This is a genomic window from Caulobacter sp. FG121 (assembly GCF_057809815.1).
Window position 1 is genome coordinate 57672 of record NZ_JBMDKR010000006.1, and the last position, 56412, is coordinate 114083.

53 protein-coding genes (2 of these 53 running past the window's edge) are annotated in these 56412 nt (G+C 68.6%); 38 read left to right on the forward strand and 15 right to left on the reverse strand.

The annotated features are described in order from the left end of the window. Positions 1-511, reverse strand: the 5' end (the start) of a protein-coding gene (locus ACODSL_RS15030) for a PepSY-associated TM helix domain-containing protein (protein ID WP_488901522.1). 647 nt of this gene lie to the left of the window's left edge; 511 of the gene's 1158 nt are visible here — the first part of the coding sequence; it begins with the start codon at positions 509-511; its stop codon lies beyond the left edge, outside the window. A 133-nt stretch (positions 512-644) separates the two neighbouring features. Here ACODSL_RS15030 and ACODSL_RS15035 point away from each other — a divergent pair, with 133 nt between their 5' ends. Then, on the forward strand, positions 645-1106 hold the full coding sequence (locus ACODSL_RS15035; RefSeq protein ID WP_488901523.1) for an SAM-dependent methyltransferase: 462 nt from the start codon (positions 645-647) through the stop codon (positions 1104-1106). Next, complete coding sequence (locus ACODSL_RS15040; protein ID WP_488901524.1) at positions 1103-2239, forward strand: CaiB/BaiF CoA transferase family protein; 1137 nt, start codon at positions 1103-1105, stop codon at positions 2237-2239. Before ACODSL_RS15035 ends, ACODSL_RS15040 begins: the two co-directional genes overlap by 4 nt. Before the next feature lie 7 nt (positions 2240-2246). Here the strand turns inward: ACODSL_RS15040 and ACODSL_RS15045 are convergent, their stop codons facing one another. From ACODSL_RS15045 to coaBC, 4 genes are all read right to left on the reverse strand, one after another. Beyond that, positions 2247-3161, reverse strand: a complete 915-nt coding sequence (locus ACODSL_RS15045; protein ID WP_488901525.1) for a phosphoribosylaminoimidazolesuccinocarboxamide synthase — start codon at positions 3159-3161, stop codon at positions 2247-2249. A gap of 14 nt (positions 3162-3175) precedes the next feature. After that, the gene (locus tag ACODSL_RS15050) at positions 3176-4426 is read right to left on the reverse strand and encodes an acetyl-CoA hydrolase/transferase family protein (RefSeq protein ID WP_488901526.1); all 1251 of its coding nucleotides are present in this window, start codon (positions 4424-4426) and stop codon (positions 3176-3178) included. Positions 4427-4630: 204 nt separating this feature from the next. Further along, entirely contained in the window at positions 4631-5086 is a 456-nt protein-coding gene (gene dut / locus ACODSL_RS15055) for a dUTP diphosphatase (RefSeq protein ID WP_488901527.1), read from the reverse strand. Beyond that, complete coding sequence (gene coaBC, locus ACODSL_RS15060; protein WP_488901528.1) at positions 5083-6279, reverse strand: bifunctional phosphopantothenoylcysteine decarboxylase/phosphopantothenate--cysteine ligase CoaBC; 1197 nt, start codon at positions 6277-6279, stop codon at positions 5083-5085. Before coaBC ends, dut begins: the two co-directional genes overlap by 4 nt. A gap of 127 nt (positions 6280-6406) precedes the next feature. Between coaBC and ACODSL_RS15065 the strand changes: the two genes are divergently transcribed. Further along, a complete protein-coding gene (locus tag ACODSL_RS15065; RefSeq protein ID WP_488901529.1) occupies positions 6407-6943 on the forward strand; it encodes a hypothetical protein in 537 nt (178 codons plus the stop codon). 294 nt (positions 6944-7237) lie between these two features. On the opposite strand, the gene ubiB is transcribed toward ACODSL_RS15065, so the two are convergent. Both ubiB and ACODSL_RS15075 read right to left on the reverse strand, forming a co-directional pair. Then, complete coding sequence (gene ubiB, locus ACODSL_RS15070) at positions 7238-8740, reverse strand: 2-polyprenylphenol 6-hydroxylase (RefSeq protein ID WP_488901530.1); 1503 nt, start codon at positions 8738-8740, stop codon at positions 7238-7240. Between the two features lie 133 nt (positions 8741-8873). Beyond that, positions 8874-9632, reverse strand: a complete 759-nt coding sequence (locus ACODSL_RS15075; protein WP_488901531.1) for a class I SAM-dependent methyltransferase — start codon at positions 9630-9632, stop codon at positions 8874-8876. 47 nt (positions 9633-9679) lie between these two features. Between ACODSL_RS15075 and mutM the strand changes: the two genes are divergently transcribed. From mutM to ACODSL_RS15090, 3 genes are all read left to right on the forward strand, one after another. Next, on the forward strand, positions 9680-10543 hold the full coding sequence (mutM, locus tag ACODSL_RS15080; RefSeq protein WP_488901532.1) for a bifunctional DNA-formamidopyrimidine glycosylase/DNA-(apurinic or apyrimidinic site) lyase: 864 nt from the start codon (positions 9680-9682) through the stop codon (positions 10541-10543). Positions 10544-10749: 206 nt separating this feature from the next. Beyond that, positions 10750-11619: a TraB/GumN family protein gene (locus ACODSL_RS15085; RefSeq protein WP_488901533.1), complete on the forward strand. Its 870-nt coding sequence runs from the start codon at positions 10750-10752 to the stop codon at positions 11617-11619. 44 nt (positions 11620-11663) lie between these two features. After that, positions 11664-12443, forward strand: coding sequence for an enoyl-CoA hydratase (locus ACODSL_RS15090; protein WP_488901534.1), 780 nt, complete (start codon positions 11664-11666; stop codon positions 12441-12443). Here the strand turns inward: ACODSL_RS15090 and ACODSL_RS15095 are convergent. Further along, on the reverse strand, positions 12430-12858 hold the full coding sequence (locus ACODSL_RS15095) for a hypothetical protein (RefSeq protein WP_488901535.1): 429 nt from the start codon (positions 12856-12858) through the stop codon (positions 12430-12432). The two genes, ACODSL_RS15090 and ACODSL_RS15095, sit on opposite strands and share 14 nt — an antisense overlap. A 142-nt stretch (positions 12859-13000) precedes the next feature. On the opposite strand from ACODSL_RS15095, the gene rpsT reads away from it, so the two are divergent. Then, positions 13001-13273 carry a 30S ribosomal protein S20 gene (gene rpsT, locus ACODSL_RS15100; RefSeq protein ID WP_488901536.1) on the forward strand — a complete coding sequence of 91 codons (273 nt, stop codon included), beginning with the start codon at positions 13001-13003 and terminating at the stop codon, positions 13271-13273. A gap of 421 nt (positions 13274-13694) precedes the next feature. Then, positions 13695-15128 carry a chromosomal replication initiator protein DnaA gene (gene dnaA, locus ACODSL_RS15105; RefSeq protein ID WP_488901537.1) on the forward strand — a complete coding sequence of 478 codons (1434 nt, stop codon included), beginning with the start codon at positions 13695-13697 and terminating at the stop codon, positions 15126-15128. Positions 15129-15273: 145 nt separating this feature from the next. On the opposite strand, the gene ACODSL_RS15110 is transcribed toward dnaA, so the two are convergent. After that, positions 15274-16161 carry a dienelactone hydrolase family protein gene (locus ACODSL_RS15110; RefSeq protein ID WP_488901538.1) on the reverse strand — a complete coding sequence of 296 codons (888 nt, stop codon included), beginning with the start codon at positions 16159-16161 and terminating at the stop codon, positions 15274-15276. A 62-nt stretch (positions 16162-16223) separates the two neighbouring features. Further along, a complete protein-coding gene (locus ACODSL_RS15115) occupies positions 16224-16829 on the reverse strand; it encodes an alpha-ketoglutarate-dependent dioxygenase AlkB (RefSeq protein WP_488901539.1) in 606 nt (201 codons plus the stop codon). 57 nt (positions 16830-16886) lie between these two features. Between ACODSL_RS15115 and ACODSL_RS15120 the strand changes: the two genes are divergently transcribed. Beyond that, entirely contained in the window at positions 16887-19478 is a 2592-nt protein-coding gene (locus ACODSL_RS15120; protein ID WP_488901540.1) for a M1 family metallopeptidase, read from the forward strand. A 91-nt stretch (positions 19479-19569) separates the two neighbouring features. Here the strand turns inward: ACODSL_RS15120 and ACODSL_RS15125 are convergent, their stop codons facing one another. Continuing rightward, the gene (locus tag ACODSL_RS15125) at positions 19570-19923 is read right to left on the reverse strand and encodes a hypothetical protein (protein WP_488901541.1); all 354 of its coding nucleotides are present in this window, start codon (positions 19921-19923) and stop codon (positions 19570-19572) included. A gap of 303 nt (positions 19924-20226) precedes the next feature. Here ACODSL_RS15125 and dnaK point away from each other — a divergent pair, with 303 nt between their 5' ends. After that, positions 20227-22125 (forward strand): molecular chaperone DnaK, encoded by a 1899-nt coding sequence (dnaK, locus tag ACODSL_RS15130; RefSeq protein ID WP_488901542.1) that lies wholly within the window; start codon positions 20227-20229, stop codon positions 22123-22125. A 97-nt stretch (positions 22126-22222) separates the two neighbouring features. Continuing rightward, positions 22223-23380, forward strand: a complete 1158-nt coding sequence (gene dnaJ / locus ACODSL_RS15135; RefSeq protein ID WP_488901543.1) for a molecular chaperone DnaJ — start codon at positions 22223-22225, stop codon at positions 23378-23380. On the opposite strand, the gene ACODSL_RS15140 is transcribed toward dnaJ, so the two are convergent. Further along, positions 23377-23880, reverse strand: a complete 504-nt coding sequence (locus tag ACODSL_RS15140) for an energy transducer TonB (RefSeq protein WP_488901544.1) — start codon at positions 23878-23880, stop codon at positions 23377-23379. The genes dnaJ and ACODSL_RS15140 overlap by 4 nt on opposite strands. 131 nt (positions 23881-24011) lie before the next feature. Here ACODSL_RS15140 and mutS point away from each other — a divergent pair, with 131 nt between their 5' ends. The 5 genes from mutS (at position 24012) to ACODSL_RS15165 (ending at position 33171) form a co-directional block, all read left to right on the forward strand. Further along, positions 24012-26699 carry a DNA mismatch repair protein MutS gene (mutS, locus tag ACODSL_RS15145; RefSeq protein ID WP_488901545.1) on the forward strand — a complete coding sequence of 896 codons (2688 nt, stop codon included), beginning with the start codon at positions 24012-24014 and terminating at the stop codon, positions 26697-26699. A gap of 58 nt (positions 26700-26757) precedes the next feature. Next, positions 26758-29586 (forward strand): [protein-PII] uridylyltransferase, encoded by a 2829-nt coding sequence (locus tag ACODSL_RS15150; protein ID WP_488901546.1) that lies wholly within the window; start codon positions 26758-26760, stop codon positions 29584-29586. A gap of 140 nt (positions 29587-29726) precedes the next feature. After that, positions 29727-31343, forward strand: coding sequence for a murein biosynthesis integral membrane protein MurJ (murJ, locus tag ACODSL_RS15155; protein WP_488901547.1), 1617 nt, complete (start codon positions 29727-29729; stop codon positions 31341-31343). A gap of 144 nt (positions 31344-31487) precedes the next feature. Next, on the forward strand, positions 31488-32519 hold the full coding sequence (gene trpS, locus ACODSL_RS15160) for a tryptophan--tRNA ligase (RefSeq protein WP_488901548.1): 1032 nt from the start codon (positions 31488-31490) through the stop codon (positions 32517-32519). A 178-nt stretch (positions 32520-32697) separates the two neighbouring features. Beyond that, complete coding sequence (locus ACODSL_RS15165) at positions 32698-33171, forward strand: universal stress protein (RefSeq protein ID WP_488901549.1); 474 nt, start codon at positions 32698-32700, stop codon at positions 33169-33171. 183 nt (positions 33172-33354) lie between these two features. Here ACODSL_RS15165 and ACODSL_RS15170 read toward each other — a convergent pair whose 3' ends face one another. Next, positions 33355-34650: a cytochrome P450 gene (locus tag ACODSL_RS15170; protein ID WP_488901550.1), complete on the reverse strand. Its 1296-nt coding sequence runs from the start codon at positions 34648-34650 to the stop codon at positions 33355-33357. A gap of 129 nt (positions 34651-34779) precedes the next feature. On the opposite strand from ACODSL_RS15170, the gene ACODSL_RS15175 reads away from it, so the two are divergent. From ACODSL_RS15175 to infB, 18 genes are all read left to right on the forward strand, one after another. Continuing rightward, positions 34780-35346 carry a NifU family protein gene (locus tag ACODSL_RS15175; RefSeq protein ID WP_488901551.1) on the forward strand — a complete coding sequence of 189 codons (567 nt, stop codon included), beginning with the start codon at positions 34780-34782 and terminating at the stop codon, positions 35344-35346. Positions 35347-35427: 81 nt separating this feature from the next. Beyond that, positions 35428-36018 carry a malonic semialdehyde reductase gene (locus tag ACODSL_RS15180; RefSeq protein ID WP_488901552.1) on the forward strand — a complete coding sequence of 197 codons (591 nt, stop codon included), beginning with the start codon at positions 35428-35430 and terminating at the stop codon, positions 36016-36018. Positions 36019-36089: 71 nt separating this feature from the next. Continuing rightward, positions 36090-36722, forward strand: coding sequence for a tRNA (adenosine(37)-N6)-threonylcarbamoyltransferase complex dimerization subunit type 1 TsaB (gene tsaB, locus ACODSL_RS15185; protein WP_488901553.1), 633 nt, complete (start codon positions 36090-36092; stop codon positions 36720-36722). Then, positions 36719-37144, forward strand: a complete 426-nt coding sequence (locus ACODSL_RS15190; RefSeq protein WP_488901554.1) for a GNAT family N-acetyltransferase — start codon at positions 36719-36721, stop codon at positions 37142-37144. The genes tsaB and ACODSL_RS15190 overlap by 4 nt, the downstream gene beginning before the upstream one ends. 44 nt (positions 37145-37188) lie before the next feature. After that, on the forward strand, positions 37189-37596 hold the full coding sequence (locus tag ACODSL_RS15195) for a Fur family transcriptional regulator (RefSeq protein WP_488901555.1): 408 nt from the start codon (positions 37189-37191) through the stop codon (positions 37594-37596). Between the two features lie 50 nt (positions 37597-37646). Beyond that, a complete protein-coding gene (gene miaB, locus ACODSL_RS15200) occupies positions 37647-38990 on the forward strand; it encodes a tRNA (N6-isopentenyl adenosine(37)-C2)-methylthiotransferase MiaB (RefSeq protein WP_488901556.1) in 1344 nt (447 codons plus the stop codon). Continuing rightward, positions 38987-39940: a PhoH family protein gene (locus ACODSL_RS15205; protein WP_488901557.1), complete on the forward strand. Its 954-nt coding sequence runs from the start codon at positions 38987-38989 to the stop codon at positions 39938-39940. Before miaB ends, ACODSL_RS15205 begins: the two co-directional genes overlap by 4 nt. Further along, positions 39906-40376 carry an rRNA maturation RNase YbeY gene (gene ybeY, locus ACODSL_RS15210; RefSeq protein WP_488901558.1) on the forward strand — a complete coding sequence of 157 codons (471 nt, stop codon included), beginning with the start codon at positions 39906-39908 and terminating at the stop codon, positions 40374-40376. The genes ACODSL_RS15205 and ybeY overlap by 35 nt, the downstream gene beginning before the upstream one ends. Before the next feature lie 5 nt (positions 40377-40381). Next, positions 40382-41266, forward strand: a complete 885-nt coding sequence (locus ACODSL_RS15215; RefSeq protein ID WP_488901559.1) for a hemolysin family protein — start codon at positions 40382-40384, stop codon at positions 41264-41266. Continuing rightward, positions 41263-42843: an apolipoprotein N-acyltransferase gene (lnt, locus tag ACODSL_RS15220; RefSeq protein ID WP_488901560.1), complete on the forward strand. Its 1581-nt coding sequence runs from the start codon at positions 41263-41265 to the stop codon at positions 42841-42843. Before ACODSL_RS15215 ends, lnt begins: the two co-directional genes overlap by 4 nt. 62 nt (positions 42844-42905) lie before the next feature. Continuing rightward, complete coding sequence (locus tag ACODSL_RS15225) at positions 42906-43346, forward strand: helix-turn-helix domain-containing protein (RefSeq protein ID WP_488901561.1); 441 nt, start codon at positions 42906-42908, stop codon at positions 43344-43346. 95 nt (positions 43347-43441) lie between these two features. Beyond that, positions 43442-44668 (forward strand): methionine adenosyltransferase, encoded by a 1227-nt coding sequence (metK, locus tag ACODSL_RS15230; RefSeq protein ID WP_488901562.1) that lies wholly within the window; start codon positions 43442-43444, stop codon positions 44666-44668. Between the two features lie 111 nt (positions 44669-44779). Further along, positions 44780-45457 carry a tRNA (guanosine(46)-N7)-methyltransferase TrmB gene (trmB, locus tag ACODSL_RS15235; protein ID WP_488901563.1) on the forward strand — a complete coding sequence of 226 codons (678 nt, stop codon included), beginning with the start codon at positions 44780-44782 and terminating at the stop codon, positions 45455-45457. A 76-nt stretch (positions 45458-45533) separates the two neighbouring features. Further along, entirely contained in the window at positions 45534-46031 is a 498-nt protein-coding gene (locus ACODSL_RS15240; RefSeq protein WP_488901564.1) for a DUF1993 domain-containing protein, read from the forward strand. A 123-nt stretch (positions 46032-46154) separates the two neighbouring features. Continuing rightward, positions 46155-46712, forward strand: a complete 558-nt coding sequence (gene rimP, locus ACODSL_RS15245) for a ribosome maturation factor RimP (RefSeq protein WP_488901565.1) — start codon at positions 46155-46157, stop codon at positions 46710-46712. A gap of 11 nt (positions 46713-46723) precedes the next feature. Further along, positions 46724-48400 (forward strand): transcription termination factor NusA, encoded by a 1677-nt coding sequence (gene nusA, locus ACODSL_RS15250; protein ID WP_488901566.1) that lies wholly within the window; start codon positions 46724-46726, stop codon positions 48398-48400. 87 nt (positions 48401-48487) lie between these two features. Continuing rightward, positions 48488-49117, forward strand: a complete 630-nt coding sequence (locus ACODSL_RS15255) for an RNA-binding protein (RefSeq protein ID WP_488901567.1) — start codon at positions 48488-48490, stop codon at positions 49115-49117. 87 nt (positions 49118-49204) lie between these two features. Continuing rightward, a complete protein-coding gene (gene infB / locus ACODSL_RS15260; protein WP_488901568.1) occupies positions 49205-52168 on the forward strand; it encodes a translation initiation factor IF-2 in 2964 nt (987 codons plus the stop codon). Positions 52169-52289: 121 nt separating this feature from the next. Here infB and ACODSL_RS15265 read toward each other — a convergent pair whose 3' ends face one another. Next, complete coding sequence (locus ACODSL_RS15265; RefSeq protein WP_488901569.1) at positions 52290-53003, reverse strand: class I SAM-dependent methyltransferase; 714 nt, start codon at positions 53001-53003, stop codon at positions 52290-52292. A 218-nt stretch (positions 53004-53221) separates the two neighbouring features. Continuing rightward, the gene (locus tag ACODSL_RS15270; protein WP_488901570.1) at positions 53222-53854 is read right to left on the reverse strand and encodes an ankyrin repeat domain-containing protein; all 633 of its coding nucleotides are present in this window, start codon (positions 53852-53854) and stop codon (positions 53222-53224) included. A 114-nt stretch (positions 53855-53968) separates the two neighbouring features. On the opposite strand from ACODSL_RS15270, the gene coaD reads away from it, so the two are divergent. The 4 genes from coaD to ACODSL_RS15290 all read left to right on the forward strand — a co-directional run. Then, the gene (gene coaD / locus ACODSL_RS15275) at positions 53969-54505 is read left to right on the forward strand and encodes a pantetheine-phosphate adenylyltransferase (protein WP_488901571.1); all 537 of its coding nucleotides are present in this window, start codon (positions 53969-53971) and stop codon (positions 54503-54505) included. An 88-nt stretch (positions 54506-54593) separates the two neighbouring features. Then, positions 54594-55118, forward strand: a complete 525-nt coding sequence (locus ACODSL_RS15280) for a DUF2939 domain-containing protein (protein WP_488901572.1) — start codon at positions 54594-54596, stop codon at positions 55116-55118. Positions 55119-55129: 11 nt separating this feature from the next. Continuing rightward, positions 55130-55693, forward strand: coding sequence for a BRCT domain-containing protein (locus ACODSL_RS15285; RefSeq protein WP_488901573.1), 564 nt, complete (start codon positions 55130-55132; stop codon positions 55691-55693). A 58-nt stretch (positions 55694-55751) separates the two neighbouring features. Next, a protein-coding gene (locus ACODSL_RS15290) for a dienelactone hydrolase family protein (protein WP_488901574.1) crosses the window boundary here: on the forward strand, positions 55752-56412 show its 5' portion. 140 nt of this gene lie beyond the right edge of the window; 661 of the gene's 801 nt are visible here — the first part of the coding sequence; its start codon is at positions 55752-55754; its stop codon lies off the right edge, out of view.

Genomic DNA, 56412 nt, shown 5'->3' on the forward strand with positions numbered 1-56412 from the left:
TCAGGCAGGAAACGCTCATGGCCCAGCCCAGCCAGCCGACGATCTTGCGACCGAGCCCCGGCGTGCTGATCAGCAGGCTGCCGTGCAGCCGGTGCATAACGCCGATGAGTTCATTGCGGGTGTCGGCCACATCGAGCACCCGGGCGGTGGCGGGGTCGATCCAGGCGGTCAGGCTGCGCGGGCGCTGGCCCGGCGCCGGCGGCGGACCGTTGACCCGGCCGCTGGCGATGACCGGCTTGCCGGCTTTTTCGGGCATGCGAAGTTGGGTCACCGTCGCCCGCTCGCCGTAGGCCTTTCGGGCCGCGTCGAGATAGGCCGAAGCCGCCAGGGTCGTATCGCCCCGGGAGACAGCGAAGCGCTGCGGATGCAGCAGCGTGTCCAGCCCGTCGTGCCAGACCAGCGCCGCGCCCGACAGGCCGAGCGGAACCAGCAGAATGAACAGCCCCACGCCGATCCACAGGTGAACATCGAGCCAGAAGCGGCGCAGGCGGCCGAGCAGGGACTTGGTCAAGGCTGGGTTCCGGTAGCTGGGAGCGGATAACGGCTCCGGCGTTAATGCGAATAGTTCTCAAATGCAAGTCGCTCCGCTTGACCCGCCCCGTGGCCCGGCCTAGCCCCGTGCCGTCCAGGCAAGGGAGGCGTCCATGACATTCGCGATCGAGGCGGTCGGCCATGTTCGGGGTGGCCGTGAGGCGGCCATCGACGACGACTGGGGTCCCAGCCGCGCGCGCATCGACCTCGACCCGGCGCGGTTCGGCCCGGAAGCCCTGTTCGGCCTGACCGACTTCTCCCATGCCGAGATCGTCTTCGTCTTCGACCGCATCACCGACGCGGAGATCGTCAACGGCGCGCGCCGCCCGCGCGGCCGCGAGGACTGGCCGTTGGTCGGGATCTTCGCCCAGCGCGGCCGAAACCGGCCCAACCGGCTGGGCGTCTCGGTCTGCCGCATCGTCTCGGTCGACGGCCTGAGCCTGGAGGTCGAGGGCCTCGACGCCATCGACGGCACCCCCGTCGTCGACATCAAGCCGGTGCTCAGCGGCTTCCTGCCGCGCGGCGACGTCCGCGAGCCGGCCTGGGCGGCCGAAATCATGGAGACCTACTGGTGAAGCGACCCCTGCAGGGCGTGCGCGTCCTGACCATCGAACACTATGGGGCCGGGCCCTACGCCACCCTGCTGATGTCCGAACTGGGCGCGGAGGTGATCAAGATCGAGGCCCCGTCCATGGGCGGCGACGCCTCGCGCCCGACCGGACCCTTCATGCTGGGCGACAACGACAGCCTGTATTTCCAGACCTTCTCGCGCGGCAAGAAATCCGCCGCCATCGAACTGAAGACGCCGGAGGGCCGGGCCGATTTCGAGCGGCTGGTCGCCTCGGCCGAGGCCGTGGTCAACAACCTGCGCGGCGACCAGCCGGCCAAGCTCGGCCTGACCTACCACGCCCTCAAGGCCATCAACCCGGCCATCGTCTGCGGCCACCTGTCGGCCTACGGCCGGGGCAACAGCCGCGAGGGCTGGCCGGGCTACGACTATCCGATGCAGGCAGAGTGCGGCCTGATGAGCCTGACCGGCGAGCCGGACGGCCCGCCCGCCCGCATGGGCGTCTCGATCATCGACTTCATGAGCGGGGCGACCTTCGCCTTCGGCGTGGTCAGCGGCATCCTCTCGGCCCGCGCCACGGGCGAGGGCTGCGACGTGGACGTGTCACTGTTCGACGTGGCCCTGCACCAGCTCAGCTACCCGGCCGTCTGGGCGATGAACGAGCACCATCCGACGGTCCGCATGCCGGCCGGCGCACACCCCTCGCTGGCCCCGGTGCAGCGGGTGAAGACGGCCGACGGCTACGGCCAGCTGATGTGCATGAACGAGAAATTCTGGGGAGAGCTCTGCGACCTGATCAGCCGCCCGGACCTGGCCGCCGATCTGCGCTTCGCCACGCTCGCCGACCGGGCGCGCAATCTTCCGGCCCTGACCGAGGCGCTCGACGTCCTGTTCGCGACGGAGCCGACCGCGCACTGGAGCGCCCTGTTCGCGGGGCGCGTCCCCTTCGGCCCGGTCAACGATCTGTTCCAGGCGCTCGACAACCCGTTTGTCGCCGAGGTCGGCATGCGGGATGTGGTCGATCACCCGGACCGGCCGCAGGGTCTGCACATGCTGGCCGCCCCGCTGAAGATTGACGGCGTCCGCATGCCGGGCGTCCGGTCTCCGAAACTTGGGGAACACACAGACGAATTGCTCTGACCGACGGTCAGACGGTCAGATCTTCGCCGGTCATCCGCCGGTAAAGCTCCAGATACCGCTCCGACGTCGCCCTCACGACCGCCTCCGGCAAGGGCGGCGGGGGCGCCTCGCCGTTCCAGCGACCGGCGGCGCGTTCCGCGTCGAGGTAATCGCGCAGCGGCTGCTTGTCGAAGCTGGGCGGGGTCTCGCCGACAGACCAGCCCCCCGCGGGCCAATAGCGCGAGCTGTCCGGCGTCATCACCTCGTCGATCAGCACGACCCTACCCTGCGCGTCCCGGCCGAACTCGAACTTGGTGTCGGCCAGAATGAGCCCGCGCTCGGCGGCCAGGGCCCGACCGGCTTCGTAAACGGTGCGGCTCAGCGCCTCCAGCTCGGCGGCCAGGGCCGCGCCGACGACCGCGCCCATCCGCGCGACAGAGATGTTCTCGTCGTGGCCGGTCTCGGCCTTGGTCGCCGGGCTGAACACCGGCGGGTCAAGCCGCTCGCTCTTGCGGAGCCCGGCCGGCAGGGCTTCGCCCGCCAGTGTCCCGGAGTCCGCATATTCCTTCCAGGCGGAGCCCGAGAGATAGCCACGCACGACGCACTCGACCGGCACGACCGTCACCCGGCGGCAGAGCATCGCCCGCCCCACGAGGCTCGCGCGGTGGGGGGCCAGCACGGGGGCCGCGGCGATGATCTCGTCGGGATCGACCGACAGCATGTGGTGGCGCACCACGCCATCCAGGCGCCGGAACCACCAGGCGCTGAGCTGGGTCAACACGGCGCCCTTCATGGGGACGGGCTCGGCCATCACCACGTCGAAGGCGCTGACCCGGTCGGTCGCGATCAACAGCAGCCGGTCATCGCCGACAGCGTAGATGTCGCGCACCTTTCCCCGTCCGATAAGGTCGAGGGGGAGGTCGCTGCTGGTCAGGAGATCCATGGTCGCGCTCACGGTCAAAGGCTCCGCCGGATAGCCGCCCAGCTGTCGGCGAGTCCATCCCGATGGGCCGGTTCGGCCACCGCGATCAGCGCCTCGGCGCGGCCATCGAGCGTCAGGCCGCGCAGGTCGGCCACGCCATGCTCGGTAATCACCAGCCCGACATCCGCTCTCGGAACAGAGACGGCCGTCGGCGGCAGGCGCGGCACGATGCGGCTGATCTCGCCCCGTCGCGCGCTGGCCGGCAGGGCGAGGATCGGCAGCCCGCCTTTCGACAGCCGCGCGCCGCGCAGGAAGTCGGTCAGCCCGCCGACGCCGCTGATCTGTCGACCGTCCTGGAATTCGGCGTTGGCCTGGCCGAACAGATCGATCTCGATCGCTGAATTGACCGCCACCAGGCGCGGGATCTCCGCCAGAACCCGGATGTCATGGGTCACGTTCGATGGCTCGAAACGGATGCGGCTGTCTGAACCGCAGCGGTCGTAGAGCGCGCGCGATCCCGCCGCCAGGCCCGTCACAACTTCGGTCAGCGCACCGGAGTCGAGCACCGGCAGCAGCGGATCGGTGACCATGCCGGAGTGGATTCGCAGGCCCTTCATCCCCTCCAGCGCCGCCAGCGCCGCGATCCCGGCCTTGCCGACGCCGAACTGCACGCTGGCGCCGTCGGGCATGATCGCCTGCAGATGCCGCTTGATCGCCTCGAACGCCGGGTCGAGCGTGCCCGTGTCGTAGGTCAGCAGATCGTGCGGCGCGTCGGCGACGAGGTCGAATACGGCCAGCGGCCAGACCGGGCCCTGGACAGGCGGCATGGCCGGATTGACCAGCGCGACCTTGAACAGGTCCCGGGCCATGACGGCCGGCGCGAGGTCGCTGGCGATCCCCATCGAGACGTTGCCGTCCGCGTCGGGTTCGCTGACGTGGAACACGGCTGCGTCGAGCGGCGTCTCTCCCAGCCAGCCGAACGCCTGAAACCAGGTCATCGGCCGCAGGCTGAACCGTCCGGCCTCGAAACTGGCTCGCCAGTCGGCGGACAGAAACGTCCCTTCCGACCGGGCCGTCTCGTGCAGACCGGCCCAGTCGTTGCGGTTGATCCCCGGTACAGGCGCGCCGACGAAGGTCAGATTGGCGGCCAGTTCGGGCCTGCTCCGCCACGCATCGAGCAACGTCAGCGGCTCTCCGGCGCTGCCCGGCAGGAAGATCCTGCCCCCACCAGGATTCAACTGGCGGGCGATCAATTCGGCGAGCTTGTCGACTGTCAGGCGAATCACGTCATTCTCGGTTCAGACGACGCCTGCAACCGTATGCGGCGCCTGTGTGTTCAACAGTTGAATACTTGGCCCCGAAAGGACCTTCAGCGTCATGCGCGCCGCAGTCGATAACCCCTACGACGTCCTCAAGCCCTTCCTCTGGATCGCCGGTCTGGCGTTCGTCAGCGGCTTCCTCGGCTACGTGGGCTTCCACGGACTCCCGACCTAGCCGGCGCCAGTCGAGCCGAACCCGCCCGCGCCCCGCACGGTCTCGTCGAGGCTCGTCACCGCCTCCCAGGTCGCTGCCGCCACCGGCGCGATCACGAGCTGGGCGATCCGGTCGCCCCGGCGGATGACGAAGTCCTCCTCCCCCAGATTGATCAGGATAACCTTCACCTCGCCGCGGTAGTCCGCGTCGATGGTGCCGGGCGTGTTGAGGCAGGTGATCCCCGCCTTGGACGCCAGGCCCGAGCGCGGCCGGACCTGGGCCTCGAAACCAGCCGGCACGGCGAACGACAGGCCGGTCGGCGCCATGGCCCGGGCCATCGGCTTCAGAATGATCGGTTCGTCCTCGGGAACCGCGGCGCGCAGGTCCATGCCGGCCGCGAGCGGCGTCTCATAGGCCGGCAACGGCAGGCCCTCGGCGTGGGGTAGCTGGACGACGGGGATGGTCGGGGTCACGTCAAAGCCTTCGCGATACGGGCGGCCAGATCGGCGGCGACCCGGTCCTTGTGGGCGCGGTCCCAGCGCTCGATCCCCTCGCGGGTGATCAGCAGCACCGCATTCTCTTCTCCACCCATGACGCCCGGCTCGGTCACATCATTGGCGATGATCCAGTCGCAGCCCTTGCGGGCCAGCTTGGCCCGGGCATGCGCCTCGACGTCGTTGGTCTCGGCCGCGAACCCGACAACCAGCGTCGGCCGCGCCGGGCCCGACGCGGCGAGGGTCGCCAGGATGTCGGGGTTCTCGACCAGGGTCAGGGTCGGCGGGCCGTCCTTGCCCTTCTTCAGCTTGATGCCGAACGCCTCGTCTGGGCGCCAGTCCGCCACCGCCGCGACACAGACCGCCGCGTCGGCCGGCAGGGCCGCCTGGCTGGCCGCCAGCATGTCGCGCGCGGACTCCACGTCCACCCGGTCCACGCCCGCCGGCGTCGGCAGGCTCACCGGGCCAGACACCAGCGTCACGCGGGCGCCCAGCGTGGCGAGCGCCCCGGCGATGGCGTAGCCCTGCCGGCCGCTCGAGCGGTTGGTGAGCAACCGCACGGGATCGAGCGCCTCGGCCGTCGGTCCGGCCGTCACCAGCACATGTCTACCGGCTAAAGGGCGGGCGGCGGGCCCCTCCAGCAGGCCCAGAATCGCGTTGAAGATCGCCTCGGGCTCGGCCATCCGGCCATAGCCGAACTCGCCGCAGGCCATGGCCCCTTCGTCAGGCCCCACGAACCGCACGCCGTCGCCCTTGAGGGTCGCCAGGTTCCGCTTCGTCGCCGGATGGTCCCACATGCGAACGTTCATCGCCGGCGCCATCAGCACGGGCTTGTCGGTCGCCAGCAGGGTCGTCGAGGCAAGGTCCCCGGCCAGGCCATGGGCCGCCTTTGCCATCAGGTCGGCCGTCGCCGGGGCCACGACCACCAGGTCGGCCGAGCGGGAGAGCTCGATATGGCCCATCTCCGCTTCGTCCGTCAGAGAGAAGAGTTCGCTGTAGACCTTGTCCTCGGCGAGCGCCGACAGGGACAGCGGCGTGACGAACTCGGCGCCGGCCTTCGTCAGGATCGGCCGCACCGCCACGCCCGCCTTGCGCAGCAGCCGTGTCAGTTCCAGCGCCTTGTAGGCGGCAATGCCGCCCCCGACGATCAGCAGAACCCGCCGCCCAGCCAAACCCGCGTCTCCGTCAGCGCCATGAACACCCGTCGCTGCATACGACGCCACGGACGCTTGACCAATCCCGAAACCCATGTTCTTGATCTGTTCAAATACACTTTTAACGGGTGACAAGGACAAGATCATGGTGGGATTGTTCCGGGCTTCGTCGGCGGTGATGCTGGCCGCCGCCTTTCTGGCAGGTTGCGACGGCGGGGCGTCCGCCGTGCCGGTCCATCAGGCGGCATCGGCCCCGCCCGCCCCCGCCCCCATGGCGGGGACGGATGAGGCGCCTGCAGCCTCCGACGCGCGCTCGGCGCCGGTCCGGCGCATAGATGGCAAGCCGATGTGGTCGGCCAGTCGCCGCTTCACCGCCGAGCAGAACGCCGAGCGCAACTTCCAGCGCAACGGGGCCGACTTCGGCGCCCGATCGCTCGACGCCTATGTCAGCAAGGCGCATGCCTTCGTGACGAAGCCGCCGCGGGGCGCCCAGACCCTGACCCGGGCCAACGGCGACACCCTGATCTATGACCCGGGCAGCAATGTCTTCGCGGTCGCCACCCGCGACGGGGCGCCAAGGACGATGTTCAAGCCGGACGACGGGGCCGCCTACTGGGCCAAGGTGAAGACACGCGAAGCCGAGGGCGGGGCAAGGCGGTCGCGGTCGCGGGACGACGGGTAGAACCTTCCGTGCGCCTGGCGCGAGTGCGGGAGGCGGGCCACGCGAAGCGTGGTGGAGAGGGAAGCGCCGTCGATGACCGACAAGGTCCGTGCTCGCCGAAGGCGGGGCATGGCGGACCGCTCCTGATGTCTTGACGGCCAGTGTTGCTCCGACGGACGGCCTGCTCAAGGACCGCTTCGCGGCCGCGTAGCGGCGACCCCGCAGGGGTCGTCCTTGACCAGGACTGCCGTCCGGAGCGCATCATTCCATCAAGACCAAAGGGCGATTGTACAATGGCGCAAGGGCAAGCGCCCTCTACCCCAGCAGCCGCGCCACAACGAACGCCAGTCCGGCGATCAGCGCGCCGGCGGCCAGCCAGACAAGGCCGGACGGCCCCTCGACCGGCGCGACGACGACGGGCCGCGCTGCATTCTCCTCGGCCATCCGCGCGATGGCCCTCAGGGCGCGGACGGCCTCGTCGGCGAACTCCTTCACCCGGGCGACGGGCGACAGTTCCCGGGCGATCCAGCGGCGCACGACAGGATCGGCGGCGGCCCACAGGTCGTGGTCCGGCCACAGCCGCCGAGCGACGCCCTCGACGGTGACCATGGTCTTCTGCAGCAGAACCAGCTCCGGCCGCAGGCGCATGTCGAACAGGGCGGTGATCTCGAACAGAAGCGACAGCAGCCGGCTCATGGACAGCTCGCTGGCCGCCCGACCAAACACCGGCTCGCCAACCGCTCTAAGGGCCTGCGCGAACGCCTCAGGGTCATGGTGCGCCGGCACGTAGCCCGCATCGAAGTGGGCCTTCGAGACCCGGGCGTAGTCGCGGGTGAGAAAGCCGTAGAGGATCTCGGCCAGATAGCGCCGCGTCCCGGGCGAAAGCCGCCCGACGATGCCGAAATCGACCGCCACGATGCCCGTCGGCGGGACGACGAACAGATTTCCCTCGTGCAGGTCGGCGTGGAAGACACCGTGGTCCAGCGCCTGGGCGAGGAAGGCCCGGATCAGGTTGTCGGCCACGGCCTTGCGGTCGAGCCCCGGCGCGTCGAGCGTCGCCAGGTCGGACAGCGGCAAGCCGTCGACCCACTCCAGCGTCAGCACCCGTTTGGCCACGCCGTCCCAGATCACCTGCGGCGCGCGCATCCAGCCGTCGCGGTTCATGATGTCGGACAATTCGGCGGCGCCGGCCGCCTCGAACCGCATGTCCAGCTCCAGCTGCAGCGAGCGGATCACCGTCGTGGCGAAGGCCGCCGGCTCCAGCCGCCGGGCGGGCGGGATCAGCGCCTCGATGAGTCCGGCGGCCATCATCAGGGTGGCGCTGTCGTCGGCGATGCGCCGCTCGATGCCCGGCCGCAGGACCTTGACCGCGACCTCCCGGCCGTCGGCCATCGTCGCGCGATGCGCCTGGGCCAGCGAAGCCGCCCCGACCGGCTCGCCGAACACCGGGAACAGCACGTCCACGGGCTTGCCCAGCTCCCGCTCGATCTCGGCCCGCGCCTCGGCGGTCGGGAACGGCGGCAGGGCGTCCTTCAGGTGCGCCAGATCGGTGGCGAACACCGTCCCGAAGATATCGGCCCGGGTGGAAAGAACCTGGCCCAGCTTGATCGCCACCGGCCCCAGCCGCTCCAGCGACCGCGCCAGTCTTTCTCCCGGCCGGCCCTGCCGGGCCTGTCGGCCGGCGAACAGCCGCAGGGCGCGCGCCAGCGTCCGGACGCCCGGCGGCAGAACGTCGTCCAGCTCCCGCGGGATCAGCGCATCGGCGCGGATCAGGGTCCAGCCGGCGGCCAGCAGTCGGAAGAAGGCGGACAGGCCCATGCCCTAAGCCGCATCCCCGGCGAAGGCCGGGGCCCAGTTGCAGGCGTCGGATTTCGAATTCCGACCTGAATACCGCGGCTGGATCTGGGTCCCGGCCTTCGCCGGGATGAGCGGATTTTTGAAACGCATGCCCCTAGAGAACCCGCCCCGAGTGCAGGGCCGCTACGCCGCCGGTGAAATTGGAATAGCTGACGCGGCTGAAGCCGGCCTGTTCGATCATCCCGGCGAAGGTCTTCTGGTCCGGGAAGCGGCGGATGCTTTCGACGAGGTATTGGTAGGACTCGCGGTCGCCCGCCACCCATTCGCCGATCTGCGGAATGGCCTTGAACGACCAGGCGTCATAGGCGGTGCGCAGGGCGACGCCGGTCGGCCGGCTGAACTCGAGGCAGACGAACCGCCCGCCGGGCTTCAGGACCCGCTTCGCCTCGCGCAACGCGGCGGAGACGTCGGTCACATTGCGGATGCCGAAGGCGATGGAATAGGCGTCGGCGCTGGCGTCCGGCAGCGGCAGCCGCTGGGCGTCGCCCACGGCCCAGCAGATCTCGGGCGGCGCGCCCTTTTCCCGGCCCGCCGCGATCATCTCGGCGTTGTAGTCGATGATGTGGATGGTCGCGTCGTCGCCGCCCCGGCGCTCCTGCGCGGCCCGGGCCAGTTTCGCGTAGCGACGGGCCATGTCGCCTGTGCCGCCGGCCACATCGAGGATCACCTCGCCGGGTTGCGGGTTGAGGCGGGCCGCCGTGGCGTCCTTCCAGATGCGATGCACGCCCGCGCTCATCAGGTCGTTCATCAGGTCGTAGCGGCTGGCGACGCGGTCGAAGACCCCGCGCACGAGGCCGGGCTTCTCGGTCGGATCGACGTCGCGATAGCCGAAGGTGGCGCTGCTCTGGCTCATGGCCTTGCTCATAGACCCGCGCGGGCAGGTCGGCTAGCCAAGACCCCATGCCTGAGTTGCCCGAAGTCGAAACCGTCCGCCGGGGCCTGTCGCCCGTGCTGGAGGGCGCGCGCCTGACCCGTGTCGAGCAGCGGCGACCGGACCTGCGCTTCGCCTTCCCCCAGGACTTCGTCCAGCGGCTGACCGGCGCGACGATCGAGCGGCTCGACCGACGGGCCAAGTACCTGCTTGGCCACACCGATCGCGGCGATGCCCTGGTCATGCATCTGGGCATGACCGGCCGGTTCGAGATCGAGGCGGCGGAGGGAACCGTGCGGCCGGGCGAGTTCGTCTACGCCAGCCCGCCGGACCCGAAGCATGCCCACGTCGTGTTCGAGACCGAGCGCGGGGGCCGGGTGACCTACTATGACCCTCGCCGGTTCGGCTTCATGGGCCTGATCCCGGGCGCCGACATCGCGGCCCACCCCTGGTTCGCCGGCATGGGTCCCGAGCCGCTCGGTCCGGACTTCACGCCCGCGCTGCTGGAGAAGGCTTTCGCGGGCCGCAAGCAGAACGCCAAGGTGCTGCTGCTCGACCAGCGGATCGTGGCCGGGCTGGGCAACATCTATGTCTGCGAGGCGCTGCACCGGTCTGGCATTTCGCCGTTGAAGCCGGCCGGGAAGATCCCGAGAAAGGCGCTGCCAGGCCTCGTCGCTGTGATCCGCGAGGTGCTGGAAGAGGCGATCGCCGCCGGTGGTTCAACCCTGCGCGACTTCGCCTCGACCGACGGAGCGCTTGGCTATTTCCAGCACAGCTTCCAGGCCTATGGCCGCGAGGGCCAGCCCTGCCTGAAGCCGGGATGCGGCGGGACCATCGAGCGGATCGTCCAGGGCGGCCGGTCGACGTTCTGGTGCGCGACCTGCCAGCGGTAGGGGGCTCCTCGGCGAGCCAGGGCACAAGTCGACCTGATGTCTTGATGAGCATTCTTTGCTCGGGCGGGTCTCTGCTCAAGGACCGCTTCGCGGCCGCGTAGCGGCGGGCCTGCAAGGCCCGTCCTTGACCAGGGACCCGTCCTGAGCGGACCATTCCATCAAGGCCTTCAGGGCGTATCAGCATCACGTTGGGTTCAGTCCTCGCCATGAATATCCGCTGGATCTCCGCCCTTGCCCTGCTGTTCGGCCTGCAGTTCGCCACTCCCGCCGTCGCCGAGCCGCCGGTCTGGACAGTGAAGGACGCGGACTCCACGATTGTGATGTTCGGCGCCGTCCATGTGCTGCCGAAGGACCTGGCCTGGCGGCCGAAAGCGCTTGATGACGCCCTGGCCCACGCCGACGACCTCTGGTTTGAGACGCCCGTCGATCCCGCCAGCCAGGCGGAAGCCTCCAGCGCCGCCCAGGCCCGGGGTTACCTGCCCGAGGGGCAGACGCTGGAAGCCCTTCTGACCCCGGCCGGCCGTGATCGTCTGATCCGGCTAACGGGACGGCTGGGGCTCGCCCCCGGCGCGCTCAGCCGCGTGCAGCCCTGGCTGGCCGACGTCACGCTCGGCGTCATGGCCCTCAACCAGCAGGGCGCCTCGGTCGACAGCGGCGTCGAACGCACCCTGGTCGCGGCCGCCCCGCCGACGGCCGCGCGCAAGGCCTTCGAGACCTCAACCCAGCAGATCGCCTTCTTCGCCGATGCCCCACTGGCCGACCAGCTGGCCTCGCTGGAGGACACCCTCAGGCAGCTCGATGAGGACCCCGACTTCTACACCCGCCTGATCGACGCCTGGGCCCGGGGCGACACCCAGGCGCTGGTGACCCTGGGCCTCACCCCGATGAAGCAGGTCTCGCTGCACCTCTACGACGCGCTGATCGTGCTGCGGAACCGGCGCTGGGTGGAAACGATCGCCGCGCGCATGGCCGGCTCGGGCCAGACCGTCATCGTGGTCGGTGTCGGCCACCTCGTCGGCCCCGACAGCGTCCCGGCCATGCTGCGGGCGCGCGGTTTCACGGTCAGCGGCCCCTGAACAAGCCGCTTGAGCCGACGCGAGCACGGAGGCACAACCGGGGCATGACCTATCAGACCCTGATCCTCGAAACCCCGTCCGACGGCGTCCTCCTCATCCGGCTGAACCGGCCCGAGGCGCTCAATGCGCTGAACAGCGAACTGCTCGGCGACCTGGGCCAGGCGCTCGACGCGGCCGGCGCAGACCCGGCAGTGCGCTGCGTGGTGCTGACCGGCTCTGACCGGGCCTTCGCCGCCGGCGCCGACATCAAGGAGATGTCGGACAAATCCTACGCTCAGATGATGACGCTCGACTTCTTCACCGGAGCCGCGCGCAAGATCGAGCAGTTCCGCAAGCCGATCATCGCCGCGGTCAGCGGCTACGCCCTTGGCGGCGGCTGCGAGCTGGCGATGATGTGCGACTTCATCATCGCCTCGGAGACGGCGAAGTTCGGCCAGCCGGAGATCAATCTGGGCGTCTCGCCGGGCATCGGCGGCACCCAGCGTCTGACCCGCTTCGTCGGCAAGGCCAAGGCGATGGACATGATCCTCACGGCCCGGATGATGGACGCGGCCGAGGCCGAGCGCGCGGGCCTCGTCTCGCGGGTCACACCGGTGGACAAGCTGATTGAGACCGCGCTCGAGGCCGCCGCGAAGATCGCCGGCCATTCGACGCTCGCCGTGCTGATGAACAAGGAACTGGTCGAGGCGGCCTACGAAACCACCCTGACCACGGGCGTGGCGCTCGAACGCCGCCTGTTCCACAGCCTGTTCGCCTTCGAGGACCAGAAGGAAGGCATGGCGGCTTTCGTCGAGAAGCGGAAGCCCGACTTCAAGGGACGATAGGAGCGACCCCGCCGGCCAGGATCGGCGCGGCCTCCGGGCCAGCCAGCCATTTGGCCAGCTTCAGCGCTCGCCACTGATCGGGGCCCCAGCCCTTGGTCACGAGGATCTGCATGGTCCCTGCGCCGATCTGCGCCTGCCAGCGATGTTCGAGTCGCACATAGCCCAGCCTTTGAAGGCGGTTGGCTATCAGGCCCTGACCGGTCACCACGAGGGTGTTGGCTTCGCTTTCAGCGCGGTCGAGCAACTCGGCAGGGTCGGACTCGGTCAGCACGGGTGCGACCGGGATCGGAGATTTCGACAGCGCGCGCGCCACCGCCTCTCCCAGACCCGTATCGCAGAGAACAGTCTGACGCGTGACGGCGCCCGAGCAGCCCGCGAGGGCGAGGGTCGAGAGAAGGAAAACGCGGCGATCCATGCCGCCACTCTACATCGTCATGCCGGATCGACCAGAGTCGCATTGACCGGCTCGGGGCCTTCCTGTATTTGCCCGCCCTTCGATTTATCCGGCGTGCGCGTCTTTCGCGAGCGCCCCGTCCGTTCTGAGGTTCTACAAGCCCATGGCCAATAATCCCGGCGCCAAGAAGGCGATCCGCAAGATCGAGCGCCGCACCGAGGTCAACAAGGCCCGTCGGTCGCGCGTGCGCACCTTCCTGCGCAAGTTCGATGAAGCCCTGGCCGCCGGCGACGCCGCCGCCGCCAAGGCCGCCTTCGTCGTCGCGCAGTCCGAACTGATGCGCGCCGTGTCGAAGGGCGTGGTTCACAAGAACACGGGTTCGCGCAAGGTTTCGCGCCTGAACGCCCAGCTGAAGAAGCTGTCGACCGCCGCCTGATTTCGGCGTTCGCCGAAACAGGACGGTCGTCGCCGTTCGCCTCAAAATTCGGCATTCTGATCAACCGGCGGGCGCCCTGTGCACCCGCCGGTTTTTCGCGTCCGCAATTCGCCTGTGCGGCGAATTCCCACAGGCTCGCCGACGTTGTTAACGGATTCCCTTGCGGCGCGAGGGGGCCTCGTGAGTCAACAGAAATATCCGCGTCCGGACTCAAATTTCACGTTTGACCCACCGTTTTTGGGGCCGCTAGTGTGAAGTTCTCGACGCTTGGTCCTCTTCCTTTTTTGGGTATGAGATTGGCGGCGGCGGATGTCATGCATCCGCCGGCTAAGAGACTGACTGTGTTGGGTATTCTGACTTCTCCACCGTGGGGGCGGAGGGGTGTCGCGGGTTCGGCGTGGATTTGAAACGGGTGGGGCTGATGACTTCTTTGGGCGGGCAAACGATGCCGTCGCTGACTCCTGCTGGCGCGATCTGGACGAAGGCCTGTCTGGCCCTTCGCCGGGAGCTCGGCGAGGCCGCGTTTGGCTCGTGGCTGGCCCAGGCGGCGCTGCGCGAGATCGCTGACGGCCGCATCGTGCTCGTCACCCCGACCGGCGTGGCCCGCGACTGGATTCGCCGAAACGCCTGGCGCCGTATCGGCGAGCTGTGGGCCGAGCATGATCCCGCCGGCCGCAGTCTTGATCTGAAATCCCGCATGGAGTTCGAGGCTGACGCCGGCGGTCTGGACATCATCGCCGAGGCGATCGAGGTCATGGACCCGGTCGCCACGGACGCCCCGAGGATCGCCCCGACCCCGAGCGCACGGCCGACGCGGGTCGCCGGCCTGCAGGAACGCTTCACCTTCGACAGCTTCGTGCCGGGCCCGGCCAACGAGTTCGCCCATGCCGTGGCGCGCCGCGTGGCGTCCTGGGCCGACGGCCACTTCAACCCGGTGGTGATCCACAGCGGTTACGGCTTCGGCAAGACCCACCTGCTCAACGCCATGGCCTGGGAGGCCATGCGCGCCGCGCCGGAGAAGCGAGTCGTCTATCTCAGCGCCGAACGGTTCCTGTCGACCTTCGTGCGCTCGGTGATGGATCGCTCCACCGCCCTGTTCAAGGAAGAGCTGCGCGCGGCCGATCTGCTGCTGATCGACGACGTGCATTTCGTGGCCGGCAAGCAGTCGACGCAGGAAGAGCTGTTCCACACCCTGACCGCCCTGATGGAGGACGGCCGCCGCGTCGTCTTCTCGGCGGACCGCCCGCCGGCCCAGATCACCGAGATGGATGCGCGCCTGCGCAGCCACCTGTCGGCGGGTCTGGTCTGCGGCATCGAGCCGGCCGACCGGACGCTGCGCATGGGCATCCTTGATCGCAAGCTCACGGCCCTCGGCCGTCAGGGCGGCTTCACCGCCCAGGCCAAGCCCGAGGTGATGCAGTTCCTCGCCGACCGTTTCACCGACAGCGTGCGCGAGCTGGAAGGCGCCCTGAACACCCTGGTGGCCCGCATGGGCAGCCAGGTGGCCGGCCTGTCTCTGGACGAGGCCCAGGCCATCCTGCGGCCGCACCTGCGCGGCGCGGAAAAGCGCATCACCATCGACGACATCCAGAAGGCCACGTCGGAACATTTCGGCCTGCGCCAGGCGGACCTCATCTCCGAGCGTCGCAACCGCTCGGTGGCCCGCCCCCGTCAGGCGGCCATGTGGCTGGCCAAGCAGCTGACCACCCGGTCGCTGCCGGACATCGGCCGGCGCTTCGGCGGCCGCGACCACACCACGGTGCTGTACGCCGTGCGTCGCATTGAGGCGCTCAAGGCTGACGATCCCCAATTGTCCCGCGACCTGGAAGCCCTGACGCGGAAGCTGCGGGGGTAACCACAGACGCGTCATGGCCCGGCCTGTCCGGGCCAACCATGAACACGACGATACGGAAAAGGGCGCAGCTTGTCGGCTGCGCCCTTTCTTGTGATGGGTCACGCTTGGATGGCCCGGACAAGCCGGGCCATGACGACAGTGGGGCCTACGGCTTCACGCCGTGCTCGTAGAAGTAATCGATCATCTTGCGCCAGCCGTCCTGGGCCGCGGCCGCGTCATAGCTGGCGCGGTAGTCGGCGTGGAAGCCGTGCTGGGCGTCGGGATAGACGATCAGGTCGGAACCGGTCTTGCGGGTCGCCTTGAGGGCCGCGCGCATCGCCTCGACATCGGTTTGCGGAATGCCCTGATCCTTGCCGCCGTACAGGCCCAGCACGGGCGCCTTGAGCGATCCGACCAGCTCAAGCGGCCATTGCCGCTCGGGCTCGGACAGGAACTGGCCGGCGGCCGGGCGTGACAGGCGGCCATACCAGGCCACGCCGCACTTGAAGGCGCGGAAGCGCTCGCAGGCCAGCCAGACCTGCGCCCCGCCCCAGCAGAAGCCGGTGATGGCCTGTTTGCGCTTGTTGACGAAGGGCTGGTCCGCCAGCCAGTCGATGGTCGCCTTGATGTCGTTCATCGCCTGGGCGTCGGTGACGGCCGCGACGATGTTGCGGATCTGCGTGAAGTCCACGAGCGGAGCCGGATCACCGTAACGCACGAACAGGTCAGGGGCGATCGCCACATAGCCTAGCTTGGCCAGCCGCCGGCAGGTGTCGCGGATGTACTCGTGGATGCCGAAGACCTCCGACACCACCAGAACCGTCGGTCGTCGGCCGCCGCCGTCGGGACGGGCGACGTAGGCCGGGATGTCCCGGTCGCCGGCGGGAATCTGCACGACGCCTTCGACCAGGCCTTCCTCGTCGGTGTGGATCGGCTCGGCGGAGGCCGAGACCGCGGCGGCGGCATAACCGGCGAAAAACAGCGCCGGCAGGGCGCGGCGGGAGATGTCGAAGTCGCGCGGCTCCGAACCCTCGGGGCGGGTGAGCGTCAGCATGGCGGAGTTTCCTCGTATCGTTGCCGCCACCCTAGCGCCGGACCAGCGGGGTAGGGAAGCGCTCAGGCCGGGCGGGCCCGGCGCAGGGTCAGGTTGATCCGCCCGCCGCCCGGAACGAGCCGGGAAGACCCGGCGATGGTCCTGTCGACGCCATGGAACGCCAGACGGGACGCCCCGGCCAGCAGGCAGACGTCGCCCGACGCGAGCCGAACGGACCGCGTCGGGTCCGTCCGCTTTAGCCCGCCGATGCGAAAGATCGCGGTATCGCCGAGCGACACGGACAGGACTGGAAACCCGAAGTCGTCCTCGTCCTGGTCGCGGTGCAGACCCATCTTCGCGCCCTCGCGGTAGAGATTGACCAGGCAGGCGTCCGCGGGAACCACAAGATCGGCCAGTTCGGTCCAGAGGTCGCTCAGAACGTCCGGCAGGGGCGGCCAGGGCGCGCCCGTTTCGGGATGGCGGGCCTCGTACCGATAACCCGACGCGTCGGAGATCCAGCTGAGCGGACCAAGCCCGGTCATGGCCACGCTCATGGCCTTGCCGCCCGGCGTTATCTGGTGACGGAACGGCGCCACGGCCGCGGCAGCCAGCACCGTGTCGACCAGCGCGGCCTGGGCCGCCGGATCCAGTCGCCCGGGGATCAGGGTGAAACCTGACAAATCCTTCATGATCGGCTCCGCTCAGGTCAGTCTAACGTCCCCGCCGTCAGAATGGGGAGAGTTCGCGTGATCCAGCGCATCGGAACGATCATGGGGCTGGCGGCGACGCTGCTGCTAGCCGGATGCGGCGACAAGGCCGGGCCCGCGCGCCATGTGCTGCCGACCGACGTAGTCCCCGTTCACTACGACATCGCCGTGCGCCCCGATGCGACAGCCCTGAGCTTCAGCGGCACGGTCGGCGCGGATGTCGAGGTTGTCCAGCCGACTGCGGCGGTGACCCTCAACGCCGCGGACCTGACCTTCGGCGCGATCCAGCTGGACGGCGCGACTGTCTCACCGAAGGTGACCTACGACGACAAGGCCCAGACCGCGACCCTGACCTTCTCCGGCCCGCTGACCGCCGGCAAGCACCGGCTGGCCATCGACTACAGGGGCAAGATCAACCAGCAGGCCTTTGGTCTGTTCGCCATCGACTATGACACGGCCCAGGGCGGCAAGCGCCTGCTCGCGACCCAGTTCGAGTCGCCCGACGCCCGCCGGTTCGCGCCGATGTGGGACGAGCCGGCGCTGAAAGCGACCTTCAAGCTGACGGTCGACGCCCCGACGGCGGACATGGTCGTGTCCAACATGCCGGCGGAGACGACAACGGCGCTCGAGGGCGGCCTGACCCGCACGACCTTTGCGGTCTCGCCCAAGATGAGCTCCTATCTCCTGTTCCTCGCGGTCGGCGACTTCGAACGCGTCAGCCGCAAGGTCGGGGATGTCGATGTCGGCGTGGTGGTCAAGCGCGGCTCGACCGGCGAGGCCGGCTTCGCGCTCGACGCGGCCGAGCAGCTCCTGCCTTACTTCAACGATTACTTCGGCACGCCCTATCCCCTGCCCAAGATGGACCTGGTGGCCATTCCGGGCGGCGCCTCAAGCTTCTCGGCAATGGAGAACTGGGGCGCGATCCTCTATTTCGAAAAGGCCGTGCTGGTGGACGCCCGCGTCTCGAGCGAGGCCGACCGCCAGGGCGCCTTCAGCACCATCGCCCACGAGACGGCGCACCAGTGGTTCGGTGATCTCGTGACCATGAACTGGTGGGACGATATCTGGCTGAACGAGGGCTTCGCCTCCTGGATGGCGTCCAAGGCAATGGACCATTTCCATCCGGAATGGTCGACCGCCCTGCAGAGGATGGCGTCCCGCGACGGCGCGATGAACCTCGACGCCCAGGCGGCCACGCACCCCGTCGTCCAGCCGATCGCCGACGCCCGTGACACGGCCTTCGACACGATCAGCTACCAGAAGGGCCAGGCGGTCATCACCATGGTCGAGGCCTGGGTCGGCGAAGATCACTTCCGCGACGCCCTGCGCTCCTACATGAAGAAACACGCCTACGGGAACACCGTGAGCAGCGACCTGTGGGCCGCGGTGGAAGCTGCCTCGGGCCAGCCGATCCGTCACATCGCCCATGACTTCACGGCCCAGCCCGGTGTGCCCCTGATCAAGGTGGCCAGTCTGGGCTCGGCCTGGCGCCTCACCCAGCGCCGCTTCGGCGTGGACGCGCCCTCACGCGAACCCCTGACCTGGTCGACGCCCGTGGCGGCGTCCTGGCCCGGCCTGAAGACCGACTGGCGCGGCATGGTCTCGATGCGCCAGCCGGTGCGGCTGACGGGCCCGGCGGGCGCGCCACTGCTCGTGAACTTCGGCCAGACCGGCTACTTCCGCACCCTCTATGACGACAGGGCCTTCGGCGCGCTGCGGGCCGGTTTCGGCGGGCTAGCGCCGGCCGACCAGCTCGGCCTGCTCTACGACTACTGGGCGTTCGGCCAGGAAGGCGCCGCGCCGATCAGCCGCTGGCTCGATCTCGCCTCCAGTCTGCCGGCGACGGCCGATCCCGTGGTCTGGATGCAGGTCGTCGACGTCCTGGGCCAGATCGACCGCCTCTATGACGGCGACCGCGAACAGGCGGCCTTCCGGAGCCGCGCCCGCGCCATGCTGGCCCCTGTCTGGGGCCGGATCGGCTGGACGCCGGTTGCCGATGAGCCGGCCACGGCGATCCTGCTGCGCGCCAGGCTGGTCGAGAGCCTTGGCCGGTTCGACGACGGCGCGGTGATCGCCGAGGCTCGCGCCCGCTTCGCCCGCATGGACTCGGATGCCGCCGCCCTGCCCGCGGCGGTGCGGGAGCCCGCCCTGACTGTGGTCGCCATGCATGCCGACCCCGCGACATGGGAGCGGATCCACCAGATGGCGTTGGCGTCGACCAACGCGCTCGAGAAACAGCAGTTGTACGGCGTGCTGGGCGAGACGCGCGACAGGGCGCTGGCGCAACAGACCCTGGTGCTGGCGCTGGGCGCCGAGCCGCCGACCACGCTGCGCCAGAATATCCTGCGCGGCCCGTCGACCAACTTCACGGCCATGACCTGGGCGTATCTCAAGGCCAACAAGGCGCGCGCCGACGCGCTGTTCGCACCGGGGACGATGGTCGAGATGCTGCAGCGGATCACGCTGGGCTGGACTGACGCGACCATCGCCAACGAGGCGCTCGCCATGGCGAAGGCCGAAGGCGAGGTTCCACCCCGGCTTAAGGCGTCCCTGTCGGCGGCGGTTTACCGTGCGAAAGTGCGGCGCGAACGGCTGGACGATATCAGCGCCTGGGTCGCCAGGGCCGGATGACGGCCGACGACCTGAATTACGGCTGGGCGGGGGAGCTGTCCGCTCGCCCCGCCCGGGGAATCCCCCCCGGGTTCCCTGACCGTCGCCTGCCTCAGTCTTCGGTGTAGCGGTAGGACGAGATCTTGCAGACGTCGACGCGCTGGCGAACCAGGGAGTCGCCATCGTCGAACACGGCCTTGAAGTCGTACAGGCAGTAGCCCGAGCCGTCGTCGATGTTGACCGTGACCGAGCCGCCCGGCTTCAGCACCGAGCTGCCCAGGATGTCTTCTTCCCAGGACGTGGCGTTCACGTTGGACGCATAGAACCGCACGATGATGTGGCGGGTCTCGTTGATGATCCGCACGCGGCGGTCTTCGGCGGAAGCCATGCCGGGCGTCAGCGCCGTGGTGGCGACCATGACGGCGAGCGCGAATCCGGCCTTGAGCCGGGTAGACAGGGTGACCATTTTTCCCTCCTGAAAAGTGCCCCTCGAACAGCCCGAAAACGGCCACAATTCAGGGTCCCCGCCATGCCCCAAACGGGGGGCTCCCGTGCGACCTGCCCAAAGCCCCCAATTTGATCGGGGTTTTGCTCTTGCGGCAGGCGCCCCGCTTCCCATATGGCGGTCTGAACAAGGGCTTTCCCCAAACGGAAAGTCTCCCATTTTTCAGTCCAGAGGATCCAACCGGGGACGGAAGAGAAAAACCGGGGCGCTTCTTGAAAGGCCCTCGTCACCGCCGTCCGCCAGTCAGGGAGCTAGAGAGACCTCATGAGCAAGATTATCGGCATCGACCTGGGAACGACCAACTCCTGCGTCGCCATCATGGACGGCAAGACGCCCAAGGTGCTCGAGAACGCCGAAGGGGCCCGGACCACGCCGTCCGTCGTCGCCTTCCTCGAAGACGGCGAGAAGCTTGTCGGCCAGCCCGCCAAGCGTCAGGCCGTGACCAACCCGACCAACACCCTGTTCGCCATCAAGCGCCTGATCGGCCGCTCCTACAGTGATCCGGTGGTCGACAAGGACAAGGGCATGGTGCCCTACGAGATCGTCAAGGGCGGCGCCGGCGACGCCTATGTCCGCGCCGTGGGCAAGGACTACAGCCCGCAGGAAGTCTCGGCCTTCATCCTGATGAAGCTCAAGGAAGACGCCGAGCGTCACCTGGGCGAGAAGGTCACCAAGGCGGTCATCACCGTCCCGGCCTACTTCAACGACGCCCAGCGTCAGGCGACCAAGGACGCCGGCCGCATCGCCGGTCTGGAAGTCCTGCGCATCATCAACGAGCCGACCGCGGCGGCGCTCGCCTACGGCCTGGACAAGAACGACGGCAAGAAGATCGCGGTCTACGACCTCGGCGGCGGCACCTTCGACGTCTCGATCCTCGAGATCGGCGACGGCGTGTTCGAGGTGAAGGCCACCAACGGCGACACCTTCCTCGGCGGCGAAGACTTCGACCTGCGGATCGTCGACTTCCTGGCCGACGAGTTCAAGAAGGAAACCAGCACTGACCTGCGCAAGGACAAGCTGGCTCTGCAGCGCCTGAAGGAAGAGGCCGAAAAGGCCAAGAAGGAGCTGTCGACGACCACGCAGTACGAGGTCAACCTGCCGTTCATCAGCATGAACGCCAGTGGCCCGCTGCACCTGAACATCAAGCTCTCGCGCGCCAAGCTGGAAGCCCTGGTCGAGGATCTGATCGTCCGCACGATCGGCCCCTGCGAACAGGCGCTCAAGGACGCCGGCATCAAGAAGGGCGACATCGACGAAGTCATCTTGGTCGGCGGCATGACCCGCATGCCCAAGGTGGTCGACGCGGTGAAGAGTTTCTTCGGCCGTGAGCCCCACCAGGGCGTGAACCCGGACGAAGTCGTGGCGCTGGGCGCCGCGGTCCAGGCCGGCGTGCTTCAGGGCGACGTCAAGGACGTGTTGCTGCTGGACGTCACCCCGCTGACGCTGGGCATCGAGACGCTGGGCGGCGTGTTCACCCCGCTGATCGAGCGCAACACGACGATCCCGACCAAGAAGAGCCAGACCTTCTCGACCGCCGACGACAACCAGTCGGCCGTGACGATCCGGGTCTTCCAGGGCGAGCGTCCGATGGCGCACGACAACAAGATGCTGGGCCAGTTCGACCTGGTCGGCATTCCGCCGGCGCCGCGCGGCATTCCGCAGGTCGAGGTCACCTTCGACATCGACGCCAACGGCATCGTGCACGTCACGGCCAAGGACAAGGCGACCAACAAGGAACAGTCGATCCGTATTCAGGCCAACGGCGGCCTGTCGGACGCGGATATCGACAAGATGGTTCGCGAGGCCGAGGCCAACCGCGCCGAGGACGAGAAGCGCAAGGCCGGCGTGGAAGCGCGCAACCAGGCCGACGCCGTGATCCACTCGACCGAGAAGGCCATGGCCGAGCACGGCGACAAGGTCACCGCCGATGAGAAGACGGCCATCGAGACGGCCATCGCCGACCTCAAGGCGGTGCTCGACGGCGGCGACTCCGACGAAATCGGCGTCAAGACCAAGGCCCTGATCGACGCGTCGATGAAGCTCGGCGAGGCGATGTACAAGGCCCAGCAGGGTGACGGCGACAGCGCCGAGCAACCCTCGGACGACGGCGTGGTTGACGCCGAGTTCGAGGAAGTCGACGGCGACGACAAGAAGTCGGCGTGACCCCGATAGCCCGCCCGGCTTGCCTGGCCCCAGGCTTGCAGTCGGGCGGGCGATCTCCCACCTCAGGGATTGCTCGGTTTTTCGGTGATGCCGGCTGATGCGTGACTATTACGAAATTCTGGGCGTCGATCGCGGAGCCGACGACGCGGCGCTGAAAAGCGCCTTCCGCAAGCAGGCGATGGAGCACCATCCCGACCGCAATGGCGGTTGCGAGGACTCCGAGGCCCGCTTCAAGGAAATCAACGAAGCCTATTCGGTCCTTTCCGACCCGCAGAAGCGCGCGGCCTATGACCGTTTTGGCCACGCCGGCGTCAATGGCGCGGCGGGCGGCGGCGGGGCCCAGGGCTTCGGCGATGTGCACGACATCTTCAACGAGGTGTTCGGCGACGCGTTCGGCGAAATGTTCGGCGGCGGCCGCCGGCGGCAGAACAACGGCCCGGCCAGGGGCCAGGACCTGCGCTACGACCTGGAAATCACCCTTGAGCAGGCGTTCGCCGGCTCGGAGGTCGAGATCACCGTCCCGGCCTCGATCACCTGTGAGACCTGCGAAGGCTCCGGCGCCAAGCCGGGAACGGCGCCCACCGTCTGCGGCAGTTGCGGCGGCGCGGGCCGGGTGCGCGCCACCCAGGGCTTCTTCGCCATTGAACGCACCTGCCCCCGCTGCGGCGGTTCCGGCAAGCTGATCCTCGACCCGTGCAAGAGCTGCAGCGGCCATGGCCAGGTGCGCCGCCAGCGCACCCTGCAGGTCCGCATCCCCGCCGGCGTCGACGACGGCGCCCGCATCCGCCTCGCCGGCGAAGGCGACGCGGGCCAGCGGGGCGGTCCACGCGGCGACCTCTACATCTTCCTGTCCGTGGCGCCCCACGACCTGTTCGAACGCGACGGCCTGGACCTGCTCTGCACCGTGCCCGTGCCGATGTGCACCGCGGCGCTGGGCGGCGAGATCGAAGCCCCCTGCCTGACCGGTGGTGAAGACTGCGACGGCGAGTGCCGCATCCCGGTCAAGGTCCCGGAAGGCACCCAGACCGGCCGCACGGTCCGCCTCAAGGGTCGCGGCATGCCGTCCCTGCGCGGACGCGAACGTGGCGACCTGCTGGTCGAGATGTTCGTCGAAACCCCGACCCACCTTAGCGCCCGGCAGAAGGAGCTGATGCGCGAACTGGCCGAGACCTGCGGCGAGCAGCAGCATCCGAAGGCCGCCGGCTTCATGGGCAAGGCCAGCAAGTTCTGGGGCGGCGTGACCGGCAAGGCCTAGCGGCCGCGATCCCGGCCAAAGATCCAGTAGGCGCCGATCAGAAGGGCCAGCAACAGGATCGCCCCGCCGGCCAGGATCAGCGCCGCCACGAAGAACCACCGCCTTGCCTGGACCGGTATGGTGATGCTCATCGGCGGCGGTGGGCTGTAGACGACGGGAATCCGGACGACCGCCCCATCGACTGGAACCCCGTCCCGGGTCTGTGGCGTCATGCGGAATTTCGCCGCCAGCTTCAGGGTGGCGTCGCCGAAGCCCTCGCCGGGCGGCGATTCCGATACCACCGCGCAGTCACTCAACCGTCCATCGAGCTTGACCTTGCAGACGATCGTGGCCCGTCCGCCCAGTCCCTTTCTGGCGGCCCGCTCGGGATAGTCACGCGCCAGATCGTCTCCGGACGGCTTTTCGGCCCAGTCGGGGTTGGTGATGCGCGGAATCGGGGCCTCTGGCTCGGCGGCTGTGGCGGCGGTCGCCAGCAACAGGCTGCATAGGACCAGCGCCAACCTTCTGATCCCTCGCACGACCGCCCCGCTCCACTTGCGGTCGCGAGCGTTTCACAGGACCGCCGCGCGAGCAACAGCGTCACCTCCGAAACCCTTAACGCCCTCCGCGAACCCGGCTAGGGTCGGCCGCAATGAACGCCCCGCTCTCCCCCGGACAGACCGCGCCCGACGCCGCCGGCGCCACGCCCGTCATGGCTCAGTATTTCGAGGCCAAGTCGCGCCAGCCGGACGCCCTGGTGTTCTTCCGCATGGGCGACTTCTACGAGCTGTTTTTCGAGGATGCGATCAAGGCCGCCGCCGCGCTCGGCATCGCCCAGACCTTTCGGGGCACGCACAACGGCCAGCCGATCCCCATGGCCGGGGTCCCGGTCCACGCTGCGGAAGCCTATCTCGCCAAGCTGATCCGCGCCGGCTTCAAGGTCGCCGTCTGCGAGCAGATGGAGAACCCGGCCGAGGCCCGCAAGCGCGGCTCCAAGGCCATCGTCCACCGCGATGTGGTCCGTATCGTCACGCCCGGCACCCTGACCGAGGACGGCCTGCTCGATGCGCGTGGCGCCAACCGGCTGGCGGCCATCGCGCTGCGCGGCGGTCAGGCGGCCGTGGCCAGCGTTGAGCTGTCGACCGGCGAGGTGGAGAGCCTGCTGATCGCGCCTTCGGGCCTGTCGGCGGCGCTGGCGGCGCTGCAGCCGTCCGAGATCCTCGTTCCCGACCGTCTGTTCGCCGATGAGACGGTCAATCTGGCCCTCAAGGGGGCCGGTGGTCTGGTCCAGCCTGTAGCCCAGGCGCTGGCCGAACCGGCCGCCTCCGAGGCGCGACTCAAGCGGCTCTATGGCGTCGACACGCTCGACGGCTTCGGCGGTCTTGCGGGCGCCGAGATCTCGGCCCTTGGCCTGATCGCCGCCCATCTGGAGATGACCCAGGCCGGCAAGCTGCCGGCCCTGTCGCCCCCGCGCCGCGCGGGCGAGGCCGACGTCATGGCCATCGACCCCGCCACCCGCACCAGCCTCGAGATCGAGCGCACCACCGGCGGCCAGCGCGAGGGCTCGTTGCTGGGCAGCATCGACCGCTGTGTCACCGCCGCCGGATCGCGGATGCTGGCCGCGCGTCTGGCGAGGCCGCTGCTGGACCCGGCCGCGATCGATACGCGTCTGGACGCCATTCAGTGGCTTCTCGAACGTAGGCAGCTGCGTGAACGGCTGCGCGACGCCCTGAAGCGGTCCGGGGACCTGGCCCGCGCCCTGTCACGGCTGGCGCTCGGCCGGGGCGGACCGCGCGACCTCGGCGTGCTGCGCGACGGCCTGAAGACCGGCGAAGCCCTGTCCGGCCTCGTCGTCGACGCGGGCGACAGCCTGACCGCCCCCCCGTTCGAGATCGAAACGGCCCTCGCGGCGGTCAATCCGTCCCTGTCGGCTGACCTGTCCGGCCTGCTTGCCCAGCTGGAGACCGGCCTCGGCCCAGATCTGCCGGCCCAGGCCCGCGACGGCGGCTTCGTCGCCGCCGGCATCCGGCCCGAACTGGATCAGGCCCGCGCCCTGCGTGACGACAGCCGCCGGGTGATCATCGCCCTGGAAAGCCGACTGGCGGCGGACAGCGGCGTGCCCTTGAAGATCCGCCACAACGCCGTGCTCGGCTATTTCGTCGAGACCACAGCGGGCAAGGCCGACCCGCTGTTCCAGCCGCCGCACAACGCGACCTTCATCCACCGCCAGACCCTGGCCAACCAGGTGCGGTTCACCACCGTCGAGCTGGCCGACCTGGACGCCCGCATCGCCCAGGCCGGGGAGCGGGCGCTTGCGATCGAGGTCGCCACCTTCGAGGCCTGGCGCGAGGCCGCCTGCGCCCTTGCCGCGCCGCTCCAGGCCGCCGCCCGGGCTCTCGCCACCCTCGATGTCGATGCGGCCCTTGCCGAATGGGCCGAGGACCAGCAGGCTGTTCGCCCCGTCGTCGACAAGGGCTTCGGCTTCGACGCGAAAGGCGGCCGTCATCCGGTGGTCGAGGCCGCCGTGAAACGGGCGGGCGAGCCCTTCACCCCCAACGACTGCTGTCTCGACGGCTCGGGCGAGACGGGCGCGCGTCTGTCGATCGTCACGGGCCCGAACATGGCCGGCAAGTCGACCTTCCTGCGCCAGAACGCCCTGTTGGCGGTGATGGCCCAAGCCGGCTGCTTCGTGCCGGCAAAATCCCTGAAGATGGGCGTCGTCGACCGGCTGTTCAGCCGCGTCGGCGCCGGGGACGACCTGGCCCGCGGCCGCTCGACCTTCATGGCCGAGATGGTAGAGACCGCCGCCATCCTGACCCAGGCTACGCCGCGCAGCTTCGTCATCCTCGACGAGATCGGCCGGGGTACCGCCACCTGGGACGGCCTTGCCATCGCCTGGGCCTGCGCCGAGGCCCTGCACGGCGTGAACCGGTCCCGCGCCCTGTTCGCCACCCACTATCACGAGCTGGCGGCGCTTGAGGACCGGCTGAGCTACGTCTCCAACCTGTCCATGCGGGCCAAGGAGTGGAACGGCGATCTCGTCTTCCTGCACGAGGCCGGCCCCGGCCACGCCGACCGCAGCTACGGCGTTCAGGTGGCCAAGCTTGCCGGGGTGCCGCCGGCTGTCGTGGCGCGAGCCCGCGAAGTGCTGGAACGCCTGGAAAGCGAGGCGGAGTCCCCCGCGCGCCTCGAAGGCCTGCCCCTGTTCGCCTCCGTCGCCCCAACCCCGGTGAAACACGGGCCGAGCCCGGTTGAGGAAGCTCTCAAAGCCCTGGAGCCTGACGGCATGAGCCCCCGCGAGGCGATGGAAGCGCTCTATCGGCTAAAAGGCATGCTGTAGACGCCTTCGCCCGGTTCAACCCGTTGCGCGGCCCCGTGTTGCAGCGCACATAAGGACCATGGCCACTCGTCTTCGCCCGACCCGCCTGGAACATGTCGTCGACGGCGTCGCGCTGCGTGCGCGCCTCACGGCCGCCGCCCATGACGCGTCAGGCAATGAGGCCGAGCAGCGCAAGCTGGCCCTGGACATCCTCAAGGCGGCCCTGTTTCGCGGCCGGATGATCGCCAAGGAACGTCTGGAGAACGGCGCCGGCGGGGTCGAGACGGCCCGGCTGCTGTGCGGCGTCACCGACGAGGTGGTCACCGCCCTCTATGATTTCACCACCGTGCACATGTTCCGCGCCCGCAACCCGACCGAGGGCGAGCGGCTGTGCGTGCTGGCGGTCGGGGGATACGGCCGGGGCGTGCTGTCCCCTTACAGCGACCTCGATCTGCTGTTCCTGCGCCCCTACAAACAGACCGCCCACGCCGAGAGCGTCATCGAGTTCATGCTCTATGCGCTGTGGGATCTGGGCTTCAAGGTCGGCCACGCCTCGCGGACGGTCGAGGAATGCGTGCGGCTCTCGAAGGAGGACTTCACCATCCGCACCTCGATCCTCGAGGCCCGGCGCCTGACCGGCGACGAAAGCCTGGCCGAGGACCTGAAGAAGCGGTTCCGCAACGACGTGATCCGCGGCACCGGCGCCGAGTTCGTCAGCGCGAAGCTGAAGGAGCGTGACGATCGCCACAACCGCGCCGACAACAGCCGCTACATGGTCGAGCCCAATGTCAAAGAGGGCAAGGGCGGCCTGCGCGACCTGCACACCCTGATGTGGATCGCCGAGTACCTTCACCCGGTCGACAAGCCGGAGGAGGTCTTTGCCCTCGGCTATTTCGATCGCCGCGAGGTCGCGGCCTTCGTGCGGGCCTTTGATTTCCTGCATGCGGTGCGGGCGCACCTGCACTTCGCCACCGGCCGGCCGGAAGAGCGGCTGACGTTCGACCTGCAGCCGGAAATCGCCCGGCGGATGGGCTTTGGCGATCGCGCCGACAACCCCGCCGTCGAGCGCTTCATGCGGCGCTATTTCCTGATCGCCCGCGAGGTCGGCGCCCTGACCCGCACTTTTTCGGCCAAGCTGGAGACCGAGCACCTCAAGGCTCAGCCGAAAGGCCTCTCACGGTTCCTGCCCGGCCGGGCGGCGCCCAAGCGCAAGCCGCTCGACGTCGCCGGCTTCCACGAGGATGGCGGGCGCCTGAACATCGACGGGCCGGAAGTATTCGAACGCGACCCGGTCGACCTGATCCGCATCTTCCGGCTGGCCGACCAGCGCGATCTGGACCTGCATCCGGACGCCTTCACGGCCGTCACCCGTTGCCTGCCGCTGATCACCGTGAAGACCCGCCGCGATCCGGAGGCCGCCAAGGCCTTCCTCGACATTCTGGCGCGAGGAAAACGGACCTACCGCACCCTGATGCTGATGAACGAGTCCGGCGTGCTGGGCCGCTTCGTGCCGGAGTTCGGCCGGATCGTCGCCCAGATGCAGTTCAACATGTACCACTCGTATACGGTGGACGAGCACACCCTGAAGGCCGTCGGGGTCATCGCCGACATCGCCGAGGGGCGGCTGGCGCAGGACCATCCGCTGGCCGTGTCGATCATGCCTCTGATCGACGATCGCGAGAGCCTGTTCCTGGCGATGCTGCTGCACGACACCGGCAAGGGCGGGGCCGGCGGCCAGGAAAAGGCCGGCGCCCGCGCCGCCCGCTCGGCCTGCGAGCGTCTGGGCCTGGAGCGAACCAAGATCGAGCTGATCGCCTGGCTGGTCGAGCATCACCTTGTGATGAGCGATTTCGCCCAGAAGCGCGACGTGACCGATCCGGCGACCGTCGCGGCCTTCGCCAGCATCGTCGAGAACCCCGAACGCCTGCGCCTCCTGCTGGTCCTGACCGTCGCCGACATCCGCGCCGTGGGTCCGGGCGTCTGGAACGGCTGGAAGGGCCAGTTGATGCGCGAGCTCTACGCCGCGACAGAGGCGACCTTCCGGGGCGGCCGGGGCTCGGACCCCGCGGCCAGCGCCCGCCGGCATCAGGAATCCGTCGCCGCCGCGGCCCGCGCCGCCCTGATCGAGGCCGACCCCGCCTCCAAGGGCTGGGCCGGGTCGATGGAGGACGCCTATTTCACGGCCTTCACCCCGGACGAGCTCGCCAGTCATGCGGCGCTGGCTCGACGTGCGTCCCTGCAGGGCGGAGCGGCCGCCGACGCCCGGATCCGCGTCGACAGGAACACCGCCGAGATCGTCGTCGCCGCCAAGGACCGCCGCGGTCTGTTCGCCGACCTGGCGCTTGCGCTGTCAGGGCTGGGAGGCAACGTCGTCGGGGCGCGGGTGTTCACCTCCGGACAGGGGCAGGCGCTCGACGTGTTCCATGTCCAGGACGTCACCGGCGCGCCGATCGGCGGCGACAACCCGCGTATCCTGCGCAGACTGGCCGACAGCCTGGAAGCGGCCGGTCGCGGCGAGGCCCCCAACTTCGAGGCCCGCAAGAGCGGTGAGACCGGCCGGTCGGCGGCCTTCTCCATCTCGCCGACGGTCATGCTGGACAACGACGCCTCGGCGGAGTCGACCGTGGTCGAGGCCTCCGGCCGCGACCGCCCCGGCCTGCTTGAGGCCCTCGCCCGCGCGGTGGCTGACGCCGGCCTGTCGATCACCTCGGCACACATCGACGGCTACGGAGAGCGGGCTGTCGACGCCTTCTATGTCCAGACGCCGGGCGGCGGAAAGCTGACCGACGCCAAGCGATCCGCCGCCCTCAAGGCCGCCCTGATGGAGGTGCTGGAAGCCGAGGAGTCGGGCCAGGCCCCGCGGGGTCGGCCGAGACTGGAACGCGCCAGGGCCAGCATCGGACGGTAGACGCCCCATCTCTCCACCTCGCGGAGAGCATTTTCGGCGCCGAAATTGTGGCCTTTTCGCCCGACCGGCGCGCCCGTCTTGACCGTCCGTTTCGGCCAGCGCACAAGCGCCCGGTGAGCACCGAACAGCCGTCCCGACCCGTGAAACCTGCGAAGGGCGGCCTGATCCGCTCGTCCATGGTCTTTTCCAGCCTGACTTTGGTCAGCCGCTTCATGGGCCTGGCCCGCGACCTGTTCATCACCGCCCGGCTGGGGGCCAGTTCGACCCCGGCGGCGGACGCCTTCAACACCGCCCAGTCCTTCCCCAACCTGTTCCGACGCATCTTCGCCGAGGGCGCCTTCACGGCCGCCTTCGTGCCCGCCTATTCCAAGGTGCTGGCCAGCGAAGGACAGGACGCCGCCGACAACCTCGCCACCGACGCCCTGGCGACCCTGGCGGCCATCACCCTGGTCCTGACCATCGGCTTCCAGCTGGCCATGCCGTGGCTGATGCTGGTGATCAACCCGGGCTTCGGGTTCAACAGCGAGAAGTACAAGCTGGCGGTGGCGCTGACCCAGATCAGCATGCCCTACCTGCCCTGCATGGCCATCGTGGCGCTGCTGTCGGGCGTGCTCAACGCCGGCGGCCGCTTCGCCCTGTCTGCCGCCGCCCCGACCGTGCTCAACGCCGTGATCCTGGTCGCCGTGATCCAGCCGCGCGACGCCATCGGCTCGGCCTACGCCGCCAGCTGGGCCATCCTCATCGCCGGGCTCCTGCAAGCGGCCCTGCTGTGGTGGGGAACGCGGCGCACCGGCGCGAAAATCCGCCCGACGATCCCGCGCCTGACGCCGGAGATCAAAGCCCTGATCGCCGTGGCCATCCCCGGCGCCATCGCCGCCAGTGTCACCCAGGTGAACATCTTCCTGTCGGGCATCATCGCCAGCCAGGAGAACGGCGCCCGGACATGGCTTTCGGTCGCCGACCGCTTCTACCAGCTGCCCCTCGGCCTCGTCGGCGTGGCCATCGGCGTGGCCCTGCTGCCGTCGCTGTCGCGCGCCATCAGCATCGACGACAAGGAAGAGGCCCAGCGCACCACCGACCAGGCGATCGTCTTCGCCATGGCCCTGACGCTGCCCGCCGCGGCCGTGCTGATGGCCATGCCGCACTATCTGATCGACGGCCTGTTCCAGCGCGGCGAGTTCGGCCCCTTTGACGCCGAACAGACCGCCAAAGCCCTGTTCCACTATGGCTGGGGCGTGCCCGCCTTCGTGCTGGCCCGGGTGCTGTCGCCGGTGTTCTTCGCCCGGCACGACACCAAGGCGCCGATGCGGTTCGCCCTCATCAGCGTGTTCGTCAACATCGGTCTCGGCGCGACCCTGTTCTACACCATCGGCTTCGAGGGCATCGCCGCGGCGACGGCCTTCGCCTCCTGGCTCAACGTCGCCCAGATGGTCCACGCCCTGCGCAAGCGCGGCGACTGGACCCCCTCGGCCGCGGCCTGGAGCAAGCTGGCCCGCATCGCCGTGGCCAGCGGCGTGCTCGGTGCCGTGCTGTTCAGCGCCCAGCTGTTCCGCGCCCAGCTGGAAGCCCCGCTGCATGGTTTCCGCATGATCGGCCTTGGGCCCAAGGAAATCACCGTCCTGCTGCTCTGCATGGCCGGGGCGGCGCTCTACCCGATGTTGCTGCTCGGCTCGGGTGGCGTGACGATCGCCGAGGTCAAGGAAGCCCTGCGCCGCAAGCCGGGTGCGACCGCGGCGCCGCCGGCGGACTTGCTCTAGGCTCGCGCCTGCCGTATCGAGCGGCCATGGTCTTCGCGGCACATACCCCGCGCCGATGGCGCAGCATCTGACACCTGTCCGCCGAGCTTCGCGCGGCCCGTATCGTCGCGCGCCCAACGACCTGCCATTCAAGAAGACCGATCCATGACCGATCAGCCTCCCGCCCCCTATGCCGGCCCGCAACGCGTGCTGTCCGGCGTCCAGCCGTCCGGCGCCCTGCATCTGGGCAACTATCTCGGCGCCCTGGTGAAGTTCGCCCGTATGCAGCACGAGGCCGAGTGCCTGTTCTGCGTCGTCGACCTGCACGCCATCACGGTGTGGCAGGACCCGGCCCAGCTGACGGCCCAGACCCGCGAAATCGCCGCGGCCTACATTGCCGCCGGCGTCGACCCGGCCAAGGCCAGCATCTTCCCGCAGTCGGCGGTCAGCGCCCATGCGGAACTGGGCTGGATCCTCCAGTGCGTCGCCCGTCTCGGCTGGCTCGACCGGATGACCCAGTTCAAGGAGAAGAGCGGCAAGCACAAGGAGCGCAGCTCGGTGGGGCTCTACACCTACCCGGTGCTCCAGGCGGCCGACATTCTGATCTACAAGGCCACGCATGTGCCGGTCGGCGAGGACCAGAAGCAGCACCTTGAACTGACCCGCGACATCGCCGCCAAGTTCAATCACGACTTCGACCGGCCGGGCTTCTTCCCGCTGCCCGAAGGCGTGATCGAAGGCCCCGGCGCGCGGATCATGAGCCTGCGCGACGGGTCGCAGAAGATGAGCAAGTCCGATCCGTCGGACAACTCGCGCATCAACCTGACCGACGACGCCGACGCCATCGCCCAGAAGATCCGCAAGGCGAAGACCGACCCCGAGCCGCTCCCCGAGACGCTCGAGGACCTCAAGGCCCGACCGGAAGCCGACAATCTGGTGGGCATTTACGGGGCGCTGGCGGAGATGACCCGGGCGCAGGTGCTGGCCGAGTTCGGGGGCAAGGGCTTCGGAACCTTCAAGCCGGCGCTGGCGGACCTGGCGGTGGCCAAGCTGGGCCCGGTCAGCGATCGCATGCGTCGCCTGATGGCCGACCCTGCCGAGATCGACCGCATCCTCGCCGCCGGCGCCGACAAGGCCCGCGCGGTGGCGGCGCCGACTCTGGACGAGGTGAAGAAGATCGTCGGCTTCTGGCGCTGAGGCATTGTGCGTCCTTCGAGACGCGATCCTGAGGGATCGCTCCTCAGGATGACGGGCAAAGGTGGCTTGCACTTTCGATCGTCATGGTGAGGAGCGAGCTTCAAGCGAGCGTCTCGAACCACGCACCATGTCGCCACGCCCCTTGCCCAACGCCCACCGCTGATCCACCGTCCGTCCCATGAGCCAGCGCAAGTTCCTCGTCATCGCCGACGACAGTCCCGAGTCCGGGGCGGCGCTGCGCTACGCCTGCAAGCGCGCCCTGTCGACCGGCGGCCACGTCTGCCTGCTGCGCGTCATCGAGCCGGCCGTGTTCGAACACTGGTCCGGAGTGCGCGAGGAGATGGAGCGGCAAGAACGGGTCGAGGCCGAGTCCGTGCTGCAGAAGCTGGCCGAAACGGTCGTGGCCGTCACCGGGCGGGCGCCGGAGTTCCTGATCAAGCACGCCGAGACCACCAAGGCGGCGATCCGCGCCGTCGTGGCCAATGATCCGGACATCAAGATCCTCGTCCTCGCCGCCTCGACCGGCGGCAAGGGCCCCGGCCCGCTGGTGGCGTCGATCGCGCGGGACGGCGTGAACTGGGGCTCGCGGAAGTTGCCGGTGACCGTGGTGCCGGGAGACCTGACCGACGACGAGATCGCGGACCTGGCTTAGCCGTCAGATCATCCTCCCCACTCAGTGGGGAGGGGGACCATGCGGAGCATGGTGGAGGGGTCAGCGCCGATCGCGCCGGAAGACCCGGAATTCAGGATGGGACCGCTTGCCTTTGCGCCGGCCCCTCCACCGCCCTCCGGGCGGTCCCCCTCCCCGCTTCGCGGAGAGGAAGACCTGAAAGCTTTACAGCTTCGCGGGAATCCGCACGGGCAGGGTCTCGTAGCCCTTCACGAAGGCCGACGGGACGCGCTTGGGTTCGCCGACGACCTCGATGGTCGGGAAGCGCTTGAGAATCTCTTCCCAGACCACGCGCAGCTGCATCTCGGCGAGGCGGTTGCCCACGCAGCGGTGGATGCCGAAGCCGAACGACATGTGGTGGCGGGGCCGTTCGCGGTCGATGATGTAGGCGTCCGGGTTCTCGATCACCGTCTCGTCGCGGTTGCCCGAGACGTACCACATGGCGACCTTGTCGCCTTTCTTGATGGTCTTGCCGCCGATCTCGTAGTCGACCAGCGCCGTGCGGCGCATGTGGGCCAGCGGCGTCTGCCAGCGGATGGTCTCGGAGACCATCGACGGGATCAGGTCCGGATTGGCGCGCAGCTTGGCGTACTGGTCCGGGTTCTGGTTCAGCGCCAGCACCGAGCCCGTCATCGTGTTGCGGGTGGTGTCGTTGCCGCCGACGATCAGCAGGATCAGGTTCCCCAGATACTCCATCGGCTCCATGTTGCGGGTCGCTTCGCCGTGGGCCAGCAGGGAGATCAGGTTGTTGGCCGGCGGGGCGTTGACGCGCTGGTTCCACAGCTCGGTGAAGTAAGCGAGGCATTCGAACAGCTCCTCGCGGCGCTGCTCCTCGGTCTCGATGACGCCCATACCCGGCGCGGCCGTGGCCACGTCGGACCAGCGGGTCAGCTTGCGGCGATCGTGGAACGGGAAGTCGAACAGCGTCGCCAGCATCTGGGTCGTCAGCTCGATGGAAATGCGGTCGACCCAGTCGAAGGTCTCGCCGATCGGCAGGCTGTCGAGCAGGCCGGCGGCGCGCTCCCGGATGATCGGCTCCAGCTGCATCAGGCTCTGCGGACTGACGATCGGCGACACGGTCTTGCGCTGCACGTCGTGCTTGGGCTGATCCATGGCGATGAACATCGGCAGGATGAAGTCGTCATCCATGTCGCGCAGGGTGATGCCACCGAGGTGCGCGTCGGAGCTGAACACCTGGTGGGAGGTGTCGATCTCCATGATGTCGTTGAAGCGGGTGACCGACCAGTAGGGGCCCGTCTCCTCGTCGACGGTGCAGTAGTGGACCGGCGATTCCTTCCGCAAGCGCTCGAAATAGGGCCAGTGGGTGTCGTTCTGCCACAGCTCTGTCTCGACGATGTTGATCTGGTCCAGCGGCAGCGACCAGGCCCGCTCCCGCGCGGCCTTCAACAGTTCGTCCTTGTCGCGCGCCGCCTTGCCCGGATCGAAATTGCCGTCGGCCATAGCCGTCTCCCTTGCCCTGAGGCGCCGCGACGTTACCCGTCATCGTGCGCCGCTATCTTATCAGTGCTAACATAGCGCCAGAAAACGTCGCCCTTGTCACGCGCTCTGCGCAGCGCCACATGTATTTTCATGTTTATCCAGACCGAACCCACGCCCAATCCGGCGGTTTTGAAGTTCCTGCCCGGCAGGGATGTGCTCGGCGACGGGGCCCGCGAGTTCCGTGACGCGGACGAAGCGGCCTCTTCACCGCTGGCCAAGGCCCTGTTCGACCTGGGCGAAGTGACCCGCGTCTTCTTCGGCGGCGACTTCGTCACCGTGACCAAGACATCCGACAGCGACTGGGCCCATCTCAAGGCCCCGGTGCTGGCCGCGATCATGGATCACTTCACCAGCGGCGCGCCGATCCTCAACGATGACGACGGGACCGGCCACGACGCCACGGTCTATGAGGGCGAAACGGCCCAGATCGTCGCCGAGATCAAGGACCTGCTCGACAGCCGCATCCGCCCGGCCGTCGCCCAGGACGGCGGCGACATCGTCTTCTCACGGTTCGAGGCCGACACCGGCGTGGTCTATCTGCACATGCGCGGCGCCTGCTCGGGCTGCCCGTCCTCTTCCGCGACCCTCAAGGCCGGGGTGGAGAACATGCTCAAGCACTATGTGCCTGAAGTAACCCGGGTCGAGCAGACCCTCTAGGTCCGCGCTTCCCGACACCCCCTTGGCAAGGACGCGGCCCTCCCTATATTGCAACCGTATCAGATACGGATGGAGATACCCATGGCCGCCCCGCTTCCCGACGCCGACCTCGACCAGCTGTTCCGCGAAGCGCGGACCTACAACGCCTGGAACCCGGAGCCCCTGCCGGAAGCGCTGCTGAAGCAGGTCTATGACCTGGCCAAGTTCGGCCCGACGGCGGCCAATTCCTCGCCCGCGCGGTTCGTGTTCGTGACCAGCCCCGAGGGCAAGGCGAAGCTGTCGGCGCTCGCCAGCGGCAACAACCAGGCGAAGATCCTGCAGGCCCCGGTGACCGTGATCATCGGCCATGACCTCGACTTCATGGATCACAACGCCACCCTGTTCCCCAACGCGCCGACCATGCTGTCAGGTCTCAAGGGCACGCCGATGGCCGAGCCGATGGCCTTCCGCAACAGCTCCCTGCAGGGCGCCTATCTGATCATCGCGGCCCGTGCACTGGGTCTCGACGCCGGGCCCATGTCGGGCTTCAACAACGCCGGCGTCGACGCGGCCTTCTTCGCCGGGACCAACATCAAGTCCAACTTCATCGCCAGCCTTGGGCACGGCACGACCGAGAACCTCTATCCGCGCAACCCGCGTCTGACCTTTGAGCAGGCGGCCAGCTTCGCCTAAGAGAGGCGGATGATCGCACTCCGCCGCTTCACCGCGCTCCGGACTCACGGTCGGCCCCGCAGCGGCCGGCCGTGATCCTCGCCCTCGACACCTGTCTGACCGCCTGCTCGGCCGCCCTGCTGGTCGGCGAGACGGTTCTGGCCGCCCGCTCGGAGGCCATGCCGCGCGGGCATCAGGAGCGGCTGGCTCCGCTGGTCCAGGAACTGATGGCCGAGGCCGGCGTCGGCTTTCCCGCCCTGACTCGCATCGGCGTAACGGTCGGCCCCGGCAGCTTCACCGGCCTGCGCGTGGGCCTCGCCTTTGCCAAGGGCCTGTCCTCGGCCCTGTCGATCCCCTGCGTCGGCGTCGGGGCGCTCGAAGCCCTGGCCTACGGACAGCCGGGGTTCGTCGTGGCCGTGATCGATGCGCGACGCGAGCAGGTCTATGTGCAGATGTTCGGCGACGGGGCGGCCCTGATGGCCCCCGACGCCCTGACCGCGGCGGACGCCGCCGCCCGGCTGGCCGAACTCTATCACGGCGGCCCGGCGACCCTGATCGGCTCCGGCGCGCCGCTGCTGGCGCCCGCCCTGCCGTCGGCGACGGTTCTGATCCCGGATGGCCCTGATCCCGTCGCCGTGGCCCGGCTGGCCCAGCGTGGTCCGGAGCCGACCCGCGCGCCCCGCCCGCTGTACCTGCGGGCGCCGGACGCCAAGCTGCCGATATGACCCCGCGCAAGGTCCTTCACGACGACGCGCGACAGCTGGCCGTCCTGCACGCCGCCGCCTTTGAGCGGCCCTGGGACGAAGCGGCCTTCGAGGCGCTGCTGGTAACCTTCGGCGTGTTCGGGGTGATGCTCGACGGCCAGGGGTTCATCCTCTGCCGCGCGGTGGCTGACGAGGCCGAGATCCTGACCCTGGCGGTCGCGCCGCTGGTGCGTCGCAACGGGGCCGGCCGCGCATTGGTCGAGGCGGCGGCCGACATCGCCCGGGCGCGCGGCGCCGACAGCCTGTTCCTCGAAGTCGCCTCAACCAACGCCGCGGCGCTCGGACTTTACGCATCCACCGCCTTCGAACCGGCCGGATTGCGCCGGAGCTACTACGCCGACGGAGCCGACGCAGTGGTCATGCGCCGGACGCTTAACACCTGACCCCGCGCGGCCTATCTTGCCGCCGACTCGCCTGGAGACCCGCCGTGGAACGCCTCGAAAAGCTGTGTGTCGAAAAAGGCATGCGCATGACCGACCAGCGGCGGGTGATCGCGCGCGTCCTGTCGGTCTCGGCCGACCACCCGGACGTCGAGGAGCTCTACCGCCGGGCCCACGACGTCGACCCGCACATCTCGATCGCCACGGTCTACCGCACGGTCCGGCTGTTCGAGGAGTCGGGCATCATCGAGCGCCACGATTTCCGCGACGGCCGCAGCCGCTATGAAGAGGCGCCGGACGTCCATCACGACCACCTGATCGACATGAAGACAGGCAAGGTGGTCGAGTTCGTCGACGAGGAGATCGAAGCCCTGCAGCAGGCCATCGCCCGCAAGCTCGGCTACAAACTGGTGGATCATCGGCTGGAGCTCTACGGGGTGCCGCTGGAGGAGTAGGGTCCCGCCCCAATCTTGCGCGCGAGCCCCCCGGCCCCCATAACGCGTCAATGACCGACGCCGCGCCCACGAAGCGCCTCTACATCAAGACCTACGGCTGTCAGATGAACGTCTATGACAGCGAGCGCATGGCGGATGTCCTGCGCCCGCTGGGCTACGCCGTGACCGACGAGCCGGAAGGCGCCGACCTGGTGGTGCTCAACACCTGCCACATCCGCGAGAAGGCGACCGAGAAGGTCTATTCCGAACTCGGCCAGATCAAGCTGATGAAGGGCCGAAAGGCCGACAGCGGCGGCCGGATGACCATCGCCGTCGCCGGCTGCGTCGCCCAGGCCGAGGGCGAGGAAATCATGCGCCGCCAGCCGGCCGTGGACCTGGTCGTCGGCCCGCAGGCCTACCACCAGCTGCCCGAGTTGATCGCCCGCGCTCACCGGGCCACCGGCGAGCGGCTCAGCGCCGACTTCGCGGCCGACGAAAAGTTCGACGCCCTGCCCAAGGACCGCCACGTCACCGGCGTGACCGCGTTCCTCACCGTGCAGGAGGGCTGCGACAAGTTCTGCACCTTCTGCGTCGTGCCATACACCCGGGGCGGCGAGTGGTCGCGGCCGGCCGGCGACATCCTCGCCGAGGCCCGGGTGCTGGCGGCCAAGGGCGTGCGCGAGGTCACCCTGCTGGGCCAGAACGTCAACGCCTACGACGGCGACCCCGGCGGATTGGCGGGCCTCGTGCGCCTGCTTGCGACCGTCGAGGGCCTCGACCGCATTCGCTACACCACAAGCCATCCGCGCGACATGGACGACGCCCTGATCGCGGCCCACGGCGAGGTCGAGGCGCTGATGCCCTATCTGCACCTGCCCGTGCAGTCGGGCAGTGACCGCATCCTCAAGGCCATGAACCGCGGACATACGGCCGAGCACTACATCCGCCTGATCGAGAAGATCCGCGGCGCCCGACCGGACATCGCCATGAGCTGCGACTTCATCGTCGGCTTCCCCGGCGAGCGCGACAGCGACTTCGAGGCGACCCTCAATCTGGTGCGCGAGGTCGGCTACGCCGGCGCCTTCTCGTTCAAGTACAGTCGCCGCCCCGGCACGCCGGCCTCGGCCATGCCCGGCCAGGTCGCGACCGAGGTCATGGATGAGCGCCTGCAACGCCTGAACGCGCTGCTGCAGGAACAGCAGGAGGCCTTCAACCACTCGGTCGTCGGCCGTGTCGCGCCCGTGCTGATCGAGAAGACCGGCCGCAACCCCGGCCAGATCGGCGGCCGCAGTCCCTGGCTTCAGCCGGTGCATATCGACGGCCCGGAGCGGCTGATCGGCCAGATCGTGCCCGTGCGCATCGACAGCGCGACCCGCGGCAGCCTGTCCGGCTCCCTCGTCCTGGAAACCGTATGAGCCGACCGCCCGAGTTTCTGCCGTTGTCCGACGATGCCGTCCGCGCGGTCGCCGGCCCCGGCGGCCGTCACGCGGCCCTGATCGAGGACGCCTTCAAGGTCCTGCTCGAGACCCCCGGCGGCGGCGTGTCGCTGGCCGGTGACGCGCGCGGACGCGGGGCGGCGAAGCGGGCCGTTCAGGCGCTGGCGGAGCTGGCCGATTCCGGCGCGCCCGTCGCCGACGCCGATGTTCGCGTGGCCATCGGCGATGCCCGAAGCGGAGATGTTCCGGCAGCGCCCGGCGTCGCCGGCGGCGCGCGGCGCGGCCCCGTCTCGCCCAAGACCGCGACCCAGGCGCGCTACATGGACGACCTGGGCCGCCATGATCTGGTGTTCGGTCTGGGCCCCGCCGGCACCGGCAAGACCTTCCTCGCCGTCGCCCATGGCGCGGCCATGCTCATGCGTGGCGACATCGACCGGCTGATCGTCACCCGACCGGCCGTCGAGGCCGGCGAGCGGCTGGGCTTCCTGCCCGGCGACCTGACGGAAAAGGTCGATCCCTACATGGCGCCGGTCTGGGAAGCCCTGACCCAGCTGATGGGCGCCGACCAGCTGCGCCGGCGTCGCGACAAGGGCGAGATCGAGGTCGCCCCGATCGCCTTCATGCGCGGTCGCACCCTGGCCCACGCCTTCGTCATCGTCGACGAGGCCCAGAACACCAGCCGCCTGCAGATGAAAATGGTCCTGACCCGCCTCGGCGAAGGATCGCGCATGGCCGTGACCGGCGATCCCAGCCAGATCGACCTGCTCAACCCGAATGACTCGGGGCTGGCGCACGCGGTGGCCATTCTCGAAGGCGTCGAGGGGGTGGCGGTCACCCGCTTCACCGCCGCCGACGTGATCCGCCATCCGATGGTCGCCCGCATCGTCCGCGCCTATGACGCCGACGCCGCCAGGCGCACGGGGCAGTAGCATCGTGGGCATCGACATCGAGATCGAGGACGAGGCCTGGGCGAGCGCGCTCCCCGACGCCGCCGACCTGGCGCTGTTCGCGGCCGAGGCGGCCACGGCGGAAGGCGGCCTGACGATCCTGCTGACCGACGACGCGACGGTGGCGGACCTGAACCTGCGCTTCCGGGACAAACCAGGCCCCACAAACGTGCTGAGCTTCCCTGCGCCGGCGAATCCGGAGGGTCATCTGGGCGACATCGCCCTGGCCTATGGCGTTTGCGCCCGTGAGGCCGTGGAACAAGGCAAGCCGCTGCGCCACCATCTGCAACACCTGGTGGCGCACGGGGTGCTCCATCTTGTAGGGTACGACCACCAGACGGAGACCGAAGCCGAGGAGATGGAAGCGCTGGAGCGGCGAATTCTCGCCGGCCTCGACGTTCCCGATCCCTACGCCTGAGCAAGATGACCAGTTCCGACGACGCGAGCTCGCCGCCCGAAACGCCGAAACAGAAGCGTGGCTTCTGGTCCCTCTTCAACCGCGCCCGCCACGGCCTTTCCGGTGAGCCCGTCGCCGACCTGGAGCCTACGACACAGGCGGGTGAGACCCTCGCGGCCCAGGCCCGGGCGTTCCAATCGCTTACGGTCGACGACGTGATGACGCCCCGGGCGGACATCGTGGCGGTCGAGTTCAACACGCCGTTCGAAGGTCTGGTGGCCCAGTTCAGCGAGACCGAACACTCGCGCCTGCCCGTCTATCGCGGCACACTCGATGATCCGATCGGCTTTGTTCACATCAAGGACGTCTTCAAGCTTCTGGCCAACAAGGGACGCCGCCCCGCCGGTGTGCTGAAGCGACTGCGCCGTCCCGCGCCGGGCGTGCCCGGCTCCATGCGCGCCGCCACGCTGCTGGCCCAGATGCAGAAGACCCGCGTCCACATGGCCCTGGTCATCGATGAGTATGGCGGCACCGAGGGCCTCGTGACCCTGGAAGACCTGATCGAGGCCGTGGTCGGCGACATCGCCGACGAACATGACGACGCGGCGGTCACGGGTCTAAGGGTCATGCCGGATGGCGTCATCGAGGCCAGCGCCCGCGCGCTGCTTGAGGATCTCGAGGCTCTGCTGGGCGAAGACCAGCTGGGCGACGGCGATCACGAGGAAGACATCGACACGGTCGGCGGTCTGGTTTCGGCGATAGCGGGCCGGGTGCCGCGCCGGGGCGACGTCATTCGACTGTCGGCCGCCTACGACATCGAGATCATCGCCGCCGATCCCCGCCGCGTGAAGCGCGTCCGGTTCCGTCCCCGCCCTGTCGAAACCCCGCCCGAAGAAGCCCTGGCGACGTGACGTTCGATCCGGCCAGGATCCCGCGCTGGGCACTGGCGCTCACGGCCGGCCTCGCGGCGGCCCTGGCCCATCCGCCCTTCGGCCTCCTGCCCGGTCTGATCGGCTATCCCCTGCTGCTCTGGCTGGTCGACACGGCGGACGCGGACCGTCCGCTCCGGTCGGCCTTCTGGCGCGGCTGGCTCGCCGGCCTCGCCTACTTCGCGCTCGGCACCTGGTGGATCGCGGAAGCCTTCCTGGTCGACGCCGCGCACCAGGGCTGGATGGCGCCGTTCGCCGTCGCGTTGATGGCGGGCGGCGTCGCGCTGTTCTGGGGCGCGGCTTGCCTTGTCTATCGCTGGACAGGGGTTACCGGCGTCGCGCGGGCGCTGGTCTTCGCCGGCGTGTTCGCGGGCGTCGAATGGCTTCGCGGCCACGTCCTGACGGGTTTTCCCTGGAATCTTCCAGGCGAGACCTGGAAGGCCGGATCGGCGATGTCCCAGACGGCCTCGCTGGTCGGCGCCTACGGTCTCACCTGGATCACGCTCGCAATCGCCGCTTCCCTCGCGGTCTGGCGCGAGGGGCGGGCCGGTAAGGTCATGGTCGGCGTGGCGGTGGCGGTCCTCGTGGCCCTGACCGGCTGGGGCGCCTGGCGGACGCAGGATCTGATCAATCGCCCGCCGTCACCCATCAGGGAGCCGGTGGTGCGCATTGTCCAGGCCGACATCCGGCAATCGGCCAAGTACGATCCCGCCGAGTTCCAGCGCATTGTCGACAAGTACGTCACCCTGACGTCGCTGCCCTATCCCGGCGGGCGGGTCGCCGACATCGTCGTCTGGCCCGAGGGCGCGATTCCCGACGCCATCGACAACTATCTCGCCCCCGGAACCTGGACGCGAACCGCCATAGAGGGCGCCCTCAAACCGGGCCAGATCCTGCTGGTCGGAGCCTACCGCGTCGAAGGGACGCAGGCTGACTATCGTGTGTTCAACAGTCTCGTCGCGGTTCGCCGGACACGCGAAGGGCTCGAGCCTGCCGGCGTCTATGACAAGTACAGACTGGTGCCTTTCGGAGAATTCCTGCCGCTGGACCGGCTGATGACCGCGCTCGGAATCAAGACCCTGGTCCACGTCGGCGACGGGTTTTCGCCCGGCCCGCCGCCACAGCCCTTGCACCCGCCGGGCCTGCCGGTCTTCCAGCCCCTGATCTGCTACGAAGCCCTCTACCCGGGGTTCACCAGGGCCGGCGCAAAAGCTTTTGGCGCAAGGCCCGCCTTCATCGTCAATGTCTCGAATGACGCCTGGTTCGGGGCCACCAGCGGACCGCTCCAGCACCTGAACCTCTCAAGCTACAGGGCCATCGAGGAGGGTGTCCCGATCATCCGCGCGACACCGACGGGCGTATCCGCTATAGTTGAGCCGACGGGCGCGCGACTGTCGTCAGCCTTGCGCCTCGGCGAGACCGGCGTTATCGACGAATCCTTGCGTCTTGCCAGCTTTGAAACGCTCTATGCGCGACTTGGTGATCTGCCCTTTCTGTTATTGTTGCTCATTTCGGGTTTGATTGGGCTACTCAAACGGGTAGTCCCGAGCTTGAAATGAACGGAGAATAGGACTTAGGGGAACGGTGAATTGAAATCGGCATTTCAACATATCAGGCCCTCATGACGACAACGACTGAAACTGACCGCTCCCCGAACCCCGTGGACCTGCATGTGGGCGGTCGCATCCGCATGCGGCGCAAACTTCTCGGCGTCTCCCAGGAACGACTTGCCGATGACCTGGGGCTGACCTTCCAGCAGGTTCAGAAGTACGAACGGGGCGCCAACCGCGTCAGCGCCAGCAAGCTCTACGAAATCGCCAAATCGCTGCAGACCTCGATCGCCTACTTCTTCGAGGGACTGGTCGATCCGTCGACCGCCCGCGCCGACGGTGTGGCCGAAAGCGGCGCCGAACCCTTCATCCACGACTTCCTGATGACGCCCGAGGGTCTGGAACTCGCCGCGCTCTTCCCGAAGATCAAACGCGGGCGGGTCCGCCGCCGCATTCTCGACCTCGTTCGCTCGATGGCCGAGGAAGAAGACAGCGACGCCGGCGAGGGCTGACCCCCTCGCGCCGCTTGCGGGCATAAAGACATCTTTATATGATGCAGGAGTCCGTCCCCAGCCGGGGGGCGGCTTCTTTGCTTTCAGGAGCGCCCGTGAACCGATCCTCCTATTTCTTCACCAGTGAAAGTGTTTCGGAGGGGCATCCGGACAAGGTCGCCGATCGAATCAGCGATACGGTTGTGGACGCCTTTCTGACTGCCGACCCCGAGGCGCGTGTCGCCTGCGAGACCCTGGTGACGACCAACCGCATCGTGCTGGCTGGCGAGGTCCGGGCCGGCAAGCCCGGCGGCGACAAGGCCGCCAACAAGGCCCTGACCAAGGACATCATCAAGTCCCTGGAGCCCAAGGTTCGGGCGGCCATCAAGGACATCGGCTACGAGCAAAAGGGCTTTCACTGGGAAAAGGCGAAGTACGCCTGCTACCTGCACGGCCAGTCCGCCCACATCGCCCAGGGCGTCGACGCCGGAGCGAACAAGGACGAGGGCGCCGGCGACCAGGGCATCATGTTCGGCTACGCCACCACCGAAACGCCGGAGTTCATGCCGGCCACGCTGCAGTACAGCCACAACATCCTGAAGCGGCTGGCCGACCTGCGTCACTCGGGTGAGCTCCACGAGCTTGAGCCGGACGCTAAGAGCCAGGTGACGCTCGAATACGACGCGGACGGCCGCCCACAGCGGGTGGTGTCGATCGTGGTCTCGCACCAGCACAAGAAAAAGATCGACGGCAAGTCGCCAACCAGCAGGCGCGTGCTGGATCTCATCAAACCGCATGTTCTGGCCGTCTTCCCGGACGGACTCGTCACCAACAAGACCCAGTGGCTGATCAATCCCACCGGCAAGTTCGAAATCGGCGGGCCGGACGGTGATGCTGGCGTGACCGGTCGCAAGATCATCGTCGACACCTACGGCGGGGCGGCTCCGCATGGCGGCGGCGCTTTCAGCGGCAAGGACCCCACCAAGGTCGATCGCTCGGCGGCTTACGCCTGCCGCTACCTGGCCAAGAACGTCGTCGCGGCGGGCCTTGCCGACCGTTGCACGATCCAGATCGCCTACGCCATCGGCGTGGCCCGGCCGGTTTCGTTCCACGTCGACATGCACGGCACGGGCAAGATCGACCCTGCCCTGCTGGAAAAGGTGCTGCCGGACCTGATCAACGGCGCGACCCCGCGCGCGATCCGCGAGCACCTGGGCCTGAACAAGCCAATCTACGCCCGCACCGCGGCCTACGGTCACTTCGGTCGTCAGCCGGACAACGAGGGCGGGTTCAGCTGGGAGAAGACCGACCTGGTCCCGGAACTGAAGAAGCTGGCTGGTTAGGCGTGGGGAGTGGGGAGTAGCTGATCGGTGTAGGCGGCGCCTCTACGCGCTACGCCCTACTCCCTGATAGCTGCTCCCTTCGCACACCCCTTCGCACGCAACGCCCTCTCCATGCCCATCACGCCCCAGCAGCCACACGGCGCCCTGCGCAGCTACGGCCGGATCAAGGCCCGACCGATCAAGGCGAAGCAGGCGGAAACGCTCGCCACCGTCGGGCCGACGCTGGAAATCCCCGCGGGGCCGTTCGATCCGCGCGCGCTCAAGCCCGACGCCCGCGAAATCTGGCTGGAGATCGGCTTCGGCGGCGGCGAACATATGGCCGGCCAGGCGGACCGGGACCCCGGCCTGCTGATCATCGGCGTCGAGCCGTTCCTCAATGGCGTGGCCAGCGCCGTGCGCCATGTGGACGACCGCAAGCTGACCAACGTGCGCATCCACCAGGGTGACGCCCGCGAGGTGGCGGCCCGCCTGCCGGACGCCTGCCTGGACCGGGTGTTCATCCTGTTCCCCGATCCCTGGCCAAAGTCGCGGCATCACAAGCGGCGCATCGTCCAGAGCGAGTTTCTGGTCGAACTGGCCCGGCTGCTGAAGCCCGGTGGCGGCCTGCGGTTCGCCACGGACTGGGCGGAGTACGCCGACTGGACCCGGCGGCGCGTGCCGGCGACCGGCCTGTTCACGCCGGTCGAGGCTGACTCTGCCATCCCTCCCGCCGACCATCTGACGACTCGCTACGAGGAAAAGAAGCTCGGCGACTGCCCGCCGGTATTTCTGGACTTCACGCGGGCCTGAGCCTGCCCACTGGATATTGGCCGCGAAGCACACGATGTGAGCGGCTCGCACCACCTTCCGCACCAGGACTCCGACCATGAGCTTCACGATCCACCAAGCGTCCGCGCCGGTCTTCACCCGCGCGCTGAACAATCTCTCGGCGATGATCGACAAGGCGCTGGCCGCCGGCGTCACCGAGGCAACCCTGCTCGAAGCCCGCCTCGCGCCGGACATGCATCCCTTCCCGCGCCAGATCCAGATGGCCTCCGACAGCGCCAAGGGCACCGTCGCCCGCCTGGCCGGCGTTGAAGCGCCGTCGATGCCCGATACCGAAACCACCATCCCCGAGCTGAAGGCCCGGATCGCCGCCACGATCGCCTATGTGAACAGCATCGAGGCCGCCGCCCTGGACGGCGCCGAGGACCGCGAGGTCGTGCTGAAATTTCCGCAGGGCGAAATGAAGTTCGTCGGCGCCGACTATCTGACCGGCTTCGCGCTGCCGAACTTCTACTTCCACATCACCATCGCCTACGCGCTGCTGCGGGCGAACGGCGCGCCGATCGGCAAGATGGATTTCCTCGGCGGCGCGCGCTGAGAATCCGGGGCTGACAAGGGCGATGAAGGGGCCTATAAGAGCGTTCACATCGTTTGAACGCGCTGGATGGCGCATTCGAGCGGCGACCGAGAGGTCGCCGCTTTTTGTTTGGATTTGAGACGGATGCGCGCACGGACGGCGGAAGACGCCCAGTTGCTCGGCCTGCTTGACCCGGTCGCGGAAGCGGCGGGCTTCGAGATCGTCCGTCTGCGCCTGATGGCCGGCAAGGAGCGCCGGCGGCTGCAGATCATGGCCGAGACACCCCTCCTTGAAGACGGAAGTGGGGGCGACATGACCGTCGAGGGCTGCACGGTGCTGTCGCGAGCCTTTTCCGAAGTTCTCGACGCGGCGGACCCGATCAGCGGCGAATACACGCTGGAGGTATCGAGCCCCGGCATCGACCGGCCGCTGACCCGCCTGAAGGACTTCGACACCTGGGAAGGCTTCGAGGCCCGCATCGAGCTCGACCGCTTGGCCGACAACCGCAAGCGCTTCAAGGGCGAGCTGGCGGGAACCGAAGAGGGCCAGGTCGGGATCAATATCGAGGGCGAGGCCGAAACCACCCTCTACATCCCGTTCGAGTGGATCCTCGAGGCCAAGCTGGTCCTCGACGACAAGCTGATGAAACACGGCGCAGAAGAACGCGCCGCCCGCCTGCAATCCGAACCTGAGACCGATTAGGAACCCTGACCATGGCCACCGGCATTTCCGCCAACCGGCTCGAGCTCCTGCAGATCGCTGACGCGGTCGCCCGTGAAAAGGGCATCGACAAGGAGATCGTCATCGCCTCCATCGAGGAAGCGATCCAGAAGGCGGCGCGCAGCCGCTACGGCGCCGAGCACGACATCCGCGTCGTGATCGACCCGAAGACCGGCGAAACCTCGATCAAGCGCTACCTGACCGTGGTGCCGGACGACGCCGAGATCGACGAGGAGACGCTGGGCGTCATCCGCCTCAGCGACGCCCAGGCTATCGACCGCGACGCCTTCGTCGGCCAGGTCACGGACGAGGAGCTGCCGCCGTTCGAGTTCGGCCGGGTCCAGACCCAGATGGCCCGCCAGGTGGTCACCGGAAAGGTCCGCGAGGCCGAGCGCGAGCGTCAGTTCGAAGAGTTCAAGGATCGCGTCGGCGAGATCGTCAACGGCAGCGTCAAGCGCGTCGAATACGGCAACGTCATCGTCGACCTGGGCCGCGGCGAAGGCATCATGCGCCGCGACCAGTCGATCCCGCGCGAGAACTTCAACATCGGCGACCGGATCCGCTGCTACATCTATGACGTCCGCCGCGAGGCCAAGGGCCCGCAGATCATGCTCAGCCGCGCCCACGGCGGCTTCATGGCCAAGCTGTTCGCCCAGGAGGTGCCGGAAGTTTACGACGGCGTCATCGAGATCCGCGCCGTGGCCCGCGATCCGGGCAGCCGCGCCAAGATGGCCGTGGTGTCCAACGACTCCAGCATCGACCCGGTCGGCGCCTGCGTCGGCATGCGCGGCTCGCGCGTCCAGGCGGTCGTCGCCGAGTTGCAGGGCGAGAAGATCGACATCATCCAGTGGAACCCGGACGAGGCGACCTTCATCGTCAACGCGCTGGCCCCGGCCGAAGTCTCCAAGGTCGTCATGGACGAGGAGGACGAGCGCGTCGAAGTGGTGGTGCCCGACGAACAGCTGTCGCTGGCCATCGGCCGCCGCGGCCAGAACGTCCGCCTCGCCAGCCAGCTGACCGGCTGGCAGATCGACATCATGACGGAGTCCCAGGAGAGCGAGCGCCGTCAGAAGCTGTTCGCCGAGACCACAGCCCTGTTCCAGGAAGCCCTGGACGTGGACGAGGTCATCGCCCAGCTGCTGGCCACCGAAGGCTTCGTGTCGGTGGAAGACGTCGCCTATGTCGAGCCGCATGAAATCGCGGCCATCGAAGGCTTCGACGAAGATACCGCCGATGAACTGCAGGCCCGCGCCCGCGACTTCCTCGACAAGGAAACGGCCGCCCAGGACGCCCGTCGCGTCGAACTGGGCGTCGAGGACGCCGTGCTCGAGATCGAGGGCGTCACCCTGCCGATCGCCGTGGCGCTCGGCGAAGGCGAGGTGAAGACCGTCGAGGATCTTGCCGGCCTGGTGCCCGACGACCTGCGCGGCTGGTTCGAGAACAAGAACGGCGAGCGGGTTCGCGAGGCGGGCATCCTTGAAGCCTTCTCCCTGAGCCCTGACGACGCCGAAGCGCTGATCATGCGCGCCCGCGTCATCATGGGCTGGGTCGAGGCCCCGCCGGAGCCGGAATACGAGCCGGAATACGAGCCGGAGGCTGAGTCCGAGGGTCTCGACAATCCCGAGGACCTCGACCTCGCCACCGCCGAAGGCGAGGCGCAGGACGCCTAGGGATCAGGGAGTAGGGGCGTAGGGAGTAGCCCGGTCGGGCCACTTCAACAGCGTGACTACTCCCTGCCCACCTACGCCCTGATCCCCATGAGAGCCCCCGCCACCCACGCCCAGGCTTCCCGCGAGCGCCGCGACATCGTCTCTGGCGAGGTCATGGACGAGGTTAGGCTGATCCGGTTCGTCGCCGGACCGGACGGCGTCGTCACGCCCGACCTCGCGCGCAAGCTGCCGGGCCGGGGCATGTGGGTGGCCGCCGACCGAACTTCCGTCGAGGCGGCTGCGAAGAAGGGTCTGTTTTCGCGTTCGGCCAGGACGAAGCTGATCGCGCCGGCGACCCTGGCCGACCAGGTTGAAACCCTGCTCCTGAAACGGCTTCTCGACGGCCTGGGCCTTGCGCGGCGCTCCGGAGACCTTTCTTCGGGGTTCGAGAAGGTCATGTCGTCCATCCGGAACGGCAAGGCGGCTTGGCTGATCGAGGCGTCTGACGGCGCCGCCGACGGACGGCGAAAGTTGCTCGGCGCGATCCACTCAAGCCCCTCGCCGCCCCGCCTGTTCGGCCTTTTTTCCTCCGAGGAATTGGGTTTGGCCTTGGGGGGCGAGAATGTGATACACACCGCCTTCCTTGCGGGGCGAGCCTCCGGACGCTGGACATCAGACGCCCAGCGGCTATCAGGCTTCCGCCCGCTTCTCCCGGAGAGTTGGCGCGAGGAGCCGTAGAAGACCGGGCGGCGACGCCTCGGTCCCTTCGCGGTTTGAACTAGACGATTGAAGCCGGATACGCCGGCTGAGAGTTAAGCGAGACGCATGAGCGACGAGAACGACAACGGCCGGCCCGCCCGCCCCTCCCTCACCCTGAAGCCCCGCGCGGGCTCGGTGAACGCGGGCGTGGTCAAGCAGACCTTCAGTCACGGCCGGTCGAAGACGGTGGTGGTCGAAACCAAGCGCGTGCGTACCCACGCGCCGGGTGGCGGGGGCAATCTGGCCGGACCGTCCGCCGCTGAAAAGCGCACGACCTACGATCCGCGCCCCGCCGCGCCGGGCGCCCGTCCGCCCGCGTCCAACCCCGGCGGCCTGTCCGCCGAGGAACACGCCGCCCGCCAGCGCGCCATCGACGCCGCCCGCGAAGCCCAGGAGCGTCAGGCCGCCCAGGCCCGCGCCCGCGCCGAGGATGAAGCGCGCGCCCGCGCCGCTGAACAGGCCGCTCGGGCCCCTGCTCCTGCCGCCCCTGTCGCAGCGCCGACCCCCGCTCCGGCGGCCCCGGTCGCGGCGGCCCCTGCGCCTGTCGCACCGACACCGGCTCCGGTCGCCCCGACGCCGCCGCCCGCGCCGGTCGCCCAGGCTCCGGCCCCGGCTGCTCCGGCGCCCCAGGCCAACCAGACGCGCTCCTACGAGCCGTCGCGCGAACGCCGCGACGACCGGTCGAGCACCACGACCTACCGGCCGCCCAATGCTGGTCCGTTCAACCAGCGCGCCCCGCGTCCGGACGCCGGCGCCAACTTCGGTCAGCGCACGCCGCGCCCCGAGGGCGACCGCGCCTTCACCCCGCGCCCGCCGCGCGAGGGCGACAGCCGTCCGCCGCGTGACAACCCGCGTCCGGGCGAAACCGTCCGCTATTCGGCCCTCGCTCCCCGCCCCGCGCCCCGTCCGGGCGCGGCCCCCGGTGGTCCGCGCGGCGCCCGTCCCGGTCAGCCCGCAGCGGCGCCGGCCACGCCCGAAATCCAGCGCGCCACCCGCCAGGCCCCCCGGCCCGGCGGCGCGGGCGCCGTTATCGACCGCCGGCCTGACGATGATGATGATCGTCGCAAGGGCGCCGCGCCCGGCAAGGCCGTCTCGCGCACCAAGGGCGAACCCAAGCGCCGTGAAGGCCGCCTGACCATCCAGGTCCTGGCCGGTGACGACGAGGGCGCGGCCGAGCGCATGCGTTCGCTGGCCTCGGTTCGCCGGGCCCGTGAACGGGAAAAGGAAAAGCGCCGTGGCGGCGCCCAGGAACAGGCCCGCACCGCGCGTGAAGTGGTCATCCCGGACGTCATCACCGTGCAGGAGCTGTCCAACCGGATGGCCGTCCGCGGCGTCGACATCATCAAGTTCCTGATGCGTCAGGGCGTGATGCTGAAGATCAACGACGTGATCGACAACGACACCGCCGAGCTGGTGGCCACCGAGTTCGGCCATACCGTTCGCCGCGTGTCCGAAGCCGACGTTGAAGAAGGCTTCCTCGACGCCGACGACCACGATGATCACCTGGAACCCCGCGCCCCGGTCGTGACCGTCATGGGTCACGTCGACCACGGCAAGACCAGCCTGCTCGACGCCCTGCGCGCCACCGACGTGGTGGCGGGCGAGGCCGGCGGCATCACCCAGCACATCGGCGCCTATCAGGTCCGCCTGAAGAGCGGCGACCGGGTCACCTTCCTCGACACCCCGGGCCACGCGGCGTTCAGCGCCATGCGCGCCCGCGGCGCCAACATCACCGACATCGTCATCCTGGTGGTGGCGGCCGATGACGGCGTGATGCCGCAGACGATCGAAGCCATCCAGCACGCCAAGGCGGCCGGGGTTCCAATCATCGTGGCCGTCAACAAGATGGACAAGCCGGACGCCAATCCGACGCGGGTCATCAACGAGCTGTTGCAGCACGAGATCGTCGTCGAAAGCCTCGGCGGCGAAACCCAGATCGTCGAAGTGTCCGCCAAGACACGCGCGGGCCTGGACGAGCTGGTCGAACGCATCCTGCTGCAGGCCGAACTTCTGGACCTCAAGGCCAACCCCGACCGCACGGCCGAGGGCGTGGTCATCGAATCCAAGCTGGACAAGGGTCGCGGCGCCGTCGCCACGGTCCTGGTCAAGCGCGGCACCCTGCGTCGCGGCGACATCGTCGTGGCCGGCGCCGCCTGGGGCAAGGTTCGCGCCCTGCTCAACGAACGCGACGAGCAGCTGACCGACGCCGGTCCCTCGACCCCGGTCGAGATCCTCGGCCTCGACGGCACGCCCGATCCCGGCGAGCCTTTCGCCGTGGTCGAGAACGAAGCCCGCGCCCGCGAGCTGACCGAGTACCGCGTCCGCCTGAAGCGTGAGCGGTCCGCCGCCAGCGGTCCCATGGCCGGCGCCTCGATGGCCGACATGATGGCCAAGCTGCAGGACAAGCGGATCAGCGAACTGCCGCTGGTCATCAAGGGTGACGTTCAGGGCTCGGTCGAAGCCATCGTCGGGGCGCTGGACAAGATCGGCACGGACGAAGTCCGCGCCCGCATCATCCTCTCCGGCGCCGGCGCGATCAGCGAAAGCGACGTGATGCTGGCCAAGGGCGCAGGCGCCCCGCTGCTTGGCTTCAACGTCCGCGCCTCGCGTCAGGCCCGTGATCTGGCCGTGCGCGAAGGCGTCGAAATCCGCTACTACGCGATCATCTACGACCTGATCGACGACATCAAAGGCGTGCTCTCGGGCATGCTTGCGCCGATCCAGCGGGAAACCTTCCTCGGCAACGCCAAGGTCCTGCAGGCCTTCGACATCTCCAAGGTCGGCAAGGTCGCCGGCTGCCGGGTCACCGAGGGCGTGGTCCGCCGCGGCGCCAAGGTCCGGATCGTCCGCGAAAACGTGGTCGTGCTGGAACTGGGCACCCTGCAGACGCTCAAGCGCTTCAAGGACGAGGTGGCGGAAGTCACCAACGGCATGGAGTGCGGCATGGCGTTCGCCGGCTTCCAGGACATCCGCGAAGGCGACGAGATCGAGTGCTTCACCGTCGAAGAGGTCAAGCGCCAGCTGGCGTAGGACGCTTCACGAGCGACAATGCGAAGGGCGCGGGGGGAAACCTCCGCGCCTTTTTCATTGGTCGAGCCAGATTTTGCCGAGCCGCGCATTGTGACGCGCGTCGACCCGTAGCCGCCGTCGGTCAGTCCGGCTTTCTTGCCAGATAGACGTTGAGAGCCGGCGGCATCGCGACGCCGCCGTATCCGGATAGCTGTTCGACAAGGAAGCCGCAGGAGGCCAGCTGCTCCGTGACCGCAGAACTCGGCCATAGCCGCAGCCGATGCTCCTCGTGCGTCCGCGACCAAAGGCTATCCTGATGCTGACGAAAAATGCTGATCTGGCGAATGAGCTGGTTGTCTGCTTCGGTGGCAATCACGCCGACCGCCCAGCCCGGTCCATCGCTGAAGGCGCGTCCGGTTCCCGCTCGCCCCGGCGCAGCAATATCCAGCAGGAACACACCCCCGGGATCCAAGGCCTCGAACACGCGGCGGAAGACCTCGCTGAGGGCGGAACTATCGGCCGTAGTCGCATAGTTGAGCACTTCGCCGACGGCCGCGGCGGCCGTCGCTTTCGGAAACTCAGCGTCGAGAATTGAACCACATTCGAACTGTGCTTGGGGCATCCGCTCACGCGCCAGACTTATCAGCGCGGGAGATACGTCGATCCCCCAGGTTGAGAATTCGTGCCCAACCATCCGCCGACTCAGCGAACCGGCCCCGCATCCAAGGTCGAGCACCCGCCGTCCAGGATCGCCATCACCAAGCAGCGTAAGCAGCATAGCTGCGGCAGACACCGCCAAGGCCTCGTAGGCTTCGGCGTGCACGGAAGCCAAATCCTGCCCGTAGAAATCGGTCATGACTGTTCAACAATACGGCGCAGCTGCTCTCCACCCCCGGGTAGAAGATTCGGACAAGCAGACCAAGGGGTCTCCCGGCGAGACCCCGCCCGCGATCTCCTGCAAGCCAGCGTGCCGGTCTATCCAGCCTGGTCAAGGGTGGCCCTCCGGGCCATCGCTCCGCGACGCGAAGCGCCCTTGAGCAATCCGGGGAGACCGGCGATCCTCTCGCCATGAGATCAGGGCCCGGACTGGCCCCCTTTCCTTTCCAGCAGCCGCACGATCTCCGCCTGCTGATCCTTCGCCTCCGGCGAGCCGCTCCCGCCCCGGCCGGTCTGGCGGGTCGCGAGCATCATGGGCGTCGAGCCCTTGCCGTTGGACATGCCCGCATCCGCGCCACCTTCCAGCAACGCCTCAACCGCCGCCGCGCAGCGCGTCCGGACGGCGCGATGCAACGGCGCGACCCCGTTCATGTCGACCGCGTCCGGGTCAGCGCCCGCGGCGATCAGCACGGCGACGGTCGCGGCCTGATCCTGCGGCCGCCACGTCGCAAGGCCCGGCGTTCCGTCCGCCGCGTAGTGAAGGGGCGTCGCGCCCCGCCGGTTCTTCGCGGCGACGTCAGCGCCGAGGCCGATCAGGGTCCGCGCGATCTCCGGCCGATGCGCGGCGGCCGCCACATGCAGCGCCGTGTCGCCGGCGTAAACATAGTGGCTGATGGCGGTCAGATAGTTCTCGGTGGCGGTCTCCCGCGTCGCCCCTGCCCTCAGGACGACCCGAGCCAGATCTGGCGTGGCGTCCAGCAGGTCGTGCATCCCCACGGCATCCGCCGAGGCGATCGCGTTGAACAGCGCCCTGAGCGCCCCCTCGTCCATATGCGTGCGGCTCCAGCCTCCTGTCCGGCGACCACCCTGACACCCCCTTGCCTTTTCCCGCAACCTCCCGGAACTGTTGACGTTACGAGCCGGACCCACGACGCAAGGCCGCCGATGCGCAAGCCCGCCAAGACCAAGGCCCTGTACGCCGGCTCTTTCGATCCGGTGACCCGCGGCCACCTCGACATCATCGGCAAGGCCCTGCTGACCTTCGACACGGTCCACGTCGCCGTCGGCGCCAATGTGCGCAAAACACGGATGTTCGAGGTCGAGGAGAGTCGGCGGCTGATCGACCAGTCGATCCGTGAGCGCTGGCCCGAAGCGGCCTCCGCCACATCTGGCCAGCTGTTCGATGGCGCGCTGGACGTCGGCGAATTCGCCAATCGCAGCCTTCTGGCCTACGCCCGCGCCATCGGGGCGACCCACATCGTGCGCGGCCTGCGCGAGGCCAGCGACTTCAATGACGAGTTCAACCTGCACGGCGTCGCCGAGCGCATCGATCCCACGATCCAGATGGTCCATTTCATCTGCCAGGCGTCCTTCCTCCACGTGTCGTCGAGCACGGCCAAGGAGCTGGAGTCCTTCGGTGAGCCCGTGGACTGGCTGGTGATGCCCTGCGTGGAGGCGGCTTTCGCCGCGCGTCGGACGTGACATCGCTATCCGTCACCCCCCGACCCGGTGCTGAAACCGGACTACCGTCCGCCCCATTTCCGCCCCGGACTGTGATAAAGAAGGTTCCATGATCCGCACGCTCGTCCTCCTCGCGTTCTCGATCGTCACCCTCGCCGGCTGCGCCACCGCCAGCCGGTTCGACGCGGCCGGGGACGTACACAGCCTGCTCGTCGCTATCCGCGACAACGATCGCGACGCGTTCGACCGCTATGTCGACCGCAAGGCCCTCAAACAGAATCTCGAGGGCCGGGTGATGCGGGAAACGACCCGTCCCGACATGGACGACGGCGCCCGCGCGCTGGCGGCGCTGATCGCGCCCAACCTCGCCGACGTCGCCGTCGAGGCCCTGATCCGGCCGCAGGTGTTTCGCGCCATCGCCAACTACTACGGCTACACGCCGGACAAACCGCTGCCCGACCGCCTGGCGATCGGCGCGGCGCTCAAATATCTGCCCGACGGCCGGGTCTGCGCGACGAAGAAGAAGGACGGCCCCTGCCTCCTGATGTTCACCAATGTCGAGGGGACCTGGAAGTTGTCCGGATTCGAGGGCGACCTCGCCGACCTGCGCGGCAAGGGCCGCAAGACCCCGTAAGAGACCCTTTGATGACCCGTCCGCTTCACACCGTCGTCCTGACGGCCCTGATCCTGTCGCTGGCGGGGCCCGCTCTGGCCGCGCCGAAACGGATGGTGACCTACGACGCCGTCTCGCCGACCGCGCGGCGGCTGACCGGCGCGGGCCTGACCTTTGTCTTCACAAAGACGCTGCTGCGAACCCGCATCCATGCGGTGCGGGCCACCGCCGTGGCCGTCGGCATCGTGCCGCGCCCGTCGACCGACGGCGCGCTGAATCGCAAGCTCGACGCCCTGATGGGCCCGAACGCGGGCAGCGGCTCGCTCTATTCGATCGATCCCAAGGCCCAGGAGGGCCGGATCATGATCACGGCCTTCTGCCCCGGCTCGACGAAGGGCTGGCTGTCGATCGGCCAGGTCGGCTCACGACGGGACCTGCGGATGTTCGCCTTCGGGGATGACCCGACCACGGGAGAGCCACGGCTATGCGGCGACATGCTGTTCTCGTTCCACGGCGAGTGGCGCATGCCCGGCCCAACGAACGACGGCGTAACCGACCGGGTGTTCGCGCCCGATTTTGGCCGTCCCGGCGGCTAGGGGCTTCTCCTCCTTCGCCGGACCAGCCTAGTCTCCGCAGATGGGCGGGGGACACGACATGGCAGATATCGACGCGCTGAAGGCCTACGAGCGCTTCACCTTCACTGACGGGCCCTACACCCGCGAGGTGTTCCGGCGCGGGACGGGGCCGGCGGTGATCATCATGCACGAGATACCGGGCCTGCATCCGCTGGTTGTCGACTACGCCGACCGGGTGGCGGCCGCCGGCATGACGGTGTTCCTGCCCAGCCTGTTCGGGTCTCCGGGCAAGCAAGTCACGAACGGCTACGCCATCGGCCAGATGTTCATGAACATCTGCATCCGGCGAGAGTTCAACGCCTGGGCCAACGGCAAGTCGTCGGAGATCGTGAACTGGCTCCGCGCCCTTGCCCGCAAGGTCCACGCCGAGTGCGGCGGGCCCGGCGTCGGGGCGCTGGGCATGTGTTTCACCGGTGGCTTCGCCCTGGCCATGATGACCGAGCCCTCGGTCGTCGCCCCCGTGCTCAGCCAGCCCTCGCTGCCGCTCGGCAAGAAGGGCGCGCGAACCATCGACTGCTCGGCCGCCGAGATCCGCTGCGCCAAACAGCGCTTCGAGGACGAGGACCTCAGTCTGCTGGGCCTGGCTTTCCACGGCGACCCTTTCGTGCCGCCGGGCCGGTTCGAGATGCTCAAGGAAACTTTTGGCGACCGGTTCGAGGCGATTCAGCTCAAGCCGGAAG

What these genes read in the sequence shown, in the direction of transcription:
- ACODSL_RS15035 (WP_488901523.1), top strand. Translation starts at nt 645, where the DNA reads ATGACATTCGCGATCGAGGCGGTCGGCCATGTTCGGGGTGGCCGTGAG.
- ACODSL_RS15045 (WP_488901525.1), bottom strand. Translation starts at nt 3,161, where the DNA reads ATGGATCTCCTGACCAGCAGCGACCTCCCCCTCGACCTTATCGGACGG.
- ACODSL_RS15065 (WP_488901529.1), top strand. Translation starts at nt 6,407, where the DNA reads ATGGTGGGATTGTTCCGGGCTTCGTCGGCGGTGATGCTGGCCGCCGCC.
- ubiB (WP_488901530.1), bottom strand. Translation starts at nt 8,740, where the DNA reads ATGGGCCTGTCCGCCTTCTTCCGACTGCTGGCCGCCGGCTGGACCCTG.
- ACODSL_RS15075 (WP_488901531.1), bottom strand. Translation starts at nt 9,632, where the DNA reads ATGAGCCAGAGCAGCGCCACCTTCGGCTATCGCGACGTCGATCCGACC.
- mutM (WP_488901532.1), top strand. Translation starts at nt 9,680, where the DNA reads ATGCCTGAGTTGCCCGAAGTCGAAACCGTCCGCCGGGGCCTGTCGCCC.
- ACODSL_RS15085 (WP_488901533.1), top strand. Translation starts at nt 10,750, where the DNA reads ATGAATATCCGCTGGATCTCCGCCCTTGCCCTGCTGTTCGGCCTGCAG.
- ACODSL_RS15090 (WP_488901534.1), top strand. Translation starts at nt 11,664, where the DNA reads ATGACCTATCAGACCCTGATCCTCGAAACCCCGTCCGACGGCGTCCTC.
- ACODSL_RS15095 (WP_488901535.1), bottom strand. Translation starts at nt 12,858, where the DNA reads ATGGATCGCCGCGTTTTCCTTCTCTCGACCCTCGCCCTCGCGGGCTGC.
- rpsT (WP_488901536.1), top strand. Translation starts at nt 13,001, where the DNA reads ATGGCCAATAATCCCGGCGCCAAGAAGGCGATCCGCAAGATCGAGCGC.
- dnaA (WP_488901537.1), top strand. Translation starts at nt 13,695, where the DNA reads ATGACTTCTTTGGGCGGGCAAACGATGCCGTCGCTGACTCCTGCTGGC.
- ACODSL_RS15110 (WP_488901538.1), bottom strand. Translation starts at nt 16,161, where the DNA reads ATGCTGACGCTCACCCGCCCCGAGGGTTCGGAGCCGCGCGACTTCGAC.
- ACODSL_RS15115 (WP_488901539.1), bottom strand. Translation starts at nt 16,829, where the DNA reads ATGAAGGATTTGTCAGGTTTCACCCTGATCCCCGGGCGACTGGATCCG.
- ACODSL_RS15125 (WP_488901541.1), bottom strand. Translation starts at nt 19,923, where the DNA reads ATGGTCACCCTGTCTACCCGGCTCAAGGCCGGATTCGCGCTCGCCGTC.
- dnaK (WP_488901542.1), top strand. Translation starts at nt 20,227, where the DNA reads ATGAGCAAGATTATCGGCATCGACCTGGGAACGACCAACTCCTGCGTC.
- dnaJ (WP_488901543.1), top strand. Translation starts at nt 22,223, where the DNA reads ATGCGTGACTATTACGAAATTCTGGGCGTCGATCGCGGAGCCGACGAC.
- mutS (WP_488901545.1), top strand. Translation starts at nt 24,012, where the DNA reads ATGAACGCCCCGCTCTCCCCCGGACAGACCGCGCCCGACGCCGCCGGC.
- ACODSL_RS15150 (WP_488901546.1), top strand. Translation starts at nt 26,758, where the DNA reads ATGGCCACTCGTCTTCGCCCGACCCGCCTGGAACATGTCGTCGACGGC.
- trpS (WP_488901548.1), top strand. Translation starts at nt 31,488, where the DNA reads ATGACCGATCAGCCTCCCGCCCCCTATGCCGGCCCGCAACGCGTGCTG.
- ACODSL_RS15165 (WP_488901549.1), top strand. Translation starts at nt 32,698, where the DNA reads ATGAGCCAGCGCAAGTTCCTCGTCATCGCCGACGACAGTCCCGAGTCC.
- ACODSL_RS15170 (WP_488901550.1), bottom strand. Translation starts at nt 34,650, where the DNA reads ATGGCCGACGGCAATTTCGATCCGGGCAAGGCGGCGCGCGACAAGGAC.
- ACODSL_RS15175 (WP_488901551.1), top strand. Translation starts at nt 34,780, where the DNA reads ATGTTTATCCAGACCGAACCCACGCCCAATCCGGCGGTTTTGAAGTTC.
- ACODSL_RS15180 (WP_488901552.1), top strand. Translation starts at nt 35,428, where the DNA reads ATGGCCGCCCCGCTTCCCGACGCCGACCTCGACCAGCTGTTCCGCGAA.
- ACODSL_RS15190 (WP_488901554.1), top strand. Translation starts at nt 36,719, where the DNA reads ATGACCCCGCGCAAGGTCCTTCACGACGACGCGCGACAGCTGGCCGTC.
- miaB (WP_488901556.1), top strand. Translation starts at nt 37,647, where the DNA reads ATGACCGACGCCGCGCCCACGAAGCGCCTCTACATCAAGACCTACGGC.
- ACODSL_RS15205 (WP_488901557.1), top strand. Translation starts at nt 38,987, where the DNA reads ATGAGCCGACCGCCCGAGTTTCTGCCGTTGTCCGACGATGCCGTCCGC.
- ybeY (WP_488901558.1), top strand. Translation starts at nt 39,906, where the DNA reads ATGACGCCGACGCCGCCAGGCGCACGGGGCAGTAGCATCGTGGGCATC.
- ACODSL_RS15215 (WP_488901559.1), top strand. Translation starts at nt 40,382, where the DNA reads ATGACCAGTTCCGACGACGCGAGCTCGCCGCCCGAAACGCCGAAACAG.
- ACODSL_RS15225 (WP_488901561.1), top strand. Translation starts at nt 42,906, where the DNA reads ATGACGACAACGACTGAAACTGACCGCTCCCCGAACCCCGTGGACCTG.
- trmB (WP_488901563.1), top strand. Translation starts at nt 44,780, where the DNA reads ATGCCCATCACGCCCCAGCAGCCACACGGCGCCCTGCGCAGCTACGGC.
- ACODSL_RS15240 (WP_488901564.1), top strand. Translation starts at nt 45,534, where the DNA reads ATGAGCTTCACGATCCACCAAGCGTCCGCGCCGGTCTTCACCCGCGCG.
- rimP (WP_488901565.1), top strand. Translation starts at nt 46,155, where the DNA reads ATGCGCGCACGGACGGCGGAAGACGCCCAGTTGCTCGGCCTGCTTGAC.
- nusA (WP_488901566.1), top strand. Translation starts at nt 46,724, where the DNA reads ATGGCCACCGGCATTTCCGCCAACCGGCTCGAGCTCCTGCAGATCGCT.
- ACODSL_RS15255 (WP_488901567.1), top strand. Translation starts at nt 48,488, where the DNA reads ATGAGAGCCCCCGCCACCCACGCCCAGGCTTCCCGCGAGCGCCGCGAC.
- infB (WP_488901568.1), top strand. Translation starts at nt 49,205, where the DNA reads ATGAGCGACGAGAACGACAACGGCCGGCCCGCCCGCCCCTCCCTCACC.
- ACODSL_RS15265 (WP_488901569.1), bottom strand. Translation starts at nt 53,003, where the DNA reads ATGACCGATTTCTACGGGCAGGATTTGGCTTCCGTGCACGCCGAAGCC.
- ACODSL_RS15270 (WP_488901570.1), bottom strand. Translation starts at nt 53,854, where the DNA reads ATGGACGAGGGGGCGCTCAGGGCGCTGTTCAACGCGATCGCCTCGGCG.
- coaD (WP_488901571.1), top strand. Translation starts at nt 53,969, where the DNA reads ATGCGCAAGCCCGCCAAGACCAAGGCCCTGTACGCCGGCTCTTTCGAT.
- ACODSL_RS15280 (WP_488901572.1), top strand. Translation starts at nt 54,594, where the DNA reads ATGATCCGCACGCTCGTCCTCCTCGCGTTCTCGATCGTCACCCTCGCC.
- ACODSL_RS15285 (WP_488901573.1), top strand. Translation starts at nt 55,130, where the DNA reads ATGACCCGTCCGCTTCACACCGTCGTCCTGACGGCCCTGATCCTGTCG.